The sequence below is a fragment of the Dyella lutea genome (genome assembly GCF_024158035.1).
In the GTDB taxonomy this organism is placed as follows: domain Bacteria; phylum Pseudomonadota; class Gammaproteobacteria; order Xanthomonadales; family Rhodanobacteraceae; genus Dyella_A; species Dyella_A lutea.
Window position 1 is genome coordinate 1,023,675 of sequence record NZ_JAMZEK010000001.1, and the last position, 57,671, is coordinate 1,081,345.

Here is a 57,671-nt window from a genome sequence, read left to right on the forward strand (position 1 = left end):
GCGAGCCTGCCCGATCCTCCGGCACCTGCCGGCCGCGACCTGCTGGTGCGCGTGCATGCGGTGTCGGTCAATCCGGTGGATACCAAGATCCGCCGCAACGTGGATCCGGCCGGTAGCGACAAGGTGCTGGGCTGGGACGCCGCCGGCGTGGTGGTCGCGGCCGGTCCCGAGGCTTCCTTGTTCAGGCCTGGCGACGCGGTCTATTACGCCGGCGCCATCGACCGTGCCGGCAGCAACGCCGAGCTGCAACTTGTCGACGAGCGCATCGTCGGGCGCAAGCCGGTGTCGCTGGGTTTCGCCCAGGCGGCGGCACTGCCGCTGACCACGGTCACTGCTTGGGAGCTGCTGTTCGACCGGCTCGGCGTGGCGCGCGGGGCGGCAAGCGGGACGCTGCTGGTGGTCGGTGCGGCCGGTGGCGTGGGTTCGATGGCGGTGCAGATCGCGCGCAAGCTCACCGGCCTGACCGTGATCGGCACCGCCTCGCGCCCGGAAACCCAGGCCTGGGTCCGCGAGCTGGGTGCCCATCATGTGGTCGACCATCGCCATGGCCTGCTTGAGCCGGTGCGTACGGTGGCGCCGGAAGGCGTCGACTACGCGATGAGCCTGACCCATACCGAGCAGCACTACGAGGCGCTGGTCGAGCTGCTCAAGCCGCAGGGCAAACTTGGCCTGATCGACGATCCGGCCTCGCCGATCGACATCCGTGCGATGAAGCGCAAGAGCATCTCGCTGCACTGGGAGTTCATGTATACACGGTCGCTGTTCCACACGGCGGACGTTGCCGCCCAGCACAGGTTGCTGCAGGAGGTGGCCGACCTGGTCGATGCCGGCGCACTGCGCGGCACGATGCGCGAGCACTACGGCACGATCAACGCGGACAACCTGCGCCGGGCGCACGCCCAGTTGGAGAGCGGCAGCACCATCGGCAAGATCGTGCTGGAGGGTTTTGGCGGCTGAGCCCGCAACCTTTTCCCTGTGGCCTGCATCTGATCGATGCGGGCGCCCGGTTGGCGCCGATCGAAGGAGTGGGACGATGGTCACCCTGGCCGTGCTGGTGATGGTGGTGGGTTTCCTGTGGCTGGCGGCGTCGCTGGTCGGGTTCGTGTTCAAGCTGGCGTTCGCCCTGCTCGGGGGCGTGATCGGCCTGATGGCCGGTCTGCTGGGTCTGCTGGTGGGCGGGCTGGCGTTGCTGCTGGTCGCGCCCGTAGTGCTGCTGGCGCTGTTGCCGGTAATGCTGCCGGCGCTGGCGCTGGTCGCCCTGGTGTGGCTGGTGGCGCGGGCCTCGCGTCGTCCTGCGCCGGTCAACGCCGGCCACTGATGCATGAAGCCCCCGGCGTGGCGCCGGGGGGCTTTGTTCGCGCCGCTACTCGCCGCGCAGGTCGAAATTCACCGGCACCCGCGCCCAGGCGCGTACCGGCTTGCCGTCGACCAGGGCGGGCTGGAACACCCAGCCGCCCAGCACCTGCGATCGTGCACTGCGGTCCAGCAGCGAATAGCCGCTGCTCCGCTCGATCACCACGTCGACCGGCTTTCCCTGTTCGTCCACCAGCACCCGCAGCAGCACGGTGCCGTGCATGCGCTGGCGCACCGCCTGGGCGGGAAAGCTCAGGGGTGCGTGCCGGTAGGCCAGGCTGGCCTCGATCGGTGCCGGTGCCGCCGTGGCTTCACGGGTCGGCGGTGAGAGCGTCGGCAAGGAGACCGGGGGGGCCTGCACATTGCCGTTTTCGATCGGTGCCACCACGGGCGGGGTCACGGGAGCCGGCTCGACCCGGGTGACCGGCGCCGGTGGTACCGGGACCGGCAATGGCTTGATATCCAGCACAGGTGGCGGTGGAGGGATCGGCGGGGGTGGTTCGCTCCAGCGGATTGTGAGTGCGCGCGGTTCGGGTGCCGGCGGGCTGAACTGCGGCGCCAGCGGCCGCAGGGCGTTGACCAGCACGGCAAGATTGAGGGCGATGGCGGCACTCAGCGCGGCGACGCGCAACTGGTCCGGACGCGAACGACGGGCAACAGCCAGGCTTGCGGACGACATGGGCGACCTCCTGACGATCATCGATGCGGGTTGTGTGGCGCCGCCGCGCTGCCGGGGAGGCAGTGGGGATCGCGGGGACGCAGCCCGAGCCTATGCCGGAAGTCATGGTCCGGGCAAGTGGACGTCTGGACGTCCAATTGTTTCATCTGCAACCAGATGAAGCGCGGCCGCCGCCGAGAGCAACGGCCGGTCGTCATCGGAGGGACGACGGGGCGCTTCCGCTCATGCCGATGCGCCACAATGCGCCACTACCGGCCGGGCGCCGGCCACCCAGACGGAGCAGACCCATGACGATGCGAACCCTCCTGGCTGCCGCGGCCCTGCTGGCCGGGCTGGCGCTCCTGCCATCCGCCGCCGCCCGGGCGGGGGATATTTCCTGCAGCATGACCTTCCAGCTGTCTGGCTGGTCGGTGTTCTACAAGACCGCCACCGGCAGCGGCACCGTCACCTGCAGCAACGGCCAGAGCATGCATGTGAAACTGCGGGCCAAGGGCGGCGGCCTCACCTTCGGCAAGACCCGGATCGACCACGGCATCGGCAAGTTCACCGGCGTCGACAGCATCGCCGACATCAAGGGGCACTACGCCAACGCAGAGGCCCACGCCGGTGCCGAGCAGTCGGCCGACGCACAGGTGGTCACCAAGGGCAGCGTATCGCTGGCGCTCAGCGGCAGGGGCAAGGGCTGGAACCTGGGCATCGCCTTCGGCGCCTTCATCATCGAGTGAGCCGGGGCGACCGCGTTGCGTGCGCTGCTGCCGATTTCCGTGCGCAGGCGTATGCAGACGCGGTCATCCGCGTTATGGTGCGGCGCACGAGAGGCCGCGAGGCGGCCGGTGGAGAGATGGTCGTGACCGCACAACCCTTCGTCGCAGTGCCGCGATACAGCTTTGGCGACGAGCTCGCCAGTAGCATCGTGCACGGCATCGGCGTGCTGCTGGCGATCATCGGGCTGGCAGCGCTGGTGGTGGTGTCCTCGCGCTATGGCGAGACCCGCGACGTGATCGCAAGTGCGGTGTACGGCACGACCCTGGTGCTGCTCTACACCGCATCCACGCTCTATCACGCGGTGCCCGTGCCATCGGCCAAGCCGGTGCTGCGCACGCTCGATCACATCGCGATCTACCTGCTGATTGCCGGCACCTACACGCCTTTCACCCTGATCGCCCTGCCGGGGCGCTGGGGCTGGAGCCTGTTCGCCGCGGTGTGGACACTGGCGGCGATCGGCAGCGCGCTGGAGTTCGGCATGTTCCGCCGCTACCGCAAGCTCTCGGTGCTGCTCTACGTGGCGATGGGCTGGATCGGCATGGTCGCCTTCAGGCCGCTGGCTGCGCACCTGCAGGGCGGCGGCATGGCGTTGCTGATCGCCGGGGGCGTCGCCTACACCGCCGGCGTGCCGTTCTACCTCTGGCGGCGACTGCCATACCACCACTCGGTGTGGCACTGCTTCGTGCTGGCCGGCAGCGTGCTGCACTACATGGCGATCCTGCTGTACGTGATTCCCGACGCGGGCTGAGCGATCAGCCCAGCAGCATCCCCAGCGCGAACAGGCCCAGCATCGCGAACGACACCACCAGCTTGACCAGGGTGCCGAACAGCAGGCCGAGCCAGGTGCCGACGCCGACGTGGGTGGATCGCAGCACGCTCTGGCCGGCCAGCAGCTCGCCAGCGAGCGCCCCGGCGAAAGGCCCCAGCAGCAATCCGGGAATACCGAAGAACAGGCCGGCGAACGTACCCAGCGTGGCGCCCCATATGGCCTGACGGCTGGCCCCCACCCGCCTGGCACCGAGCGCGCCGGCGATAAAGTCCACGGCCACGCCGAAGGTGCCAAGCACGCCGAGCCCGATGAGCCACCACGGGCCGAGGTGGCGGTAGCCGTCCACCGCAGCGGCCAGCCAGATGCCGGCGAAGATCATCGGGATGCCGGGCAGCGCCGGCAGTACGGCACCGGCCAGGCCGCCGAGCATCAGCAGGGTGGCGAGAACATACAGGGCGATGTCGAACACGGCGGGCCCGGAAAGGCGCGGCCAGTCGCCGCCCGGCCACGGTAACGCGGCGGGCGGCTGGCGTCAGGTCACTTCTCGACGAAGGCCCGCTCGATCACGTAGTCGCCCGGCTCACGGGTGCGCGGGGAGACCTGGAAGCCGCGCGCATCGAGAATCGCCGCGGTGTCATCGAGCATGTGCTGGCTGCCGCACAGCATGGCGCGGTCCACCGCCGGATCCAGCGGCGGCAGGCCGATCGCCTGGCTCATGCGGCCCTCGACGATGGCGTCGGTGATCCGGCCCTGGTTGATGAACGCTTCGCGCGACACGCTGGGGTAGTAGATCAGTTTCTCGCGCACCATCTCGCCGAGGTATTCGTGCTGCGGCAGTTCGTTTTGCAGGTAGTCGCCATAGGCGAGATCGCTGGTCTCGCGCACGCCGTGGGCGACCACCACCTTGTCGAAGCGCTCGTAGGTCTCCGGATCGCGCACCAGGCTCATGAACGGCGCCAGGCCGGTGCCGGTGCTGAGCAGGTACAGCCGCTTGCCGGGCTTGAGGTCGTTCAGCACCAGCGTGCCGGTGGGCTTGCGGCTGACGATGACCTCGTCGCCGGGCTTGAGGTGCTGCAGGCGCGAGGTCAGCGGGCCGTTCGGCACCTTGATCGAGAAGAACTCCAGGTGCTCCTCCCAGTTGGCGCTGGCGATCGAATAGGCGCGCATCAGCGGACGCCCGTCCACCTCCAGGCCGATCATCACGAACTGGCCGCTGTCGAAGCGGAAGCCTGGGTCGCGGGTCGTGCGGAAGCTGAAGAGCGAATCGTTCCAGTGGTGCACGTCGATGACGCGCTCGGTTGCGAGAGCCACCATGGGGAGTACCGTTGTCCGTCGCAGTAGATGGGGCTGGCGCGCGGCCGAAGCGGCGCAGGCAGCCGCTCATTATCGCATTGCAGCGCAAAACCGTCAGATACCTGCGTCACACTGTCAGATGCCCGGTGACAGCGGTGGGGCAGGGACCGGTATCATTCGGCGAATTCCATGGGTTCAGGGGGCGGCATGCGGCAGATCGACCAGGCAAGGATCGCGATCGTGGGGTTGGGCTATGTCGGCCTGCCGCTTGCGGTCGAGTTCGGCAGGCACTATCCCACCGTCGGTTTCGACATCAATGCTTCGCGCATCGAGGAGCTTCGGGCCGGTCGCGACTCCACGCTCGAGGTGGACGAGGCCGAACTGGCCCAGGCGACCCGGCTCGCTTTCAGTGCCCAGCTGTCCGACCTGGAAGGCTGCAACTTCTACATCGTCACGGTGCCGACCCCGATCGACGCGGCGCGCCGCCCCGATCTCACGCCGCTGGTCAAGGCCAGCGAGATGCTCGGCAAGGTGATCAAGGCAGGCGACATCGTGGTGTACGAGTCGACCGTCTACCCGGGCTGCACCGAAGAGGTCTGCGTGCCGATCCTGGAGCGGGTGTCGGGGCTGAAGTTCAACCAGGACTTCTTCGCCGGCTACAGCCCGGAGCGCATCAATCCGGGCGACAAGCAGCATCGCGTCACCACCATCCTCAAGGTGACCTCCGGTTCCACCCCGGAAGTGGCCGATTTCGTCGACCGCGTCTACGGCTCGATCATCACCGCCGGCACGCACCGCGCCAGCTCGATCAAGGTGGCCGAGGCGGCCAAGGTGATCGAGAACACCCAGCGCGACCTCAACATCGCCCTGGTCAACGACCTGGCGATCCTGTTCAACAAGCTCGGCATAGACACGCTGGAAGTGCTGCAGGCGGCGGGCACCAAGTGGAACTTCCTGCCGTTCCGGCCGGGCCTGGTCGGTGGCCACTGCATCGGCGTGGATCCGTATTACCTCACCCACAAGGCCCAGGAGGTCGGCCATCACCCCGATGTGATCCTCGCCGGCCGCCGCACCAACGACGGCATGGGGCCCTACGTGGCGAACGAGGTGATCCGGCTGATGGTGCGCAAGGGCATCAACCCGGTGCACGCGAAGATCCTGATCCTTGGCCTGACCTTCAAGGAAAACTGCCCGGACCTGCGCAATACCCGTGTGGTCGACATCGTGCAGGCGCTGCACGGCTACAACGCCGATGTCGATGTGTACGACCCCTGGGTCGACGCCGACGAGGCGGAGCACGAATACGGTCTGCGCCCCATCGATGCACCGGCACAGGGCGGCTACGACGCGGTGATCGTGGCAGTCGCCCACCATCAGTTCGTGGCGCTGGGCGCCGAGGGCGTGCGCGCACTGGGGCGCGATGGCGCGGTGATCTACGACGTGAAGTACGTGCTGCCGCGCGAAGCGGTCGACGGGAGGTTGTGATGGAGCGCAACGAGGTGTTCATTCCTGCCGCATTGCAGGCGCGCGTGCGCGCCGCACAGGGCCCTTGGCTGGTGACCGGCGCGGCGGGTTTCATCGGCTCCAACCTGGTCGAGACGCTGCTGCGGCTCGACCAGCAGGTGGTCGGTCTGGACAACTTCGCCACCGGCTACCGGCACAATCTCGACGAAGTGCGTGATGCGGTCGGGCCAGGCGCCTGGTCGCGCTTCCGCTTCATCGAGGGCGACATCCGGTCGCTCGAGGACTGCCAGGTGGCCTGCCGTGGCGTCACCCACGTGCTGCACCAGGCCGCGCTGGGTTCGGTGCCGCGCTCAATCGAAGATCCCCTGGCCACCCATGCCGCCAACGCGACGGGTTTCCTCAACATGCTGACGGCGGCGCGCGATGCCGGGGTGTCCAGCTTCACCTATGCCGCCTCCAGTTCGACCTACGGTGACGAGCCGACCCTGCCGAAGGTCGAGGACCGCATCGGCCGACCGCTGTCGCCGTATGCTGCCACCAAGTTGATCAACGAGATCTACGCCGAGGTCTACGCGCGCTGCTACGGTTTCCGCGCGATCGGCCTGCGCTACTTCAACGTGTTCGGTCGACGGCAGGATCCGGATGGCGCCTACGCCGCGGTGATCCCGCAGTGGATCGCCTCGCTGATCCGCGGCGACGACCTGTTCATCAACGGCGATGGCGAGACCACCCGCGACTTCTGCCATGTTGCCAATGCGGTGCAGGCCAACCTGCTGGCCGCATTGTCTGCCGATGAGGCGCGCGACCGCGTCTACAACGTGGCGGTCGGCCAGCGCACCAGCCTCAACCAGTTGTTCGACCTGCTGGTGGGTGGCCTGCGGGCGCAGGGGGTGAATTACGATCGCCGGCCGGTCTATCGCGATTTCCGGGCCGGGGACGTGCGTCATTCCCTGGCGGATATCGCTCTGGCCACCAGGCATCTCGGCTACGCGCCCACCCACACCATCGCCGATGGCCTGCATGACGCGATGCCCTGGTATCTGGAGTTCATCGCCCGGCAAGCCGGCTGATTCCGGCCGGCCCCGGGTGATGGAGACGAGGGGTGGGCGGTTTGCCGGGCAGGTCGACGTGGCCCTGGAGCGGGCCGGTGTCAGGCAGTTGCACGGGGCACAGGCCTGCGTGGTGGTGTTCGACACTGCCGAGTGGTCCAACGGTCGGCAGCAGGCGGCTTTGATGCTGGACGCGTGGGAGCGGGCGCGCGCCGCGCGCTTCCGGTTCGAGGCCGACCGCACCCGTTACGTTCTCGCCCACGCGTTCTGGCGCCGGGTGCTTCGGATGTGCCTCGGCACCGGTTCGGTGCTGCCGCGAGTATTACCTGACGCACTCGGGCGGCCGCTGCTTCCCGATCATCCCGGTCATGTGACCAGCTTGAGCCGATCCGGACCATTCGCGGCAGTAGCCGTGGCCCGGTGGACGGCCGTGGGCGTGGATATCGAACGCTTTCCGCCGCGACATGCCATCGACGACGTGCTGGCGGTGGTCAGCACGCCGGGCGAGCGGGAGGCGCTGGCCGGACTGGTTGGCGAACCGCGGCAGCGGGCCGCGCTTGGGCTGTGGACGGCCAAGGAGGCGGTACTGAAGGCCTGTGGCACCGGACTCCAGGTCGATCCGGCCCGGGTGGACACGTCATGCCACCCGATTCCCGACCCCTGTGGAAGGTCGTTGGCATGGAGGCTGCTACGGCTGGAGCTGCCGGGTGGCGTCATGGGCGCCGTTGCCACGCCCGGCGAAGCCGGAGCGCTCAGCGTCTGCTGGCTTGGTGCTGGCGGGGGATCTACCGCATGCGCTGACTGGACACTGTAACAAAATCGCGCATACCATAGCGGTCCGGCGTGTGTAAAGCGAACTGAGTCACATTACAGGGGGTGGTGCCATGTTTCGCTCATCCAAGAATAGCGGCCTTCGATGGCTGCTATTGCTTGCCGTCATCGAACTGTTGCTGCTGAGCGTGTCGCTCTACGTGGCCGCGCGTCTGCGTTACCCGGGAGCGCCGGAGGATCTCGCGCGCTTCACCCGCTCGCTGATGCTGCGTTCGCTGGTGTTTGCCGCCGTGCTCATGCTCGGCCTTGCCGCACTGGGGCAGTACCAGCTGAACATGCGGACCAGCTGGTTCGGTCTGCTGGCCAGGCAGGCCGTCGGCTTCTGCTTCGGCGCGGTGATGCTCGTAGTGCTGTATTACGTGTTTCCCCAGGCCTACGTCGGCCGCGGTGTGTTCGGTATCGGGCTGGCGGTGGGGTTCGCCCTGGTCACCGGATTCCGCCTGGTGTTCCAGCACCTGACCGAAGTCGAGGGGCTCAAGCGCCGGATCCTTATCCTGGGCGCGGGCCAGCGTGCTGCCGAGGTGCACAGTCGCATGCGCCGTCGCTCCGATCGCCGTGGGTTCATCGTGGTCGGGTTCCTGCCTCGGGCCAGCGAGGAGGTCTGCGTGCCGGCCGAGCATCTGCTCGATCCGCAGCACACCCTGCTGCAGTGGGTGAACGAGCGCCAGGTCGACGAGGTCGTGGTGGGCGTGGAGGATCGTCGCGGCAACCTGCCGATGACCGACCTGCTGGAGCTGCGCCAGATCGGTGTCGAGGTGACCGATCTGACGACCTTCGTCGAGCGCGAGGCCGGTCGCGTCCAGCTCTCCTTCACCGACCCGTCCTGGCTGGTGTTCTCCGGCGGCTTCGACTCGACCCCGCTGCGCCGTTTCAGCAAGCGCTGCTTCGACCTGTTTGCCGCGGTCGTCGTGCTGTTGCTGACCTGGCCGTTTATGCTGCTGACGGCGTTGGCGATCCGCATGGAATCCGGTCCCGGCCAGCCCATCCTGTATCGGCAGGAGCGGGTCGGTGCCCGTGGCAAGACCTTCTGGCTGACCAAGTTCCGCAGCATGGCGACCGACGCCGAGCGCGATGGCGTGGCGCGCTGGGCGAGCAAGAACGACGACCGCGTGACGCGGGTGGGTCGCTTTATCCGCAAGACGCGCCTGGATGAGCTGCCGCAGCTGTGGAACGTGGTGAAGGGCGACATGAGTTTCATCGGTCCGCGGCCGGAGCGTCCCCAGTTCGTGGCCGACCTGAGCCGCAAGATCCGCTACTACGAGGTCCGGCACTGCCTCAAGCCCGGTCTCGCAGGCTGGGCGCAACTGCGTTACCCGTATGGCGCCTCGGACGAAGATGCCGCGGAAAAGCTCAAGTACGACCTCTACTACGTCAAGAACCACAATCTGTTGTTCGATCTGCTGATCCTCATCCAGACCGTAGAGGTCGTTCTGTTTGGTCGTGGCGCGCGTTGACGGATGCTGAACGACCACGGATGGGACGGAGACAAGGGCATGCGCGATGCCACAAAACGGCGCATGCTGACCGGGCGCTGCCCAAGCCCCTACGTTCTCTGTGATCAGGGAATGCACACGCGTACCCAAGGGACTCGCCCAGATGAACGCCGATGACGTCGAATCCGTCCGTGCCGACGGCAGCTCCCGACCCCGCCGCTGGCCTCGCGGACCGCGCATAGGCGCCACGATCGTGCTGCTTTTGTCGGTGGCATTCGGCATCGCCGGCATGGTCCGGCCCGACCTCGTGGCTCCCCTCGGCTCGGGCAGGGTTGGCCACTCGCAGGCCCTATCCGCACCGGCCGTTGCAGCTTCCGCGGCCAGAACGGGCGAGGACGTCCAGGCGCCGTCGGAGGATTCCGCTGCCGCTGCGGCGGACGCTCCCGTGACAAACCAGGCCCGGGCGGACGCGACCACGCGTTCGGACCATCTGCTCCAGCGTTATGTCGAAGCCGTCACGCCTGGCAGTGCCGGCGCCGCGTGGCCCTGCAGCGCCAACGGACCGGCGCTCGGGTTCACCCCGGTCGGCAACGGAGTGCTGCGGCGCGGTCAGGCGAGTGACTGCTCGTCGGTCGTCACGTGGTCGCGCGCACTGTTTCCCACTGCGGCGAGCAGCCTTGGCATGGCGCTGTCGGCCAAGGTGCTGGTTGCCGGTGCGTCCGGGGCACCGGCATCGACAGGGGCCGGCAGTTCGATGACCTCCGGCAGCGGGGCCCATTCCGGCATCGTGGCCGCGTCGGTCGGTGGCGCCACGCCGGCTGTCGTGGGCCCGACCATCACCGCCGCACACCCTCGCATGATCCTGGACTCGGCGACGCTGGCAACGCTGCGCCAGCATGCGACCGCCAACACCACCGAATGGCAGGCGCTGAAAGCGACCTGCGACAGCTACATCGGCGGCTCGGTGCAGTATCCGAACGGGAACGCCTACCCGAACCTGCCCAACCTCGGTTCCGGCTATCAGGGGGAAGACTATCTCCCGGCCTTGCTGGCCGAGGCGATGTGCTACCAGGTGCTGCGCGCCACGAACGCCGGCCAGGCAGCGACCTACGGGGCCAAGGCGGTGGACATCCTGATGAAGATGTCCTCGCCCTTCGGCACCGGGCAGGGAATCGACCCCTGCACGGACAGTGGCTATGGCATCCGCTTCTTCGGTGTGGGTTTCGGTCTTGGCTACGACTGGCTATATGACCTGCTCTCCAGCAGTCAGCGCACGCAGGTCTACACTACGGCCAATGCCTGGCTCACCGCCTGGGAACAGCCCGGAGGCTGCGCGGCGTTCGAGTACGCGCATCCGCAGAGCAACTACTACGCCGGCTATTTCCACGCCAAGGCGGTGATCGCGATCGGTACCTACGGCGAGAACCCGTCGGCGCCCGCCGAGTGGGACGACTGGTACGGCAATCAGTTCACGGCGCGCGTGCTGCCCTACTACAACCTCCATCTGGCAGGCGGTGGCTGGCCGGAAGGCTTCGCCAACTATGCGCCGCTGGGCGTCTTCAACATGAGCCTCCCGGCACGCGAGGTGAAGACCGCCACCGGTGTCGATCTGGTGCATGCCTCGACCGCGTACACCTTCCCCACCGACAATGCCGCGTACCTTATGCATTTCACCTGGCCGTCGCGCGGTTACATCGACGACCGCGATACCAATCGATCATCGGGCAGCCTTCCGGATCCGGGGACGGCGCAGCTGAGCCTGTTCCAGCAGGTCTACGGCGAGGCCGCCTACTGGCGATCGTCGCTGGCACCGGTGCTCCTCCAGTATCTGGGCCAGGTATCCAGCGCTACGTCCGGCTACAGTCCCGCTGCACCATGGCTGGCTTTTCTGGAGAGTGCGCCGGGCGGAGCGACGGCTTCGGTCAGCACGCTGCCCCTGTCGTACTTCGCCAGCGGCCTGAATGCGGTCTCGGCGCGCTCGGACTGGACGACTTCGGCGGTCTGGATGTCTTTCCGCGCCGGTCCTTACGTCAACAATCCCGGCCAGGGTGAGGAATACTTCGATCAGGGCTCGCTCGCCCTGGTGCGAGGTGCCACACCGCTGCTGCTGAACGCGACCGGCTGGCTGGTGCACAGCCCGAACGGCAGCGCCGAAGAGAGCCGCATCTACGACGACAACTACGGCAGCTTCGACGGCACGCCCTACAAAGGCAACCGGCAAATCTACAATGTGTTCTACGTGCGCAGCATGAGCGGTTCGACCGTTCAGAGCGCCTACGGACAGGGCGCCTACACGACCGAGAGCGATGGCGTGCGGACGGCGGTCAGTGCATTCGAGGACGGCAGCGACTACGTCTATCTTCGGGCGACCCACCTGGAAGACATGTACCGCTCGTCGGGCGGCTCGCTCGGCAAGGGCGTCAGTGCGTGGTCGCGCGAGGTCACCTATCTGCGGCCCGGCCGCTTCGTCGTGCATGACCGCACGACCGCCAGCAGTGCCTCGCTGGACCAGTACATGGCCTGGCACTTTCCGGCCAGCCCGACGAGTCAGGTCACATCGTCCGGCGGCGCCCGCTTCGATGTCACCTACAACGGCACCTACGCCGGCGCGATGACCGTGGTGACGCCGGTCAACCCGGTCACCACCACCCTGGCGATGTATCCGGCCAGCAACCCGACCAAGGCATGGCAGGTGCAGGTGCGGCCGGCGACCGCGGCGGCCAGCAACCAGTGGCTCACCGTATTCGATCTCTCCGGCACGGCTGCGGCGGTGGCTGCCGCATCGCCGGTGACGATCAACCAGGGCAGCATCGTCGGCGTGCGGCTGGCGGGCACCGATGGCGTCAGCGTGGTGATCAACAACGCCGGCACCCCCGGTACGCCGATCAGCGGGACGATCGCCTACTTCGTGCCGGCCGAATCCGCGCACCACGTGGTCACCGGGCTGGCCCCGTACACCGGCTACAGCATCACCACGGCTTCCCAGGGAGGCGGGCGCGTGGTGACCATCGCCCCGGGCGGCACGTTCACGAGCAGCGGCAAGGGGGTGCTGGATTTCTACGTGACCGGTGCCGGGGCCGTGCAGATGAACACGCCCGGCTACGTCAACCTGCCGATCAGCACGATCCCGGTCGGCAATCCGACGCCCTACACGCCGGGAGGCTGAGCATCGTCGTGGCGGGAGTGGCTTTCGCCGCCCCCGCTGCTCGTCGGTGGCGGATGGTATCCGCGGCGGCTTCCGGCGGTGCCTGGGGCCATCGCGGCGACGGGTGATCGCTGGAGCGATTCGCTGCCAGTTTTCTCCAAATAATGAGATGCTTGTCACAGAATCGGGATAAGTTCTGCGGAGTCAGCGCCACAGCCTGTACAGCGGCCGGCGCTCGGGGGGGGAGAGGGGTATGGCGAACCTGAATGTCGTCGTCGCGTCGCAGGCGGACGCGCTCTCATCGGCGGAATCGAGTGATCTTCCGCCGGTGGATCGCGTCGAAGGGTTGGGGGTGGATGATTTCGTGGCGCGCTATCGGCTGCCGCGAAGGCCGGTCGTCCTCACCGATGCGCTGAAGCAGTGGCCGGCCAACGGCCGCTACACGCCGGAATTCTTCGCGCGCGCTCACGCGGATCTGGAGATCCGCTGCGCCGGGAAGACCTACCGGCTCGCCGAGGCGCTGTCGTTGCAGGATCAGGCGACCGAAGGCCACCCCGGTCCGTATCCATGCACGATCAAGGATGCCCGTTCGTTCGTTCGGGACATCATGCCGCGCCTGCCCTGGGCCTTGCCCAATCGCCACACCCACCCGCTGGTGCCGGAGCTGATCTTCAACTCGATCAGCCACATCGACATCTTCTTCGGTGGGGCCGGCAACCAGTTCCCGTTCCCGCACTACGACTACCTGCGCATGCATGGCTGGGTCGCCCAGCTTTACGGAAACAAGGAGATGACCCTGTACGAGCCGGGGCAGGAACACCTGATGTATGTCGACCCCCAGCGCCCCTGGCGTTCGGTCATGGAGTACGCCGACCAGCCGGACTATGAGCGTTACCCCTTGTTCCGGCAGGTGCGTAGCCGCAAGGTGCTGGTGCGGGCGGGTGAGGCGCTGTTCATTCCCTGCGGCACCTGGCACACCGCGCGCTGCCTCGATCCGGGTATCAGCGTGCTGTTCGACCAGCTCGAGGCGAGCAACTGGCGCGAATTCACCGGGGAAGTAGTGGCGATGCGCCGTCGCGCGGGCCAGCCGCTGAAGGCCGCGGCGATCGGCGCCTACCTGCGGGTACTCGGGCCGTTGCTTGGCATTGCCGAGCGCTTCGGTGCCAATCGACGACCCGACTGGGGCGTGCCGACGCACGCCGGCGAGGGAACGATGCTGCATACGGCAGGAGCAGGCTGATGTCGGCGACAGGAGAAGCGACCATGGCAAGCCAGATGACCGCTGAGCCCGGGGCGCTGAGTACGGACGGTGCTTGCGCCTCCTTCGTGGAGGTGGATCGCTGCAGTGGATTGAGCCGCGCCGAATTCGTGGCGCGTTACCAGCGGCCGCGTCGACCGGTGATCCTCACCGACGCGGCGCGCGCATGGCCGCTCTACGGCAAGGCCGATCCGGAATACTTCCGCCAGCACTTCGGTCAGAAGGTCGTGCGCGTGCGCGGCCGGGAATACCCGCTCGGCGAGCTGCTCGAGCTGCTGCAGGCGTCCACGCCGGAGAAGCCGGGACCGTACCCGTGCAAGTTCGCCATGGCGGTGGATTTCCCGGAGCTGCTCGAGCAGGTCGAGCCGCGCTTCGGCTACAGCCTGCCGGACCGCCAGGGCAGCGCGCTGCTGCCGCAGCGTCTGTTCCATGGGGTCAACAACCTGGAGATCTTCTTCGGCGGGCGGGGTGGCGAGTTTCCCTACCTGCACTACGACGTGATGCGGTTGCACGCCTGGATCACCCAGCTCCACGGGGACAAGGAGTTCACGGTCTACGCGCCGGGGCAGGAGCACCTGCTCTACGTGAATCCGGAGATCCCCTGGCAGTCGAGCGTGGAGAACCACCATCACCCCGATTACGAGCGCTATCCGCTGATGCGCCAGGCGGTCTCGCAGAAGATCCTGGTGCGTGCTGGCGAAACGCTGTTCCTGCCCTGCGGCTGGTGGCACACCGCGCGCAGCCTGACCCCGACCATCTCGGTCGCGTTCGACCAGCTCGGTCCGGACAACTGGTCCGACTTCATCGGCGACGTGGTGGCCGACCGGCGTCGCCTCGGCGCGGCGGCCAAGGGCTTGGCGCTGGGCCTGTATCTGCGGGGTGCGGGTGTGCTCATGAGCGTGGCCGAGCGCTTTGGCGCACATCGCCAGGCGCACTGGGGCGGTCGATGATGTCTGGTGGTGCGTCTTGGGTAACGGTGGATCCGGTCAGTTGTGCGCATGTCGGCAGCCACGAAGAGGGGTTCCGACCGAATATGTGGCGTGGCGCCCGTGGGATTGCCCAGCCGGAAGGCCTGGCGCCGGGCATCCGTCGCTGATGGGGGCGGTCATGTTCAGGCGAGCCCCGAAGGGGGCGGGTGAGACGCGGTTCCGTTTGTACGCCGATCGCTGCGACAGGCTGGGCCGGCTCGTGACCGCAGGTGGCGCGGGCGTCACCGGATGCGGTACATCGTTTCGAAGAACGAGCAGGGGAGCCCCGTGAACGGGTCGGGTGCCAATCCATTCGATGTGGCCAGCGCCATTGCGCGGCAGTTGCGCGCGCGCAAAAGCACCCCGGTGCTGCGGGCGCAGGGCGTGGCAACCGATGGCGAAGCCCTCGAGCGGGCCATCCGGTTGCGCGCGGCGCGCTTGCAGCAGCAGGGCGTGGTGGCCGGCGACGTGGTGGCCTGCGAGGCCGGCCATCGGGTCGACACCGTGGCATGGATGCTCGCCTGTCTGCGGCTCGGCGCGGTGTGGATGCCGCTGGACGCCGGCTACCCGCCTGTGCGCTTGGAGGCGATGCTGGCCGATGCCCGGCCCCGTGTACTGATCGATCCATTGCAACGACTGCCGGCCCTGGATCTGCCGCCCGGGTTGCCGCAGATCGTCGATGACGACCATCCTGACGCGGACGCGGCCTTCGACTCGGCGGCCATGTCCGGGCTGGACTACGTGCTGTTCACCTCCGGCTCCAGCGGCCAGCCCAAGGGCGTGGCGATGCGCGGCGCGGTGATCGGGCACCTGATCGGCTGGCATGTTGCGCATCCGGCGCTGGGTCGCGCGGCGCGTACCCTGCAGTTCGCGCCGCTGACCTTCGATGTCTCGGTGCAGGAAATCCTCTCCACCCTCGCCACCGGTGGAGAGCTGGTGCTGCCGAGCGAGGACGAGCGCCGCGATCCCTACGCCCTGCTGTCGCGGCTGGTGGCCGATCGTGTCGAGCGGCTGTTCCTGCCCTACGTCGCGCTGCAGGCGCTGGCCGAGGCGGTGGCGGCCGGTGGCGAGCTGCCGGTGCATCTGCGCGATGTGGTCACCGCCGGCGAACAGCTGCGCGTGACGCCGGCGATCCGCGCGCTGTTCCGCCAGTTGTCGGGTGCGACGCTGCACAACCATTACGGCCCCACCGAGGCGCACGTGGTCACCGCGCTCACGCTGGACGGCGATCCGGCCGGCTGGCCGGAGCTACCGTCGATCGGCACGGCCCTGCCGCACGTGGCGCTGCGCGTGGCGGATGTGCAAGGCAAGCCCGTGCCCGATGGCGACGATGGCGAACTGCTGCTCGGCGGCGACTGCCTGGCGTCCGGCTATATCGGCCGGCCCGAGCTCACCGCCGAGCGCTTCGTCGAACGAACCGACGGACGCTGGTACCGCACCGGCGACCGTGCGCGCATCGAGCGCGACGGCAGCGTCACCTGGCTGGGCCGGCTGGACGACCAGGTGAAGATCGACGGCTACCGCATCGAGCCGGCCGGCATTGAGGCGGTGCTGGCACGCCATCCCGCGGTGGCCGAGGTGGTGGTGGTGCCGACCGGCGAAATGGGGCGGCAGCGGCTGGTGGCGCATGTGGTGCCGCGCGATGCCATGGCGGATGAGTCGGCCCTGATCACCTCGTTGCGTCAGTACGCGGAAACCGAACTCGCCGCCTACCAGTTGCCGCAGGCCTGGGCGCTGCAGGCCGCGCTGCCGTTGACCGGCAGCGGCAAGATCGATCGCCGCGCCCTGGCCGCCGAAGGCACGCGGGCGCCACTGGCGTGGACGGACGATGCGCCGCTGGTCGAGCAACTCGCCGCCTTGTGGCAACAGCTGCTGGGTGTGGCTACGGTGCCGCACGACGCCAACGTGTTCGATCTCGGCGCGCGTTCGCTGACCGTGGTGCGCGCGCTCACTGAACTGCGCCGACGCGGTCATCGCACGCTGCGTGCAGTCGACCTCTACGAACACCCCACGGTGCAGGCGCTGGCCGCGCGGATCACGCAGGGGCACGCGGTGTCGCCTGCGCGAGCATCCACGGGCCGCCGCGCCCGGCCATCGGAAGGCGAGGCGGGCGTCGCCATCGTCGGCATGGCCGGCCGCTTCCCTGCCGCAGACTCCATCGACGCCTTGTGGGAACTGCTGCTCGCCGGTCGCGAGGCGCTGAGCCGCTTCACGCCGGAACAGGTCTCGCCGCTGGTGCCGGCTTCGCTGCGCGAACACCCGCGCTATGTGCCGGTGCGCGGCGTGATGGCCGATGCCGACCGCTTCGATGCGGCCTTCTTCGGTGTGCCGGCGCGCGAGGCGTTGCTGATGGACCCGCAGCAGCGGGTGTTCCTCGAGCTGTGCTGGAACGCGCTGGAAGATGCCGGCATCGATCCGGCACGCGCGGACGGTTCCGTCGGCGTCTACGCCGGTAGTTCGAACAACAGCTACCGCCGGCTGGTCGATGCGCGCGCCGACCTGGTACAGGCCGTCGGCGAATTCGCTGCCATGCTGGCCAACGAGAAGGACTACCTCGCCACCCGCGTGGCGCATCGGCTCGATCTCACCGGGCCCGCACTGAACATCCAGACCGCGTGCTCCACCTCGCTGGTCGCGGTGGTGCAGGCCTGGCACGCCCTGATGAGCGGGCAGTGCGATGTTGCGCTGGCCGGCGGCGTGCACGTGCCGGCGCCGCAGGAGGCAGGCTACCTGCCGGTCGAGGGCGGCATGGAATCGGACGACGGCCATTGCCGCCCGTTCGATGCCGCTGCCAACGGCACGGTGTTCTCCGCCGGGGCCGGCGTGGTGGTGCTCAAGCGCGTGGCCGACGCGCTGGCCGCCGGCGATCGCATCGTCGCGGTGATCCGTGGCGTGGGCATCAACAACGACGGCGCCGACAAGGCCAGCTTCACCGCGCCCAGCGTGCGCGGGCAGGCCGATGCCCTCGCGCAGGCGCTGGCCTGCGCTGGCGTGACGCCCGATACGGTGGGCTACATCGAGGCGCACGGTACGGCCACGCCGCTGGGTGATCCGATCGAAGTCGCAGCGCTCAATCGTGCCTACGCCGTCGACGGCACGATGCCGGACAGCTGCTGGCTGGGTTCGCTGAAAGGCAACCTCGGCCACCTCAACGCCGCCAGCGGCGTCGCTGGCCTGATCAAGGCGGCGCTGGCTTTGCAGCACGGCGAACTGCCACCGACCCTGCATTACCGCACGCCCAATCCCGAGGTGCCGTTCGCCGAGGGACCGTTCCGGGTGGTGGCCGAACGCATGCCATGGCGCGCCGGCGAGACACCGCGGCGCGCCGGCGTCAGCTCCTTCGGCGTGGGCGGGACCAACGCACACGTGATCCTGGAGGAGGCGCCCGCCGTCGCCGCGCGGGACGACGCCCAACCGTTCGTGCTGTTGCCGCTGTCGGCACGCGACGAGGCGGCCCTGGCGCGTCGTGGCGAGGCGCTGGCCGATGCGCTCGTCGGGGCCGATGCGGTGACGCTGGCCGACGCCGGTTGGACGCTGGCGCTGGGACGACAGCCGATGGCGGTACGCGGCTTCGCCGTGGCCGACTGCGGCGAGACTGCCGCCACCCGGCTTCGCCAGCTTTCGCCGCATCGTGTGGCGAAGCGGCCGCGGGTGGTGTTCCTGTTCTCCGGCCAGGGTTCGCAGCATGCCGGCATGGCGCGCGAACTGGTGGCCAGCGAGCCGGTGTTCGCCGAGGCTTTCGCACGCTGTTGCGCGCTGGCGTCGGTACCGCTCGGGCTGGATCTGGCCGCGCTGATCCTGGACGGTGGCGACAACGCCGATGCGCAGCTGGCGCAGACGCGCTGCGCGCAGCCGGCGCTGTTCGCCGTGTCCTACGCACTGGCCGAGCTGTGGGAACACTGGGGTGTGGTCGCCGACGCGATGATCGGCCACAGCATCGGCGAGTACGTCGCAGCCTGTCGCGCCGGCGTGTTCGCACTGGAGGATGCGGTGGCCCTGGTGGTCGCGCGGGGCGCGGCGATGCAGGCGCAGCCGCCGGGCGCGATGCTGGCGGTGCGCTGCGGCCTGGCCGCGTTGCCGGTGCCGCTGCCCGAGGCGGTGTCGCTGGCCGCGGTGAACGGTCCGTCGCTGGTCGTCGTCGCCGGACCACAGGCCGAGGTGACCGCGTATGCCGAGGCGCTGGCCGCGCACGAGGTGGCGAGCACCGCGCTGAAGGTCAGCCACGCGTTCCACAGCGCGATGATGGACGGCGCGTTGCCGCCATTCCGCGCGGCGCTGGAGACGGTGCCGCGGCATGCGCCGACGCGGCCGTTCCACAGCAGCGTCAGCGGCGCGCCGATCACCGCGGACGAGGCCGTCTCGGCCGACTACTGGTGCCGCCAGCTGCGCCAGCCGGTGCGCTTCGCCGACGCGGTGGCGCAGGTGCTGGGCGAGGGCGAGGCGGTGCTGCTCGAAGTCGGCCCGGCGCAGGCACTGACCAGTCTGGTGCGCAGCATGCTCGACGGCCGTGGCCGCGCGGTGCCCTCGCTGGGGCCGGCCTCGCGTCCCGGCGATGCCCGCGAGCAACTGCTGCGTGCACTCGGCGAGTGCTGGTGCGCCGGTATCGAACCGGACTGGCCGGCGGTGTACGCCGGACAGTTCCGCCGCAAGACACGCCTGCCCGGCTACCCGTTCGCCGGCGAGCGCTACTGGATCACGCCGGACGCGGCCACGACGTCAGCGCCATCCGCGGCCGCGTCCGGGCAGGGAGCATCGATCATGCCCACACCGACACCCACGCCCGTTGCCTTGGCACGGCGCCCGCGCCTCGCCGCCGAGCTGCGTTCACTGTTCGAGCAGCTCACTGGCGAGACGCTGGACGCCAGCCAAGACGGCGTGGCATTCCTCGACCTCGGCCTCGATTCCCTGGCGCTGACCCAGGCCACGCTGGAGATCGAGCGCCGCTTCGGCCTGAAGCTGAAATTCCGCCGGCTGATGGAGGACCTCGACACCGTCGACGCGTTGGCCAACCTGCTCGACGTCGAGTTGCCGCCGGAAGCCGCGGCCGCGCCCGCGCTCGCGCCGGCACCGGTGGCCGCAGCGTTGCCGACGACCGCCGCGCTCCCGGCGGGCGACGCTACGCCGCTGGCCCAGCTGATCCAGAGCCAGGTTGCCCTGCTCAACCAGCAGGCCGAGCTGCTGCGCCTGTTGGCGGGGCAGGGCAGTGCGGCGGTCGTCCCTGCTCCAGCTGCCGCGACACCAGTAGCACCCGCGGTTGCGCCCGCAGCCGACGAGGACGCCGCGCCGGCCAACCTGGTGGCACGCCCGTTCGGTGCTTCCGCGCGGATCGTCACAGACCGCCGCGCCGAACTGTCCGAAGCACAGCGCACGTGGCTGGCGCGCTTCGTCGCGGACTACACCGCGCGCACCCGCGGCTCGCGCGACTTCAACCAGCAGCACCGCGCGCTGATGGCCGACCCGCGCGTGGTCACCGGCTTCAATCCGCTGTGGAAGGAGCTGACCTACCCGATCGTGGCCGAGCGCTCCGAGGGCGCGCGGCTGTGGGACGTGGACGGCAACGAATACATCGACCTGCTGAACGGTTTCGGCGTGAACTTCCTCGGCTATCAGCCGAAGTTCGTCGTCGATGCGCTGCACACCCAGCTCGACACCGGCCTGGAGATCGGTCCGCAGCATCCGCTCACCGCCGAGGTCTCGCAGCTGATCAGCGAGATGACCGGCATGCCGCGGGTGGCCTTCTGCAACACCGGCTCCGAAGCGGTGATGGGGGCCATGCGCATGGCCCGCACGGTGACCGGCCGGCAGACCATCGTGGTGTTCCGCGATTCGTACCACGGCATCTTCGACGAGGTGATCGTGCGCGGCACCCGCACGCTGCGTTCGATCGCCGCCGCACCTGGCATCCTGGCCAGCGCGGTGGAGAACGTGCTGGTGCTCGACTACGGCAGCGACGAGGCGCTGCGCGTCATCGGCGAGCGCGCGCACGAGCTGGCCGCGGTGCTGATCGAACCGGTGCAGAGCAAGCATCCGACACTGCAACCGCAGGCCTTCGTGCAGGCGCTGCGCGGCATCTGCGACCGCGCCGGCTGCGCGCTGATCTTCGACGAGGTGATCACCGGCTTCCGCATGGCGCCGGGTGGCGCGCAGGAGGCCTACGGCGTGCGCGCCGACATTGCCACCTACGGCAAGATCATCGGCGGCGGCCTGCCGTTCGCCGCGATCGCCGGCACCGCGCGCTGGATGGATGCGCTGGACGGCGGCTTCTGGCGCTTCGGCGACGACAGCTATCCGGAGGCCGGCGTCACCTACTTCGCCGGCACCTTCGTGCGCCATCCGCTGGCATTGGCCGCGGCGCGTGCTGCGTTGCACTGGATCAAGGCGCAGGGGCCGCAGCTGCAGGCGGGCCTGAACGCGCGCACGCGCGCCATGATCGACCGCCTCAACGCGGTGTTCGCCGCGCGTCGCGCACCGGTGACTGCGGTCGGCTACAGCTCGCTGTGGAAGCTGCTGGTCGACGACGGCCAGCCCTGCGCCAGCCTGTTCTACTACCGCCTGCGCCACGCCGGGCTGCATCTGTTCGAGCAGTTCAACTGCTTCCTCTCGGTGGCGCACGGCGAGGCCGAGGTGGAGCGCATCGTGGCGGCGGTCACCGAATCGGTCGACGACCTGCTGGCCGGCAGCGTGCTGCTGCCGCGTGGCGAGGTGGGCGCGTCGATGCCGGCTCCGGTCGCTGCCCCGGCGACGGTCGCTACTGCTACCGCGGATGCGCTGCCGGCCAAGGTGCCGCTGTCCGATGCGCAGATGGGTCGCTGGCTGGGCATGCACTACAACGATGCCATCGCGCCGGCCTTCAACGAGTCGACCCGGCTTGCCTTCGACGGGACGCTCGACGTCGCGGCGCTCGAACGCGCCTTCGATGCACTGGTGGCACGCCACGATATCTTCGCCATGCGCTTCGCCGAGGACGGCAGCGGGCAGGTTTTTGCGCCGCCGTCGCCGGTGCGGTTGGCATTGCTGGACCTCTCGAAGGCGACCGATCCGCAGGCTGCATTCGACGCGCTGGCGCGCGATGAAGCCGCGCGCCCGTTCGACGCGCTGGAATTCCCGCTGCTGCGCGCCTGGCTGGTCAAGCTCGCCACCGACCGCCATGTGCTGCTGATGGTCGCCCATCACATCGTCATGGACGGCTGGTCGCTGAGCCTGTTCCTGCGCGAGCTGGCGTTGTCCTACAACGCCTTCCGCCAGGGGCGGTCTCCGGCGCTGCCGCCGGCCGATGCCTGGCGTCGCTTCGTGCTCGACGAACACGCCCGCCGCGACGGCGCGGAAGGTCAGGCCTCGCTGGCCTGGTGGATGACGCAGTACCGCACGCTGCCCGATCCGCTGGCGCTGCCGCTGGATCGGCCGCGCCAGCGCGACCCGCGCTTCCGCGGTGCCACCTTCGGCGGCAGCCTGGATGCCGAGACCGTACGCCTGGTTCGCGAATCCGCACGCACGCAGAGGGTAACCCTGTTCGCGTTCCTGCTCAGCGGCTATTACGCGTTGCTGCAACGCCTCTCCGGCCAGGACGACCTGATCTGCGGCATCCCCTTTGCCGGGCAGGCGGCCAGCCGCTTCGGCCAGACCCTGGGCGATGCCGACAACACCCTGCCGCTGCGCATGACGGTGGATCCGGGCGAGTCGTTCGGCGCGCTGGTCAAGCGCGTGCAGGCCGGGCTGCTGGATGCGGGCGAGCATCAGGATGTCTCGATCGCGCGCATCGCGCAGGAGCTGAAGCTGCCGCGCGACACCGGCCGTTTGCCGCTGACCGAGGTGCTGTTCAACTTCAACCCGGCTACGGCGGACACGCCCTGGGACGGCGTGGCGGTGACGCACAGCGATTTGCCCAAGAGCCACATGAACTGGGACATGGAGTTCCATTTCAACGAGCACGCCGGGCGGCTGGACTTCCTGTTCCACTACAACCCCGACCTGTTCGACGCGGCGACCATCGAACGCTGGAGCGGCTATCTCGGCGCGATCCTGCGCCAGGGCGCGGCGCGCCCGGAGCAGGCACCCGGCGACCACGTGCTGATGGACGAGGCCGAACGCCGCCAGGTGCTGGAGGGCTGGAACGACACGGCCGCGCCGCTGGACCGCCAGCAGTCGCTGGTCGACCTCATCGGCACGATCATGCGCGAGCACCCGTTCCGCACCGCGGTCAGCGGCAGCGGCCTGTCGGTGGACTACGCCGGCCTCGACGCGGCCTCGCGGTCGCTGGCGCTGGCGCTGGGGCGCCGCGGTGTCGGCCGCGGCGACTACGTCGGCGTGTGCGTGCCACGTACGGTGGACATGCTGGTGGCGGTGCTGGGCGTGCTGCGCAGCGGTGCCGCCTACGTGCCGCTGGATCCGGAATTTCCGCCCGAGCGCCTGCAGTACATGGCGGACAAGGCGGGCGTCCGCTGCATCCTGTGCGGTCCGGAAGATGCCGTGCCGGCGGTGCTTGCGCAGGCGGCGCAACGGCTCCCGGTGGCGCAGTTGATGCGCGAGCCGGACGATGGCCGCGAACTGCCGGTGGTCCATGGCGACGACCAGGCCTACGTGTTGTTCACTTCCGGCTCGACCGGGCAGCCGAAAGGCGTGCGCATCCTGCATCGCAACCTGGTGAACTTCCTGTGCTCGATGCAGCGCGATCCGGGGTTCTCGGCCAACGACGTGCTGTGCGCGGTGACCACGCTGTCGTTCGACATCGCTGGACTGGAGATGTATCTGCCGCTGATCTGCGGTGGCCAGGTGGTGGTGGCCACCGAAGCGGACCACCGCGATCCGAAGGCACTGTGCGAGCTGATCGAGCGCAGCGGCTGCACGGTGCTGCAGACCACGCCGTCGCTGCTCAAGCTGGTGGAGGAGATCGGTTACGACGCGGTCTTCCGCGACCTGCGCCTGCTGGTCGGCGGCGAAGCGCTGCCGCTCGCGCTGGCCCGCTCGCTGGCCGCGCGCTGCCGCGGCCTGTGGAACCTGTATGGCCCCACGGAGACCACGATCTGGTCGACGGTGGCGCCGATCGGCGCGGGCGTGGAGGTGGTACCGCTGGGCCGGCCGATCGCCAACACGCGGATTTACGTGCTCGACCGCCGCGGCCAGCCGGTGCCGCCGGGGGTGATCGGCGAGATCGTGATCGCCGGCGACGGTGTGGCGGACGGCTATCTCGGCGAGCCGGCGCTGACCGCGCAGCGCTTCGTGCCCGAACCCTTCCGTGCCAGCGGCGGGCGCATGTATCGCACCGGCGACCTCGGTGCCTGGCGCAACGGCATGCTGTATTTCCATGGCCGCGTCGACCACCAGATCAAGATCCGCGGTTTCCGCATCGAGCCCGGCGACATCGAGGCGGTCGCCGGCAGCGACCAGGCGGTGCGCGAATGCGTGGTACTGGCCCACCGCTTCGGCGACAACGACCTGCGACTGGTGCTCTACGCAGCGGTCGACGGCGACCCGGCGGAAGTGGCGCCGCGCCTGCGTGGCAGCCTGCGCGCCAGGTTGCCTGCCTACATGCAACCGCAGCACATCGAGATCCTCGACCAGCTGCCGAAGACCGCCAACGGCAAGATCGACCGCAAAGCCCTGCCGGCTCCGGCAGCGACCCACGAGGCGCCGCCGCGCGAGGTGACACCGGCCGGTTTCGACGATCCACGCCAGGCCTACATCGCCGCGCTGTGGTGCGAGATGATCGGCGTGCCGTCGGTGCGGGTCAGCGACAACTTCTTCGACGTCGGCGGCCATTCACTGCTGGCGGTCACCTTCACCAGCCGGGTGCAGCGGGAGACCGGCGTGCGCATCAACCTGCTCGATGTAGCCACCAGCACCCTGGCGGCGCTGGCCACCGCGTTGCCGGAGCAGGCGGCAGTGGCCCAGGCTCCGGCAACGCCGCCGGATGGCTCGCTGCTTGCCCGGATGTCGCGCCTGTTCGGTCGCGGCAAGGACGGTGGGAAGCGCGCTCCATGATCTATCTGCACGGGCTGTTCTGGCTGAGCGCCATAGCCCTCGGACATACCTTCGTCGGCTACCCGCTCTGGGTGGTGTTGCGGGCCCGGTGGCGTCCCCGTCCGGTTCGCCGCGGCCAGGGGACACCGACGGTCTCGGCGATCGTCGCCGTGCACAATGCCGGGGCCCAGGTGGAGGCGCGGCTGGCCAATCTGGCCGCACTGGATTATCCGCAGGGCCTGATCGACATCGTCGTGGTCTGCGACGGCTGCGAGGACGACTCGGCCGCGCGCTGCCGTCGTTTCGGCGACGAGCGGGTGCGCGTGCTGGAGTTCATCCGCCGGCGCGGCAAGGCGGCCTGTCTCAACGACGCGATCGCCGCGGCCCGGGGCGAGGTGTTGCTGATGCTCGATGTGCGCCAGCGCCTGGAGCCGCAGGCCCTGCGCGAGCTGGTCGCCAACCTGGCCGATCCGGAAGTGGGCGTGGTGGGCGGCGAGCTGTGCTTCGAGGATCCCGAGACGGGCTTCGCCCGCAGCGTGGATGCGTACTGGCGCTACGAGACGCTGATTCGTCGCAGCGAGAGCCAGTCCGGCTCGATGATCGGCGTCAGCGGAGCGTTGTATGCGATGCGCCGCGAAGTGTTCCAGCCGCTGCCGGAGGGGACGGTGCTAGACGACGTGCTGGTGCCGATGCGCGCGGCCCGTGCCGGCTGGCGCGTGGTCTTCGAGCCGGGTGCGCGTGCCTGGGATCGGCCGTCGACCGAACCGGTGCAGGAGCAGCGGCGCAAGATCCGCACCCTGGCGGGCAATTTCCAGCTGGTGCAGCTGTCTCCCTGGCTGCTGCGGCCCGGGCGCAACCCGCTCTGGTTCCGGTTCGTCAGCCACAAGTTGCTGCGCCTGGCCGCGCCATGGCTGGTGCTGGTGCTGGGGCTGACCGCCGCCGCGCTGGCCACGCGCCATGTGTGGTGCGCACTGACCCTGGCCGCACTGCTCGCCGGAGTGGCGATGGTGCTGGCGTCGCGCCTGCTGCCGGCACTGGGGCGTCTGCTGCCGGTGCGCCTGAGCGTGGCGTTTTTCTACATGAACGCGTATGCGGCGATGGCCCTGCTGACGTTCGCCCGCAACCGGCGCCTGCACCTATGGTGAGCTATCGCAAGGTGATTCCCTGGCGCGGCGACCTGCGGGTGCGGCTGGGCACGTGGTGCCATCGGACCGGTCTGCTCGGGCCGCTGCGGCAGATGCGCGCCTGGCATACCCGGGACCTGCGCATCCTGGCCTACCACCGCGTGCTCACGGTGCCGGATCCGGACCGCTTCGAGTTCGACCTCGAGGTGGTCAGCGCGTCGGCCGAGTGCTTCCGCGAGCAGATGCAGCTGCTCCGGCGCAACTTTCATCCGCTGTCGCTGGGCGAGGTGGTCCGGCGCATCGAGGCCGGCCAGCCGATGCCGCGCAATGCGGTCGCGGTGACGTTTGACGACGGCTACGACGACAACTACCGCATCGCTTTCCCGATCCTGCGCGAACTCGGCGTACCGGCTACCTTCTTCGTTTCCACCGGTCACGTCGACGACGGCCTGCCGTTCGCCTACGACTGGCTGGCGCATATGGTGCTGCATGCGCCCGAGTCGCGCTTGCAACTGCCCGAAGTAAAGCTCGATGTGCGGGTGCCGACCCCCCTCGAGCTTCGGCGCAAGCTGGTCGAGAACCTGCTCGACCGACTGAAGAGCCTCGACGATGCCGCTCAGGCGGCGTTGATCGCGGGGCTGGAGAAGGCCTGGAACATGCCGCGCGACCGCGCGGTTGCGGACTGCCGTCCGATGGGCTGGGCCCAACTTCGCGAGATGCACCAGGCCGGCTTCGAGATCGGATCGCACGGAGTCACCCACCGCATGCTGGCCAAGCTGCCGCAGGACGAGCTGGAGTGGGAGTTGTGCGAGTCCAAGCGGGTACTGGAGCGAGAGCTGGGCTCTGCCCCGAATCTGTTGTCGTATCCCGTGGGCGGCGATCGCGCGTTCGACGCACGGGTGATCCAGGCCGCCCGCGCCGCAGGTTACCGGCTCGCCTGCAGCTACATCAGCGGTACCAATCCGGAGCCCGCGACCAACCGCTATGCACTCTACCGGCTTCCGGTGGAGCGGCAGATGGGGCCGGGCTGGTTCGCCGCCATGCTTTCCCTCCCTGGCCTTATGGCCTATCCCACGGCCCGTCGCACCGGCGTTACTGCCGGGGAGTCCTGATGTTTCCGTTGATCATCCTCTACCTCTCGCTCACCATCGTGCGCCCGCAGGACTACATCCCCGCGCTGGCCGGCGTCCCGTTGTTGCCCATCGTGCTGGCGATGGCGCTGCTGGCCTGGATGGCCTCGCGCTACAAGACCTTCAGTGCACCCCATTTCGTGCTGCTGCCGGTGTTCCTGCTGGCGCTGATGATGTCCGAGGTCGCCAACGGCTGGATCGGCGGCGCCATCGAGCAGTTCACCGGCTTTGCACCGGTGGTCGTGTCGTTCGTGATCCTCGCGGCGGGCGTTAGCGCCAATCAGAAGCGGGTGTCGGTCACGTTCGCGGTATTTGCGCTCTGCTCGTGCGTACTGGCGCTACATGGCGTGGAACAGAAGCATCTGGGCATGGGCTGGACCGGCATGGGTCTGTCCGAGGACGGACGCATCCAGTACGTGGGTATCTTCAACGATCCGAACGATCTCGGCCTGCTGTTCGTCACTGCGGTGCCGATGGCCGTGTACATGGTCGGCCGGTCGCGGTTCCTGATGCGGCTGGTCTGGCTGACCGGTACCGGCCTGCTGCTCTATGGCGTGTATCTCACCAACTCGCGCGGCGCGATGCTGGCGTTGCTGGTCGAGGGAGGCATCTACATCTGGATGCAGCGCGGCGTGGTGGTGGCTGGCCTGCTCGGCGGCGCCGGGCTCGCCGCGATGCGCATGCTGTCCTCGCGCATGGACGAACTGGATGCAGGCGAGGACTCCGCGGCGGGCCGTGTGGATGCCTGGTACGAAGGCCTGCACATGTTCACCTCGCACCCGCTGTTCGGCGTGGGGGCGGGCAACTTCACCGACTACAACTACCTCACCGCACACAACTCCTTCATCCTGGTGCTGGCCGAAACCGGATTCTTCGGTTACGTCACCTGGCTGGCCTTCGTCGGCTACAGCTTCCTGATGCTTCGTCAGGTGCTGCGGCACCAGCCCTCGGAGGAGGTGCTGCACGAATACGAGATCGACTGGCCGGCCGAAAAGACCATCGCACGCACGCTGCTGCTGTCGCTGTGCGGCCTGTTCACCGCGGCGTTCTTCCTGAGCCGCAGCTACACCGTGATCCTCTATCTCACCCTGGCCATCGTGGTCGGTGCCTATGTGGGCATCCGCCGCCGCGTCCCGGATCTGCCGCCGATGCGGCTCGGACGATCGTGGTGGACCTGGGTTCCCGCGGCGATCGGCAGCATCGCGTTCTTCTTCGTCCTCGTCGCCGTCCTGTTGCATTCCGAATGAACGACCGCCGTACTACCCTGCGCAACACCGCATTCTCGTCGATCGGCATCTACGCCGAGTATTTCCTCGGCATGGTCGCGTCGATCGTGATCGCCCGGCACCTGGGGCCGGGTCACTACGGCGTTTACAGCATGTTCATCTGGTTCGCCGCGATCGGTATCGTGGTGACCAACTCGGGGATCACCACCGGGGTGATCAAGTTCATCGCCGAGTTTCGCGGCAACGGCAACGAGGCGATGATCCGGCCGCTGCTCACCTACATGCGGAGGGTGCAGGCCTGGCACATGGTGCTGGTGGTCGGCCTGGCCGGAGCGGGCCTCGCGCTGGCGGGGCATCGCTGGGCGAATACGCCGAACCTGGTCGAGTTCCTGCTGCTCGCTGCCGCAGTGGCGATGCGCGCGCCGTACATGTTCAACATCGCCGTGACGAGAGGCTTCGAGGCCTTCGACGCCACGGCGCGGGTGTCCATGGTTGCCGCGCCGCTGAACCTGGCTCTGGTGGTCGGCGCGGTGCTGCTGAAGGCGCCGATGTTCTGGTTCCTGGTGGTGTACACCACCTCCAGTGCGATCTTCCTCGGCATCTCCTGGTGGCAGGCGCGGCGGCTGGTGGCCAGGGTACCGCCGGCCGTGCCGATGGCCAATGAGCTGAGCCAGCGCATCCGCCGCCATCTGCGCATCGTCTCGGTCACCATCGTGGTGAGCTTCCTGATCACCAGCGACGTGGAGATCGTCTTCCTCAATACCTTCGCCAGCTCGGCCGAGGCCGGCTACTTCAAGGTGGCCTACCAACTGGCGACCGGCATGATGCTGCTGGTTCCCGGGGTGTTCGCCGCGGTGCTGCTGCCGATGATGTCCAAGGCGCTCAGCCGCGGGCGCGACCAGGCGGCGCAAAAGTTCGTGGCGGTGACGACATACCTGGTGATGCTGTCCGCTCCGGTGGTGATCTTCGGCGTGTGCTTCGCCTCGCCGATCATCGACCTGCTCTACGGCAGCCGCTACGGCGCCGCCGCACCGGTGTTCGCCGTGGCGATCCTGGCCAGTGCGATCGGCACCGCCAACCAGGGGGCGACGAGCCTGCTGGTGAGTGCGGACCGGCAGCATACGATTCTCGTCATGGTGGTGGCGTTCGGCGCAATCAAACTCACCCTGGACGCCCTTTTGATCCGCCAGTTCGCACTCCAGGGCGCCATGGTGGCGATCCTGACCGAAGCGGTGTCCAGTTCCACCGCCTACGTGCTGATCGGTATACGGGTGAGCGGTGCGCGGCTGGACGGTCGGCGCCTGGCCGCAGTGGCGCTGGCTGCGGCCGGTGCCGCATTGCTCGCGCTGCCGGTGCTGCTGCTGCGGATGCCCGTCTTGCTGACCGTGCTGCTGGGAGGAGTCGTCGTGCTCGGAAGTTATGGGGTGCTCACCCTGTGGTTGCCGTGCTGGAGTCGCGGCGACATCGCGCAGCTGCAGGAATTGCACGCGCGCTTCGCGCGCAACTGGCCGCGGCCCCTGCACCGGTTGTTGCTTCGTGCCGGCGAGCGCGCCAGCGCGCGGGCGGAGCGGACGGCATGAGCGCACCGGTGCTCGCCCGGATCTACGAGGCGGCCTTCCGCCACGTACTGTTTCCGGCCTACGAGAGCGGCCTGCGACGCCGCCATACGCTGCGCTGGCTTGCCGCGTACGAGCGCGACCAGTGGTTGTCGGCCGACGAGGTACAGGCGCTGCAGTGGCAGCGGCTGAAGGCCTTGCTGGATCACTGCTACCGTGAGGTGCCGTTCTACCGCGAGCGCTTCCGGTCGGTCGGCGCGACGCCGGACGACATCCGCAACCGGGCCGACTACGCGCGGCTGCCGCGGCTCACCAAGGCCGACATCCGCGCGCATTTCGCCGAGCTGCAGGCGCCCTCGCTGGCCGGGCAGATGGTCTACAAGGCCACCGGCGGCTCCACCGGCGAGCCGCTGCGCTTCGGCTGCGACCGCGGCAGCAACGACCGGCGGACCGCGGTGATGTGGCGCGGCTACGGCTGGGCCGGCGCGCGCATGGGCCGGCGCACGCTGTACCTGTGGGGCGGCACGGTGGGGCAGCCCAGCCGTGCCAGGTTGTTGAAGGACCGCCTCTACAACGCCGCCTTCGCCCGTCGCATGCTCGACAGCTTCGGCATGAGCGAGGCGACCATGGCCGAATACGCCGCGGCGATCGACCGCTATCGGCCGGAGATCATCGTCTCCTACGTCGGGCCGCTGGTGCGGCTGGCCGAGTGGATGCTCGCCACCGGGCGTCGCGTGCATGCGCCGGTCGCGATCCTCGGCGCGGCCGAGGCGCTGCACGAGTTCCAGCGCGAGCTGCTGGAGCGCGCGTTCGGCTGCCCGGCCTTCAACACCTACGGCTGCCGAGAATTCATGCTGATCGCCGCCGAGTGCGAGCATCGGCAGGGACTGCACGTGAACGCCGACCACCTGCTGGTGGAGCTGGAGCCGATGCCCGGCGGGCAAGGTCCGGCCGAGGTGTTGGTGACCGACCTGTTCAACTACGGCATGCCGTTCCTGCGCTATGCCAATGGCGACGCAGCCACGCCGTCCGACCGCACCTGCGCCTGCGGGCGCGGCCTGCCGCTGGTGGAGCGCGTCGACGGCCGGGTGCTCGATGCGATCCGCACGCCGGCCGGCCACGTGCTGCCGGGCGAGTTTTTTCCGCACATGCTCAAGGACGTGCCTGGGGTGGAGCGCTTCCAGCTGGTGCAGCGCCGGCTGGACCGGCTGGATCTGTCGATCGTGCGCACTGATGGCTTCGACGACGCCTCGCTGGCCTACATCCGCCGCGAGGTCGGCAAGAAGCTCGGCGACAGCGTGGCGCTGGACGTGAACTTTGTCGACGACATCCCGCTCACTCCCAGCGGCAAGCTGCGGGTGACCGTGTCCGAGCTGCCACCGGATGCACGAGCGATGAGGGCGCCATGAACGTCACCCACGTGGTGGAGAACCTCAATCGCGGCGGGCTCGAGCGGATGGTGCTCGACCTGGTCGGGCTGCAGCGGCGTCAGGGCCTGAAGCCCCAGGTCGTGTGCGTATTCGAGGCCGGCTCGCTGGCCGGGGAACTCGATGCCCTCGGTGTGCCGCTGCGGGTCTGCGGCAAACGCAGGGGGCCGGACCTGCGCGCGCTGCACCGGCTGCGCCGTGCCGTGCGCGACCATCGCACCGAGGTGTTGCATACCCACAATGCTGCCGCGCATTACCAGGCGGTGCTGGCGACGTTTGGCCTGCCGGATCGCCGCCGAGTGATCAACACCCGGCACGGCATGGGGGCCGGCCCGAGCGCGTCGCGGCGCGATGCCCTGTATCGCGCCGCGATGGGGCGCACCGATGCGGTGGTGACCGTGTGCGATGCCGCCCGTCGCGACGCCGTGGCGCGCGGGCTGGTACCCGAGTCGCGCACGGTGGTGATTCCCAACGGCATCCGGGTCGAGCGCTTTGCCGCGGCCGGCGAAGCCGCCCGCATGGTCTTGAGGCAGGCCTTGGGCCTGGCGCCGACGACCCGCCTGATCGGTACGGTCGGCCGGCTGAACTGGGCCAAGGACCAGGACAGCCTGATCCGCGCCTTCGCCCGTGTGCACGCGACCCGACCCGATACGGCCCTGGTGCTGGTCGGCCAGGGCGAACTGCGTGGCGACCTGGAAGATCGCGCCCGGCTGGAGGGGGTGGCATCGGCGGTGCACTTCCTCGGCGACCGCAATGACGTGGTGCAACTGCTGCAGGGCTTCGATCTGTTCGCGCTGTCTTCGGTCAGCGAGGGCTACTCGATGGCATTGCTTGAGGCGGCGGCCAGCGCCCTGCCGATCGTTGCGACCGATGTGGGCGGCAATGCCGAGATCGTCCACCACGGGCAGACCGGCATGCTGGTGCCGGCCGGTGTGCCGGAATCGCTGGCCCTGACGCTGGGCACACTGCTGGATACGCCGGACCTGGCGAGCGCACTGGGCGACGCCGCGCGCGCCTGGGTGCTCGAGCATGGCTCGCTGGAGGCGATGGCATCCGGCTATGCCCGCCTGTATGCCGGGGAGGGCGTGACGGCATGAGCCTGCGCATCCTCGTCCTCACCAATCTGTTTCCGACCCGCTGGGATCCCCATCGCGGCGCGTTCAACCGCCAGCAGTTCGAGCGCCTGGGGCAGCGCCACGAGGTGGAGGTGATCACCGCCGTGCCGCTGCCCGAACGGTTGCGCGGGCGCAGCGCCGGGCAAGCTCCGGCAGTAGCCGGGTTGCACCTGCGTACCTTCGTGTTCGTCTACCTGCCGCGCGTCGGCCGCTCGCTGCACGCGTTCTTCTGGGCCGTATCGTTGTTGGCGCAGCAGGGATGGCATCTGCTGCGCGGACACTACGACTGCGTACTGGCCAGTTGGGCCTATCCCGATGCCGCCGCCGCCGGCTGGCTAGCGCGGCGCATGGGCTGGCCCTACGTGGTCAAGGTGCACGGAAGCGACCTCAACGTGCAGGCAGAGGACCCGGCCCGGCGACCGCAGATCCGCAAGGCGCTGGTGGGCGCGCGCGCCGTGGTGGCGGTGAGCCGGGCCCTGGCCGACAAGGCGGTGGCGCTAGGGGTCGAGCCGGCGCGGGTCCACGTGGTCTACAACGGCGTCGATCATGCGCGCTTCTCGCCCGGCTCGCGGCCGGAGGCGCGCCATCGTCTCGATCTGCCCGGCGACGTGCCGGTGCTGCTCTACGTCGGCAACCTCAAGGCAAGCAAGGGCTGCATGGACCTGCTCGAGGCCTTTGCGCCGGTCGCACAGGCGCGACCAGGCGCCCGGCTCGTGTTCGTCGGTGCCGGCGAGTGCCGTGACGCGCTGCGCGCGCGTGCCGATGAACTCGGACTTGGCGGTGCTGTCCGTCTGGTCGGGGCGACACCGCATGCCGATCTGCCGGACTGGTTCCGCGCCGCGACCCTGCTTTGCCTGCCCAGCCACAACGAGGGGGTGCCCAACGTGGTGCTGGAGGCGATGGCTTGCGGCATTCCCGTGGTGGCCACGCGCGTGGGCGGGATTCCCGAAGTGGTTCCGGGCGAGGGCGGATTGCTGGTCCCGGTGCGCGATCGCCATGCCCTTGCCGAAGCGCTGGTCCAAGCCACTGCCCTTCCATGGGACACTGGACGCATCCTGGAACACGCCAGGCAGTTCAGTTGGGAACGGAATCTGCAATCGCTGTCGGACATTCTCGAGGCTGCGGCAGCCGACTCCCCTCTCCCCACTTCGCTCCCGACATGAACATCCGGCCCAAGAAACACCAGATTCTCGGTCTGCTGCCGCGCTCGATCGTGCAGACGCACGGCGACCGCGCCGGCACCGGCCGCTTCCTCAGCTTCGACGATGGTCCGCATCCCGAGCACACCCCGCGCCTGCTCGATCTGCTCGCGGCACATGGCCTGCGGGCGAGCTTTTTCGTGGTGGGCCGCCACGCCGAACAGTATCCGTCGATCGTCGAGCGGATCGTCCGGGACGGGCACCTGTTGGGCAACCACTCCTACAGCCATACCCGTTTCGCACACATGAGCACCGCGGACCAGGTCGCGGACCTGGAACGGGCCGACCGGCTGCTTGCGGCCTTCGACGGACGCGCGCGGCACCGGATCCGCACGCCGCAGGGGCATGTGACGCTGCCCCTGTTACTGCATTTCGCGCGCAGCGGCCGCAGCCTGGCCTACTGGTGCTACGACAGCATGGACTACCACGACGACGATGCCGCGGTCGTCAGGAGGCGCCTGCAGACACAGCCTCCGAACGCCGGCGACATCGTGCTGATGCACGATGACGGGGATTCCGGCGTGCATGCCCTGGCCGAGCTGTTGCCGGCGTGGTGCCGGGACGGATGGACCTTCCACGCCCTCGAACAGGACGCCGCATGCGAGTGATCTATCACCACCGCACCCGCGGTCGCGACGTCGAAGGCGTGCACATCCGCGGCATCGTCGGCGCACTGCGCGGGCTGGGGCACCAGGTCACCATCGTCTCGTTCCCCGGCGCTGATCCGGAACAGGCGCCGTCGGCAGGCGGCGGCGCTCCGCGGCGCAAGGGGTGGTTGGCCACGCTGGTCACGCGGCTGCCCGGCGTGGTGTTCGAGCTGGCCGAGCTGGCCTACAACGCGGTCACCCTGGTGCGGATGGGGCGCGTGCTGAAGCGCGCACGGCCGGACATGGTCTACGAGCGCTACTCGCTGTTCCTGTTCGCCACGGTGTGGCTGGCCCGCCGGCGTGGCGTGCCGATCGTGCTGGAAATCAACGATTCGGCGCTGGTCGAACGCGTGCGTCCCCTCTACATGAAGGGATTGGCGCGACGGATCGAGCGCTGGTGCATGCGCCATTGCACCGGGCTGGTATTCATCTCCAGCTACTTCCGCGATCAGGCACAGGCTGCCTACGGCGACATCGCCCCCAGCGTGATTTCGCCGAATGCGGCCGACCTGGCGCATTTCGATCCGGCGCGTTTCGACCGCGAGGCACTGCGCCGCGAGCGCGGGCTGGAGGGAAGGGTGGTGTGCGGCTTCATCGGTTCGTTCGCCCGCTGGCACGGGGTGGACGGCTTCGTGCGCGCGATCGCCCCGCAACTGGTGCGGGCGCCGGAGCTGACCCTGCTGCTGGTTGGCGATGGCGTCACCCTGCCGGAGGTGCGCGATCTGGTCGACCGTGAGCGGCTCGGCCTGCAGGTGCGTCTGCCGGGCCGTGTGCCGCACCCGGACATTGCCAGCTGGGTGGCCTGCATGGACTACGCCGTGCTGCCCGACTCCAACGAATATGGCTCGCCGATGAAGCTCTTCGAGTTCATGGCGATGGGCGTGGCGGTGGTCGCGCCGGACTACGCGCCGGTGGCCGAGGTGACCGAGGATGGCTGCACCGGTTGGCTGTTCCCGCGGCGCGATACGCTGGCGTGCATTGAGCGCCTACTGGCACTGGCACCACGCGACGAGGAGCGTCGGCGCGTCGGTGCCGCGGCGCGCGACTACATCGCGCGCGAGCGGCAGTGGCGCAACAACGCCGAGCAGCTGCTGGCGCTGGCATTCGGGGGGAAGGGCGGATGACGGTCGTGGCTATCGGCGTACTGGCGGTTCTGGTCGGCGGGTTGCTCGCCTTGGCGAAGTTGCTGCGCGGGCGCAACATGCACATCTGGCTGGGCGACTACCTGCGCCGCCGCGTGCCCAAGGTCGATGGGCCGGTGCACGTGATGTTCTGTTTCGTCGATCACTACGAACCGGCCTGGGGTAAGGTCGATCTCGCCACCCAGCGCGCCCGCGTCGACCGCTGGTGCACCGACTACCGCGCGATGGCCTCCAAACACCGCGATGCCGACGGTCGCCATCCGCAGCACAGTTTCTTCTACCCGGAAGAGGAATACCTGCCCGAGCACCTGGACAAGCTGGCCGCGCTCTGCGCCGACGGCTTCGGCGAGATCGAGATCCACCTGCATCACGACAACGACACGCAGGAGAACTTCCGCCAGACCATCGCCGGCTTCTGCCGCACCCTGCGCGAGCGTCACGGCGCACTCAGTCGCGATCCGGCCACCGGTGAGCTCACCTTCGGCTTCATCCACGGCAACTGGAGCCTGGACAACTCGCGCGCCGACGGCCGCTGGTGCGGCCTCAACAACGAGCTGATCCTGCTGCGCGAACTGGGCTGCTACGCCGACTTCACCCTGCCGTCGGCGCCCAGCGACACGCAGACGCGCCTGAGCAATGCGATCTACTACGCGACCGACGATCCGCAGCGTCCCAAGTCGCACGACACCGGCGTGCCGGTGCGCGTGGGCGGCAAGCCCAGCGGCGACCTGATGATCGTGCAGGGGCCGCTGGGACTGAACTGGGCCGAGCGGCGCAAGGGCATCGTGCCGCGCATCGAGAACGCCGACGTGCGCCGTGCCTGCCCGCCGACCCGTGCCCGCGTCGACCTGTGGGTGCGTACCGGCATCCACGTCGAGGGTCGGCCGGAGTGGGTGTTCATCAAGGTGCACACGCACGGCACCCAGGAGCGCGACATGGACACCCTGCTGGGCCAGGCCATGCATGACATGCACAGCTATCTCGAGAACGCCTACAACGACGGCAAGCGGCACGTATTGCACTACGTGACCGCGCGCGAGGCCTACAACATCATCAAGGCGGCGGAGGCCGGCAAGTCAGGCGACCCGAACGACTGGCGCGACTTCATGCTGCCGCCGCCACCGCATCGCACCGCGTGAACAACCACGGGGTCAGAACGACTGCTGCATCCAGTCGGCGATACACTCGCGCAGCCGTGCACGGTCGCCTGCCAGGATGAAGGTGTGGTCGGCTTCCGGGAATGTCCGCACCTGCACGTTCGGATCGGCGGCAAGCGAGCCGAAACACTCGCCGAACTGCCGCGGGTGGTTGAAGTAGCCCAGGGCGCCGCCGCTGTAGATGAAGCAGAGCTTCCGCCCCTGCCGCACCATGTCGGTCAGTTCCGAGACCACCTGCTGCCTGGACGGCCATTCCACGGCGAAGCCTGCCAGGTCCACATCGTCGTGCCGGCCGATGCGTCGCAGCCGCCGCCAGGCCGCCCGGGCCACCCGGACGGGGTGGAGCAGTCGCGGCAGGTAGTGCCGCAGGTAGAAGCCGCGCGTCGGATACGCATAGCCATCCATGAACACAGCGCCGACCACGCGCTGGTCGATGCTTGCCACGTGGTGGGCGTTCTGCGCCCCGGAGCACAGGCCCATCAACACGAAGCGCGAGCAGCCGGCATGCTGCTGCAGCAACGCCATGGCGTCCTGCACATCGGCCAGCACATGGTCTTCGCGCGAGCCGGCGTCGGCGGTGCCGGCGCTGTCGCCGATGGTGGAAAGGTCGAACCGGATCGACGCGTATCCCTGACCGGCAAGCATGCGCGCCAGCTCCACCGTCATCCGGAAGGGGCCGATACGATGCACCAGTCCCGCGTTGAGCAGGATGACTCCCGGACGGGGCGCGGCATCGTCGTGGGACCCCGGTGTGGAGAGCACCCCGACCAGATGATCGTGTCGGCCGAAGCGGCAGGCCACCTCCGTCATTGCAGCGTCTCCATATGCTGCTGTACGCGCGAGATCAGCTCGTGCGATTGGATGGCCACCTCGAGGCGATCGAGGTCGTCCCAGCCGAGCGGCTCGTCCAGCGCCACGATGTTTCCGGCGCGGGGGAACGCGTTGGCCGAGTCGAGCAGCAACGCAGCAGGTGGAACGGACAGGTGCATGGCTGCCAGCTCCTCGCCGAGCTGTTCGCCGTGCGGAAAGCCCAGCCACTGGCCGGCCCCTTCCGCTGCAGTCCGCGGACGGACGAAGCGGCGGGTGTCGGCAAGCATCCCTGCATGCAGCGCCTCGAGCTGCGCCCGATGCGCGGGGCCATCGAGGATCGGATCGCACACCATCAGCGCGTCGAACGGCTGGCGGTCATGCGCCTGCAGCGCGATGCTGGCGCCGAGACGGGCCCCGAAGGCGATCAGCCGACGGCAGCGGGTGCGCTGGCGCAGTTCCCCGGCAGCGGTCAGGGTGTCCTCGACGCAGCGGGTGAGCGTCGTCTGGTCGGTGTCGCCGCAGGAGTCGCCGCTGCCGTAGTAGTCGAAACGCATGACGACAAGTCCTCGCCGCACGAGCATGTGCGCGAGCTGGCGGTACAGGCGGTGGCTGCGGATCAGCTCCTGCCCCAGTGGCGGACAGAGCAGGACTGCTGTGCTGGGGGGGTAGGCCGGTTCGGCCGTGATGCCGAACAGCGATCCCTGCGGCCCGAAATTACCGGGTATCTCCTTGACGAGTTCGCCACTCATCGCCGGAAGATCACCCCGACATAGATGCGGTTCTCGTGAAAGCTCTGGCCCGCGGCGTCGCTGTGTCGCTGCTGGTGCAGGAAGGACACGCGCCAGGACCAGTGCACCGTGCGCTGGTCGGTAAGGGCGACCTCGTAGCTGACCGTGCGGTCCAGGCGCTGGAGAGTGTCGTAGCGCAGCCGCTCGCCGTTGGCAAAGGCGGACAGCTGCAGAGTGGGCCGGAACCGGTAGTCCAGGCCGATATTGGCGCCCCGGCCGACCTGATTGTAGGTGGTGTCGTTCACATAGCTCAGCTTGTGATAGTAGGGAGCGAGCGAGAACGTCAGGCGGTCCGAGCGCCAGGCATAGGCCAGTTCGGCGCGGCGTTCCAGATAGACCTGCGGTCCCACCACGGTCTTCCCGGTCACGATGCCGGTGCGGCTCTCGACCGGCGAGGTGAGGTCCGGCTGGATCATGCTCTGCGCTGCGTCCGTGTATTGCCGCGCCAGGTTCACGCTCAGCGAATTGGCGTCGCTGGGGTGCCAAGTGCCGGTGGCGCTGAGCAGCGAGCCGGAATACGTACGGGGGGAGCCCTGGTCGAACTGAAGGTGGTTCCAGCCGGCCGACACGTCCAGCTCGGTGTGAGCGGAGCTGCCCTGGTAGCGGCCGTAGACCTGATCGCGACGGTAATCCGAACCCGGCAACGCCGAGGTGTAATGCACCGTCTGGGTCTCGGCGTTCAGCGATCCCAAGGCGCTGTGGCTGAAATCGTGGATCAGCCGGGCGGCGAACTGCCCGCGCTGGGAGTCGAACTGCTTGGTCTTCTGCGCCCGGCTGTCGATGTAGCGGGCATCGACCTGACCATGCCAGGCCGAAACGAGATCGAAGCGCAGGGTTGGCCCCAGGCTGAGCACGTTGGTCTGCTGGAGGTTGGCCGGCGAATTGCTGACCGTCGGGTCGACCGGCTGCACCGCGGCATAGTCCTCCACCACGAAATCCAGGCGCTGCGGCGAGATGGTCCAGTTGGCCTGGCCGGAGAGCTGGGTCTGGGTCTGGTTGCTGAAGCGCGAGCCGAGGTAGTCCCGGTACTCGATGCTGCCGAGCACATGGGCCTGGAGATCCGAGCCCTGCTGGTCGAAGCGGAAGGTCGCCCCCGGGATCAGCGTGTTCTGGCTGATCGGATTGGTCGCGCTCAGCGCGATGTTGTCGCTGTGCTCGATGCCGGTGTAGAGGGTGTAGTCCAGCTGCCCGGCCCGTGCTCCGGCGCAGGCGAACAGGCTGGTGATGGTGGCGGCGAGCGTGCGCCGTGAGCAGCGATGTTTGGCGGACATGTTCGTACCCCTTCCGGGTCAGGATGCGGGGATGCGCGTGCTCCTCCCATCGGGCATGCCGATGGAAAACAGCTTGCCTGCTCCCCTGTTTTGGGCCGCGCGGCCCTTGCGGGCGTCGCGCGGGTATCACGCGAAAGGCCTCGCCAGGCGTCCTCTCAAGGAGCCTGGTTGAAGATCACGCCCGCGAGCTTGGAACGGTCAAACCTGCTGGCCGCCTGCATGATCGCGGCGGGCGTGTCCTTGCCGTAGCCGGCCACGAGCACCACGAAGTCCGCCAGCTCGGCCAGGATGCGGGCATCCGGCGATCCCTTCACGGCAGGGCCGTCGAGGAAGATGTAGCGGTCGTTGTAGCGGCTCCGCAGCGAATCCACCATCGCGCGCATACGGAACGAGGAAAAGTATTCGGCGACGTTCTCGCGCGCAGTACCGGCGGGGATGAGTCGCACGTGGCGAAGCACGGTCGGATAGATCACCGACTGGATCCCGCGCGAGGGATGGTCGAGGAAGTCGATCAGACCGCCGTTGTCGGTATCCACGCCGAGCACGCGGTGCTGCTCGGGATAGCGCAGGTTGCAGTCGATCAGCAGGCTGGTCTTGGATTGGTCGAACGCAAAGGCCGCAGCCAGGTTGCGCGCCACGAAGCTTGCGCCGCAGCCGGGACTCACGGCCACCACCAGGGTGATGAAGTTCTGGTCGTTGGCCAGTTCCAGGAGCCGGGTACGGATCTCGCGGAAGACATCGGCCTGGCTGCGCGAAGACTGCTCGGCATGGATCAGCCGTCGCTGCTCGAGCTGGGACGGCACCAGGGCACGCGTCTCCTCCATGAGCGCGATCGACTGGCTGTCGCTCCTGCGCGGAAGCTGGTCGCCCGGTCCGGCGCTGGAACCGACGGGCAGCTGGCCTTCCCCGGTATGGTTGTCGCGCATGTTCATGCTGCAGCCCTCAGGTTGATCCATACCGAAACGAGGTAGGCCAGCACGATGGCGAAGGCGACCGCTCCCAGCAGGACAAACTGCATCTGCTGGCGACGACGGTCCTGCGGCGCCTGATAGTACGGAATGGTTGCCAGCATGGGCAGCCCGGTGAGCTGCTCAAGCTGTTCGGCCGAGCGCACGCGTGGGTCGAACCGTACCAGCAGGAACAGCAGTCCGAGCGGTACGCCGACGGCCATCACGATGCCGACCAGGGCGAAATGGATGAAGCGCAGCCCGGACGGCGCCAGCGGCAGCACGGCGGGGTCCTGAACGATGAAGTTCAGTCCCTGCTGGGTGGCGTCCAGGTTCATCGAAACGCGCGCGTTCTCGCGCCGCTTGAGCAGATCCTGGTAGACGTCGCGATTGACGTCGTAATCGCGGGTGAGCTCGGCGACCACGTTCTCCGAGCCGGCCACGCGCTTGGCGCGCTCGAGCTCGTCGTTGAGCATGGCCTGGCTGGCGCTCAAGCGCGCGGCGGTGGCGGCGATGTCTCCGCGCAGTGCGGCGAGCTGGCTCTTCAGTTGCTGGTACAGCGGGTTGAATTGCGCGTTGCCGTCGATCGCCACCGGTGTGCCGGCGAGCTTGGCGGCCTGCCGCTTGGCGTCTTCGGCCTGGATCTGCCGTTTGATGTCGTCCATCTGGTGGCGGGTCCGCACCACGTCCGGATATTCGTTGGTGTAATTGAGCAGCAGCTTGTCCAATTTCGCCTGCAGGTCGGCCAGTTGGGCGCGGTAGACGCCGTCGGTGGTCTGCACTGCGGTCACTTCGGATTCGCCCGAGAGCTGGGACATCAGCGAGGCTTCCTGCGAGCGCTTCTGCATCAGGTCGAGCTTGGCCGTCTCCACCTGGCTGCGCAGCTCGCTGATGCGCGAATTGATGTTGGCGTCGCTGCCGGGTCGCGCGTCGACGTTGTTCTCGCGATAGCGCTTGAGGTTTTCCTCGGCAGCCGTCAGTTTCTGCCGGTACGCCTCGACCTGGCTGTCGATGAACTTGTAGGCATCGCGGCTCTCGCGCTGCTTGGACGCGAGACTCTCGCTGATGAACAGCTTGCCGAAGTCGCGGGTCACCTCGAACGCACGCTTCGGATCGGAATCGTGATAGCTGATGGTGATCAGGTTGCCGTGGCTCAGATGGACCACGGTGCGAGCCTTGATGCCGTCGATGATGCGGTCGATCTCGGCCGGGGACGGTTTGTTCTGGAGCAGACCGGCGTCGGCAAGCACCTGGTTCATCACCGGGCGACTGAAGATCACGTCACGTGCGATGTTGGCGCGATTCTTGGTGCCCGTCGGCGAGGCGGCGCCCTCCATCAGCGGCGTGATGATACTGCTCTCCTGCGCGAGGATCGTGGTGCTCGCGTCGTAACGCTTTGGCCACGCCAGACCCAGTGCGAGCGCGCCGAGCGCGATCACCACGAAGATCAGGATCATCGTGCCCAGCCGCCGCCTCGCTTCGGTCAACAGCACCGGTAGCAAGGACTGCAGGCTCGGTTGTTCGTCCTTCATGAGTACCGCTCCCCCTGTCGGGCTTTCCTGGTTCAGAACGACCGCTGCGGCACGGTGATCACGTCGCCCGGCTGGACCGGATAGTTGGTGCCCAGCTTTCCATCCTGCAGGATCTGACCAAGCCGCACCGCGTAGGACGAGGTGGTCGACTTGGTCTTGCGGTAGAGCTCGGTCCGGTCCGGTGCCGCGAACTCGGTGATGCCGCCTGCGGCCAACACCGCATCGAGCACCGTCATGCCCTGGTGATAGGGAATCGAGACCGGATTGCGTACCGCGCCGGTCACGCGTACCCGCAGCAGATACTCGTGACTACGCAGTTCGGTGACGATGACCGCCACCTGCGGGTCGCGGATGAAACTCTTCAGGCGCTCCTTGATGTCGGCCGACACCTGGTCCGGCGTCTTGCCGCCAGCCACCACGTCTCCGATCAGCGGCACGGTAATGCGACCGTCCGGGCGGACCGGCACCTTCACGCTGAGGTCGGGATTGTTCCAGACCGAGACCTCGAGCAGGTCATCGACGCCGATGTGGTACTGCGTCATCGCCTGCGCGTCGGGGTTGAACACGGGCGCGTCGGTCGAGCCCTGGGTGGTCGCACATGCGGCGAGCACGAGGCTGAAGAGCGCAGCAAGTAGAGCCTGATAGATCTTCATAAATGTGAACCAGTTCCATTGACTCGTTGTTAACTGGATATTAGCAGCCAATTGTTTCCGGGAGCCATGCCGGGATGCCGGGAGCGCAGATCGGTTCCGACCCCAAGCGACCGGTTTTCGGCGACCATATGCCGATGCCAATCGCGATTTCGCCCTCTGCCACCCCCTGGCGCGTCTGTGTCGCCCCGATGATGGACTGGACCGACCGGCATTGCCGGTATTTCCACCGTCTGCTGTCCCCCCGCTCCAGGCTTTACACGGAAATGGTCACCAGCGCGGCGCTGGTGCGCGGCGGACAGCTCCGGCTGCTCGAGCACAGCCAGCAGGAACACCCCGTCGCGCTGCAACTGGGCGGCAGCGAACCGGAGGAGCTGGCGCAGGCCGCGGTGTTCGGTGCGCGGGCCGGCTATGACGAGATCAACCTCAACGTCGGCTGCCCGTCCGATCGCGTCCAGTCCGGTCGCTTCGGTGCCTGTCTGATGCTCGATCCGGCGCTGGTCGGCCAGTGCGTCCAGGCCATGCGGGATGCCGTGCAGGCAGCGGGCTCAAGCGTCCCGGTCACCGTCAAATGCCGCATCGGGGTGGACGACCAGGACGCCTACGCCGGCCTGCAGCGCTTCACCGAAGCGATGGTGGAGGCCGGTGTGCAGATCCTGGTCGTGCATGCCCGCAAGGCGTGGTTGCAGGGGCTGAGCCCGAAGGAGAACCGCGAGATCCCGCCGCTGGATTATGACCGGGTCTACCGCCTCAAGCGGGAGTTCGCCGGCCTCACCGTGGTGATCAACGGTGGCATCACCACGGTGCCCCAGGTGCGCGAGCACCTGCAATTCGTCGATGGCGTGATGCTCGGGCGGGCCGCGTACCACGATCCGTTCCTGCTGGCGGAGCTGGAGAGCTCCCTCTACGGCGAACCGCTGCCGACCCGCGAGGCGGTACTGAACCACCTGCGGCCCTACGTGGAGGCGGAGCTGGCCCGCGGCACGGCGCTCAAGCACATCACCCGGCACCTGCTGGGTCTCTACCAGGGCCAGCCGGGGGCGCGGACTTTCCGCCGGGTACTGAGCGAGGGGGCACATCGACCGGGGGCGGGCTGGAGCCTGCTGGAAGAGGCGATGGATCCGGTACGCGCCGCGGCATGACAGGGGGTGTCGTTCGGGCCACTATTCAGGCCGCGGCCCTTAACCTCGGGCGCTCCTCGGATTCCCCGTCGAGGCCGGATCACGAACGCATGACACCCAAGACGCTTATCCTGTCGCGCCTGCTGGTCGTGCCGCTGCTGTTGGCGGTGGCCGATCCCTGCCGGGCCAAGCAGGACACGAATCTCACGTTGGACCAGGCGGTGGAGCAGGTGCAGCACGACACGGGGGGCAAGGTGCTGTCGGCGGATCGCCGCGAGTTCGGGCGCAGGACCGAGTACCGCATCAAGGTACTCACGCCCAGCGGTTACGTCCGCACCTTCACGGTGCCCTCCGAGTCGGACCGGCGTCCGCCGCCGGCCCAGTCAACCAAGAATCCGGTCGGAAACGGCCGGGGCAACAAGGAGAAACACTGATGCGCATCCTTTTGGTGGAGGACGAGGCTCCGCTGCGTGAGACGCTTGCCGCGCGCCTGAAGCGCGACGGGTTCGCCGTGGACACCGCCCAGGATGGCGAAGAGGGCATGTATCTGGGTCGTGAGGTGCCGTTCGACCTGGCCATCATCGATCTCGGTCTGCCCAAGATGTCCGGCATGGACCTGATCAAGTCGCTGCGCGAGGCCGGCCAGCGCTATCCGATCCTCATCCTCACCGCCCGCGGCGGCTGGCAGGACAAGGTGGAAGGCCTCAAGCACGGTGCCGACGACTACCTGGTCAAGCCGTTCCACGTCGAGGAACTGCTCGCACGCATCAACGCCCTGGTGCGCCGCGCCAGCGGCTGGTCCAAGCCGGTGCTCGCCTGTGGCCCGATCAAGCTCGACACCACCGCGCAGACGGTCTCCGTCGAGGGCAAGGTGGTCGATCTCACCAGCTACGAGTACAAGGTGCTCGAATATCTGATGCTGCACGCCGGCGAACTGGTCTCCAAGGCCGACCTGACCGAGCACATCTACCAGCAGGATTTCGACCGCGATTCCAACGTGCTCGAGGTGTTCATCGGCCGCCTGCGCCGCAAGCTCGACCCCGAGAGCACCATCAAGCCTATCGAGACCGTACGTGGACGCGGATACCGTTTTGCCATCCCCCGAAGCGACGGCGACGAGGACTGAGCCCTTGTCAACGCGCCGCCCGCTGTCGCTGGCGGCGCGTGCGGCGATGGCGACCGGCCTGGCGCTGGCCGGGTTCCTCGGCATCATCGGCGTCACCCTGTCCCAGGCCAAATACCAGACCGCCCTGAGCGGGCTGCGCGACCGGCTGGAAAACGACGTGCTGGCCTATCTGGCGCTGATCGACGTGGGCCGCAACGGGCGGCTGCTGATGCCGTACTCATCGCCGGATCCGAGCTTCTCGCGCCCCGGTTCCGGGCTGTATGCGGTAGCGACCGGCGAGAATGGGTTCCACTGGGAATCGTCCTCGGCGATCGGCCGGGATTTCGGCTTCCTGTCACCGTTGAAGCCGGGCGAGACGCGCTTCGTCGGACCGATCGATACCCGCATGGGCCGGCTGTACTACTACAGCTATGGCGTGGTGTTCGAGTCGCAGGATGACCGGAAGGTGCCGCTGACGTTCACCGTCGCCCAGACCGAGGACCAGTTCAAGGGCGAGAACGCGACCTACCGCCGCTCGCTGATCGTCTATCTCTCGACCCTCGGGGTGATGCTGATCGTGCTGCAGATGCTGCTGCTGCGCTGGAGCCTCACGCCGCTGCGCAAGGTGGCGGCGGACATGAGCCGGGTCGAGCGCGGCAAGATCGATTCGCTCGATAGCCAGTACCCGCTCGAGCTGACCGGACTCACTGAGCGCATCAACGGTTTCATCGAGAGCGAGCGCGAACAGCGCGCGCGTTACCGCAACACGCTGGCCGATCTGGCCCACAGCCTGAAGACGCCGCTGGCGGTGATCCGCTCCCGGCTGGAGTCTTCCAGCGAAGCGCCCCAGCTGGCCCATGACGTGCTGGACCAGGTGCGGCGTATGGACGAGCTGGTCGCCTACCAGCTCGCGCGGGCGGCCACGACGGGGCGCCAGCCGTTCGCCACGGCGATCCCGCTCGGCGGGCATGCCGAAGACCTGGTGCAGAGCCTGGAAAAGGTCTACGCGGCGAAGAACGTGCTGTGCGAGTTCGAGATCGAGGAGGGCGTCGCCTTCTACGGTGAACAGGGCGATCTGCTCGAGCTGATGGGCAACTTGCTGGAGAACGCCTTCAAGTGGTCGCGCCACCGGGTGTTGCTGATGGCCAGTGCACGGACCCAGCCGGGGAAGCAGCGTCCCGGGCTGTCGCTCAGTGTCGAGGACGATGGCCCGGGCATCGAGCCGGACCAGATCGAGCGGATCCTGCAGCGTGGCGTGCGCGGCGACGAGCGGGTCCAGGGCCATGGTATCGGCCTGTCCATCGTGCAGGACATCGTCAGGGCCTATCGGGGCGAACTGGTCGTGGACCGCTCGCCGGAACTGGGCGGAGCGCGATTCAGCGTGGAACTGCCGCCGGGCTGACCGGCGAAGCCGCGGTTACTGGATCGAGCCGGGCAGCAGCGACTGCCAGCCCGGGCTGGCGTGGTGCGGTGCGGCCTGGCGCGCGCTGCCGCTGACGGGCAGGTTGCCGGTTGGATCGCTGTCGGCGTCGCTCGAGCTGCTGGCCGGAGCGCTTGCACCGGTGTGCTGCGGGAGGCCGGTGACGTCGCCGCCGCCGGATGCCGATGCGCTGTTGACCAGGGTCCGCGAGGACGTGCTGTCGGAGCTGGACTGCTGTCCGCCGCCGTTGAGACCGCCGAGATCCGAAGACGCCGCAGACGCGAGCGCGGGCAGCGACAAGGCCGCCGCGAGGGCACTTCCGACGATCCAGTGCGGAGCGTTCATGGCGACTCAACCCCTTGATTCGCATGATCCAGACCATTGAGGGTGACAGAAAGCCCGACCCGCCGCCAGTGTCGCGCCCGGGCGTCGGGAGCGCGCCGGATGGGGATGTGTGAAACCTCGGGATAGAATCGGACGCCATGCAAGCCATTCCGCTTCCCCTCGGCACGTTCGCGCCGATCACGCTCCCGTCCCTCGATGCAAGCGCCTGACCTGCTCGCCGCGCTGGCCGGTGGCCACCCCGTGTCCGGTGCACGGCTCGCCAAAGCCGCCGGGGTGACCCGCGCTGCGATCTGGAAGCAGGTCGAGGCCTTGCGTGCGCGGGGTGTGCCGGTCGAATCCCGCGGGAGCGCCGGCTACTGCCTGCCCTGGGCGGTGGAATTGCTCGACGCGGACAGCATCGCAGCCCTGCTGTCGTCATCCGCGCGCAACCGGCTCGGCACGCTGGAGGTGTTCTGGGAGCTGGACTCGACCTCCAGCGAGCTGCAGCGCCGCGGTGCGGCGACGCCCGACCTCAGCATCGTGCTGGCGGAGACCCAGACGGCCGGTCGCGGTCGACGCGGGCGTACCTGGCTGTCGCCGCCAGCGCTCAATCTGTATATGTCGTGCCTGAAGCGTTTCGAGTCCGGGATGGCCGGGCTGGGCGGACTCTCGCTGGCGGTGGGGGTGATCGTGATGCGTGCGCTCGATGCGCTCGGGGTGAGCGGTGCCGGGCTGAAATGGCCAAACGACGTGCTGGCCGATGCCGGCAAGCTGGCCGGCATCCTGGTCGAGGTCAGCGGCGAGTACCAGGGCCCCTGCGCGGCGGTGATCGGCATTGGCCTGAACCTGCGGCTGACTCCCGCATTGCGCGACCAGGCCGGTCAGCCGGTAGCTGACCTGGCCGGGCTGTGCGGCGGCGAGCCGCCCTCGCGCATCCGCACGGCGGCGGCCCTGATCGAGGCCCTGGCCACGGGCCTGGAGGCCTTCGAGCGGGATGGCTTCGCCGCCTTCGTCGACGACTACGCCCGCCACGATCTGCTGCGCGACCAGCCGTTGGCGCTCAGTGGCGCACAGGGCGATCTGCGCGGCACCGGTGCCGGCATCGATGCGCGTGGCGCGCTGTGCCTGCGACTGGACGATGGCCGCATGCAGCGGATCGACAGCGCCGAAGTCACGGTGCGCCGCGCATGAGGCTGCTGCTTGATCTGGGCAATACCCGGCTGAAGTGGTGGGCGCTGGACGCGGGCCGGCGGCTCGGCGAGGGCGCGGTCGCCTGGGCCGAGCCCGTCGCCGAGCGCCTGGCGGCCGCCTGGGCTGCCCTGCCGGAGCCGGAAACAGTGTTCGGAGCGTCGGTGGTCGACAGCGAACGCGAGCAGCTGGTCGACTCCCAGGTTCGTCGGCGTGGCGGGGGGGCGACCGTCTGGGTGCGCAGTCCGGCCGAAGCCTGCGGCGTGCGCAGCGCCTATGCCGATCCCCCGCGCCTGGGCGTGGACCGTTTCCTCGCCATGGTCGCGGCCCATGCCGACGGCCGCTCGCCCTGCGTGCTGGTCGGTGTCGGCACCGCGCTCACCCTGGATGCCCTGCGCGGCGATGGCCGCCACCTCGGCGGGCTGATCGCGCCTGGGCCACAGCTGATGCAGCACTCCCTGCTCGGTGCCACCGTGCAGGTGCGGCCCGAGCGCCCGGGCGAAGTCGCCGTGCTGGCCGACAACACCGCCGATGCGGTCGCTTCCGGTTGCTGGGGCGCCTGTGCGGCGCTGGTCGAGCGTTTCGTGGCGCAGGTCGAGCCGATGCTCGGGACCAGCTCGACGCTGCTTTTCGGCGGCGGCGATGCGCCTCTGCTCCGCGAACTTGTCGCCCGGCCCGGTGAGCTGGTCGTCGACGGCGTGCTGCGTGGCCTGGCAGTGTGGAGCGTTACCACGTTGCCGCCCGCCGCGGACGACTAGAATCCACCGTAGTACCGGAAGAGAACTCTGGATGTTCCTGCGTCTCCTGTTCGTTCTGCTGATCGCACTCAACATCGCCGTGGGCGCCTGGCTGGTGCTCGGGCAGGACGAGGTGACCGTACCGAGCGCCGCCGATCCGGGCGTGCCCGTGCTGCACCTGCTGACCGAGCGACCTGATCTGTCTGCCGCCGGCCCCGCGCTGGGAGCCAGCGCGCCCGCCGATCCTTCCGCTGCGGATGCCGTCGCGATGGCCGCCTCCTCGCCGGCAGCCGGCCGATCGACGCCCCTGGCGGTCGGCGGCTCCACCGCGGCAAGCTACCAGTGCCTGGCGCTGGGGCCGTTCCCGAGCCTGCAGTCCCTGCGCAGTGCGCGCGAACGACTGGCGCCGGAGTTGGCGCGTAGCCAATCGCGTCAGGAGCAGTCGCAGCAGTCCCGTGGCTGGTGGGTCTATCTGCCGGCGCAGGCCAGCCGCGCCCAGGCGCTCGCCGTGGCGCAGCGGCTGGCTGACGCGCACTTCAGCGACTATTTCGTGGTCAGCTCCGGCGACCAGCCCAACACGATCTCGCTCGGCCTGTTCAAGGATCCGGCCAACGCGCGCAAGCGTCGCGAAGACCTGGTGGCGGCCGGCTTCCCCGCCCAGATGACCGAGCGGGTGGAGACCGTGCCCGAGTACTGGCTCGACGTCGTCGTGCCCGATGCCAACTCGGCAACCTGGCGCCAGCGCGTGCGCGAGCTCGCCGTCGGTTCGCACAGTACGGGTTGCTTCTGAGCGGTGCGCAGCGGACGTCGCCTGCTAGAATGAAGGGAGATGCCGGTATAGCTCAGTTGGTAGAGCAACTGATTTGTAATCAGTAGGTCGCGGGTTCGATTCCTGCTGCCGGCACCAGGTTGTGCAGTGAAGGCCGCGCTTGCGCGGCCTTTTCGCTTTCGGGTGCGCGGAGCGGCCTATCCCGCGTCGGATCGCGGCTCGACCGGACGTTGCCCAGATGCCAGCAGGGCAGGGTCCTGACCGGCCTTCCTGGCCGGCCGCTTCATCGAATGCGGTGCGGGCGTCGAGCCATCGCTGCGTTGCCCGAGCAGTTCGCCCAGCGGCACCGGGCGCGCCACGCCGTGCCCCTGGACATAGTCGACGCCGATCTCGCGAAGCAGGCCGCGGGTCGCGTCGTTCTCGACGAACTCGGCGATCGTCCGCAGCCCGAAGATCTTGCCGATCTGGTTGATCGAATCGACCATGGCGCGGTCGGCCCGGTCCGAGCGCATCTGGCGCACGAAGGCGCCGTCGATCTTCAGGTAGTCCAGCGGCAGATGCTTGAGATACCCGAAGGACGCCATGCCGGAGCCGAAGTCGTCCAGCGCGAAGCGGAACCCGCGTGCGCGCAGGAGTCCGATGAATTTCTGTGCCTTGTAGATTTCCGAGATCACGGCGGTCTCGGTGACCTCGAAGCAGATGCGTCCGGGGGGCACCTGCTGTTCCGCGGCCATGGCCAGGATGCTTTCGGCAAAGCGCAGATCGCCGAGGCTGGCGCCGGAGAGGTTGATCGCACAGGTGTGCACATTCTCCATGCCGATCCGCCGCAACGCCCCGAAGGTGGCGCAGACCACCCAGCGATCCACTGCCTGGATGAGGCCATAGCGCTCGGCGGCGGGGAGGAACACCGAAGGCGGGATCAGCCGGCCGCCCGGTTCGCGCATGCGCAGCAGCACCTCGAAGTGCAACGGGGCCCCGATGGCCGGGGCGGCAGGCTCGATCCGCTGCGCGTACAGGCAGAACAGGTCCTGATCCAGTGCTTCGCGAACGCGGGCCGTCCATTGCACCAAGCCGCGCCGTCGGTTCAGGTCGGCATCGGTGGCGCGGTAGATCTGGATGCGGTCGCGTCCCTTTTCCTTGGCCAGATAGCAGGCCGCGTCGGCCGCGTGGATGATGGCGGACAAGTCCTCGAAGTCCGCGCCGATGCCGACCAGTCCGACGCTCACGCCGACCGAGAACGCGCGGCCATCGGCGTAGAAGCGGAAGCGAGATACCTGTTCGCGCAGCGCCTCGGCGACTCGCGCGGCGTGTCGGAGCGTGCAGTCGTGAAGCAGTACGCCGAACTCGTCGCCGCCGAGCCGGGCCAGCGTATCGCCATTGCGCAGGCTGCCCGGCATCAGGCGGGACAGCTGGCGCAGCAACTCGTCGCCGGCCACGTGCCCGCAGGTGTCGTTGACGATCTTGAACTGGTCCAGGTCGAGGAACATCAGGGCATGGGGTACCCCGGTGCGACGGACCTGCTCCAGCGCAGCGCCCACGCGGTGTTCGAACTCGCTGCGGTTGATCAGGCCGGTCAGCGGGTCGTGCGTTGCCTGGTAGGTGATCTGCGCGGCGCTGGCCCGTTCCTGCCGCGCGTCGCGCAGCACCAGCACCGCGCCCCGGGTGCTGCCGTCCTGGCCCAGGATCAGCGAAGACGAGGCGTCGGCGGGAATCTCGCTGCCATCGCGAAGCAGCAGTGCGGCACGGGCGGCCAGCGTCACCGGGTGCGATTCGGCCAGCGCCAGAGCGACCGGGTTGTCCAGCTCCTGCCGCGAGGCCTCGTCGATGAAGCGGCAGAGCGATGTCGCAGGTGCGCCGTGCACCGACTCCCCGGTGGTCTGCAATAGCGCTTCGGCGCTCGGGTTCATGTAATCCACGCGTCCCTGGGCGTCGGTGGTGATCACCGCCTCGCGGATCGACTGCAGGGTCACGAGGGCTCGCGCCTTCTGTTCGAACAGTTGCTGTTCGGCCAGTCGCTGCTCGGTGATGTCCCGCATGGCACCGGCCAGGCGGGTGCGCCGACCGTGTTCGTCGCGCATGGCCCCGCCCTGCAGGCGGATCCAGCGGATCTCGCCGTGTGCCGACAGCAGGCGATAGTCGCATTCGTGCCCGTCTTCGTCGCTCTCGCCGACGCTCACGCGGCGGGCGAACAGGGGACGGTCGACGGGGTGGAACAGCTCCAGCATGCGCGCCAGCGGTACCTGGTCGGGCCAATCCGGGTAGCCCAGTGCTGCCATGAAGCCCGGCGAGACGTGCACGGCGGCACGGTCGACGTCGATGTCCCAGATCCCGTGCTTGCTGGCCGCGATGGCGAGTTTCTGCCGCGCTTCGCTGAATTCCAGCGAAGAGGCCATCCGTCGCTCGCTGGCAACGGTACCCCGCGCCCGGACCAGACCAGCCCCCGTGAGCAGGGCCGCACACATCAGCGTCACCCACTGCAGCAGGTCCTCGGCCTGTCGGGACGCCTCGCCGAGTGCGGCGGAAAACTGCTTCTCCAATGGCGTGGTGGCGCGATCGATGGCGCGGACCCGTTCCAGCGCGAGCATGGCGCGCGCCTGCTCGCCATGTTCGACCTGTTTGCGGATCTCCGTCGCGACCCGCATCAGGTCGAGGATCCGGGTGTCCGCATCGCGCCAGATGGCAATGGCGCGCGCCACCGGGCCGTAGCCGTGGAAATGGCGGTAGAGCCTGATCATCCGCGGGAAATCGCCGGGATGATTGCCACCCTGCCCGAAGCCGTGCTCGACGATGCCGGGGTCCGGTGCCGGCTTGTCCAGCTCCACCCGTGCGGCATGGTCGCCGAGCGGAACCGCAATTGCCTGCAGGTATGCCGCATAGTGCCGCGCATCGCCGGTGCGGACGTACAGCTCCAGCTGTTGCACTGCCTCCTTCTGCCCCTTGGTCCAAAGGCTCTCGCCGCCGACGTACGCGCGCGCAGCCGAGAGGGTGTCCATGCTGAAGAAGGACAGCAGGACGAGGAACGTGATGATCGACAGGAAGGGCCAGGTGATGGCCAGGACCCCTTTCGCGACCGTCCTGGCCGTTGGGTAGGTGGACATGCGGACTCCGGGAGCTTCGCGACCTCCAAGGGGGATTTCAGGTGGTCCGGATACCTGTTCGAGTCGGCGAAGCGGCTTCGCCGGGGACCGGATCCGGGCCATGTCACGCTTTCGGCATCGACATGGCGCCACTTGAGTCGCCGGGCCCGGTCCCGGTGCGATCCGCCTGAAAGGCCGCCCGACGCGGGTTAGAATGGGCGTTCCAGGACGCCGGGCGTGCCTCGCACGTCCGGCGCGGCGGGGCGGCGGTTCCCGCTTTCACCGCGCAACGCCCGCGCTCCCGGCAGACGGGATGCGGACGCATCGAGACGACGAGGCATCATGAGCAAGCAGAGCATTTCCCTGATTGGCGTTCCCACCGATATCGGCGCGGGTCATCGTGGCGCTTCGATGGGACCGGAGGCTTTGCGCGTGGCCCGGCTGGGCGAGAAGCTGACCAAGCGCGGGTTGCAGGTGCACGACCGGGGCAACCTGGCTGGTCCGCTCAATCCGTGGCAGCCGCCGACGGATGGCTACCGCCACCTGGCCGAAGTCGCCGCCTGGAATCAGGCAGTGTTCACCGCGGTGCAGACCGAGCTCACCGCCGGGCACCTGCCGATCATGCTCGGTGGCGACCACTGCCTGGCGATCGGCTCGATTGCCGCGGTCGCCGCGCACTGCCGCGCGCAGGGCCGCTCGCTGCGCGTGCTGTGGCTGGATGCCCACTCGGATTTCAACACCGCGCTGGCCACGCCCTCGGGCAACATCCACGGCATGCCGGTGGCCTGCCTGTGCGGCAACGGACCGAAGGAACTGGTGGAAGTGGGCGGTCACGTGCCGGCGACCACGCCGGACGTGTTCCGGCAGATCGGCATCCGCTCGGTGGACGACATCGAGAAGCAGCTGATCCGCGATGCCAAGGTGCAGGTGTTCGACATGCGCCACATCGACGAGAACGGCATGAAGCGCACGATGGAAGAGGCGCTCGCCGGCATCGACGCCAACACCCACCTGCACGTGAGCTTCGACGTGGACTTCCTCGACCCGACCATCGCGCCGGGCGTCGGCACCACGGTGCGCGGCGGCCCGAACTACCGCGAGGCGCAGCTGTGCATGGAGATGATCGCCGACACCGGCCGCCTCGGCTCGCTCGACATCGTCGAGCTCAATCCCGCCTACGACAAGCGCAACCAGACCGCGAAGCTCGCGGTGGACCTGGTGGAATCGCTGTTCGGCAAGTCCACCCTGATCCACTGAGCACGATCGCCCCCGCATGCAGACCCGAGTCCTTACCGGCATCACCACCACCGGCACGCCGCACCTGGGCAACTACGTCGGCGCGATCCGCCCGGCGATCGCCGCCAGCCGCCGCGACGAGGTGGACGCGTTCTACTTCATGGCCGACTACCACGCGCTGATCAAGAGCGACGATCCGGCGCGCATCGAGCGCTCGCGGCTGGAGATCGCCGCGACGTGGCTGGCCGCGGGGCTGGACCCGGAGCGCGTCACGTTCTACCGGCAGTCGGATATTCCGGAGATCCCGGAGTTGACCTGGTTCCTCACCTGCGTCACCGCCAAGGGCCTGCTCAACCGCGCGCATGCCTACAAGGCCGCGGTGGACAAGAACGTGGCCGAGGGCGAGGACGCCGATGCGGGCATCACCGCCGGCCTGTACATGTACCCGGTGCTGATGGCCGCCGACATCCTCGCCTTCAACGCACACCAGGTGCCGGTGGGGCGCGACCAGATCCAGCACATCGAGATGGCGCGCGACATCGCGCAGCGCTTCAACCACATCTACGGCCGCGACTTCTTCGTGCTGCCGGAGGCGCTGATCGAGGAGCAGGTGGCCACGCTGCCCGGCCTGGACGGGCGCAAGATGTCCAAGAGCTACGACAACACCATTCCGCTGTTCGCCGCGGGCGCCAAGGGCATGCGCGAGGCGATCCTGCGCATCGTCACCGACTCGCGCCTGCCCGGCGAGCCGAAGGATCCGGACAGCTCGTCGCTGTTCACCATCTTCCGCGCCTTTGCCAGCGAAGCGGAGAGCCAGGCCTTCCGTACTGCGCTGATCGACGGCATCGGCTGGGGCGAGGCCAAGCAGGTGCTGTTCGAACGCATCGAAACCGACGTGGCGCCGATGCGTGCGCGCTACGACGAGCTGATGGCCAGGCCCGCGCAGATCGAGGCGATCCTGCAGGAAGGCGCCAGGAAGGCGCGCGCCATCGCCGTGCCGCTGGTCGCCGAACTGCGCGATGCGATCGGTCTGCGTTCCGGTGCGGCGGTGGCCGTGGCCACGCCGGCGGCGGCATCGGCGCCGAAGGCGGAAAAGCCGCCGCGCTTCGCCAGCTTCCGCGATGGCGACGGTCGCTTCCGCTTCCGCCTGTTCTCCGGCGACGGCGAGGAGCTGCTGCTGTCGCAGCCGTTCGACGATCCCAAGGCCGCCGGCATCGTGCAGAAGCGGCTGCGATCGCTCGGTGGGGCCGCGGCCGTGGTGCAGGCCTCGGCCGCCGGCACGATGCTGGAACTGGATGGCGCCGCCGTCGCCCAGCTGCAGCTCGGCAGCGGCGAGGCGGCGGCGGACGAGGCGCTGGCGCGGCTGCGCCAGGCGCTGGACCAGTTGGCTGCGCAGGACTGATTTCGCCGATGCGCTATCTCGCCCTGCTGCTGCTTGCCCCCTGGCTCGTCATACTCGGTTGGGCTTATTCCGCCTACCCGAAGCACCTGCCGCGCACCCTGGGGCGGCGCGTATTCGACCTGACCGCGCTGCTCGCGGCCGCGGCCGCCACGGTGGGCGCGGCCGTGCTCGGGTACGAGGCGGTTGAGCTGCCCCGGGTCGACCAGTTCGGCCGGGCCAGCGGAGCGATCTGGCAGCAGGTGTTGCCGGCGCTGTACGGCTACGGCGCGTGCGTGGCAGTCCTGCTGTTTGCGCTGGGGGCGCGCTGGCTGATTTGGGGGCGGCGTCGCTGACGCACGCAAACGGCGCCGGCTGCGGCATGATCGGCCACATCGGGCTGGCCCGTCCCGGAGAGTCCCCTTGTCCTCCATCGCTTTCGCCGTTGTCGCGCGCGGTATCGCCGGCCTTCATCGGGGCGTGACGCGGTGAACGGGTGGATCGGTCTGGCGGTGGCGCTCGGCATCGGCCTGCTGATGGGCGCCGAGCGCGAGCGGCGCAAGGGCGTGGGCATCCAGCGAGCGGTCGCCGGCATCCGCACCTTCGCAGTGGTGGCAGTGCTGGGCGCGGTCTGCGCCAGCGTGGACCTGCGCCTGCTGGTCGCGGCGCTGCTGGCGCTCACCGGGTTGCTGGCGGTGGCCTATGCGCGCGACCGCAGCGACGATCCCGGGCTGACCACCGAAACCGCGCTGATCGCCTGCCTGGTCCTGGGCGGCATGGCGGTGGAACACTCGGGGTTGGCTGCCGCCACTGGCGTGGCGGTCACCGGGCTGTTGGCGTCGCGCGACTGGCTGCACCGTTTCGTCAGCGGTGTGCTGACCGCCGCCGAACTCAACAATCTGCTGGTGCTGGCGGCCGCCACCCTGATGGTGCTGCCGCTGATTCCGGACCGCGCGATGGGTCCGTTCGGGGCGATCCAGCCGCACACGATCTGGATCATCGTGATCCTGGTGATGGCGATCGGCGCCGCGGCGCACGTGTTGCTGCGCTGGCTGGGCAGCGGGCTCGCGCTGCCGCTGGCAGGGCTGCTGTCGGGCTTCGTCTCCAGCGCCGCCACGATCGGTGTGATGGGTGCTCGCGCGCGCAGCCTGCCGGACCAGCGGTCGCGGTCGGTTGCGGCCGCCGTGCTCTCTACCGTGGCGACCTTCGTGCAGATGTCGGTCGTCCTCGCGGTGGCAGACCTGCACGTGTTGCGGCAACTGGCCGTGCCGCTGGTCGCCGGCGGCACGGCTGCCGCGTTGGTGGCCTTACTCGTGCTCTGGCGGACCCGCGATGCCGCGGACGGGCGGACGGTGGAGGCAGGGGCTGCCGCCTTCAGCCTGAAGGGAGCGCTGGTGCTTGGCGCCACTATCGCTCTGGTGCAACTCGTGGCCGCCGCGTTGCGGGCCTGGCTGGGCGAGGGTGGCCTGTTGCTCACCGCTGCAGTCGCCGGACTGGCCGACACCCACGCGCCTGCGGTCAGTTTCGCCACGCTGTCCGCCCAGGGCAGCATCGCGCCAGCGGGAGCGGTGGTGCCGATCCTCGTGGCGCTGACGGCCAACACCGCATCCAAGGCCGTGATCGCGGCCGCGGCCGGTGGTTGGGCGTTCGCCCGGCCGGTGATCGGCGGGCTCGCCGTGGTGTTGCTGGCGACGTGGGCGGGCGCCCTGCTGGCTTGACGGAGGTCAGGCAGTTGCGGCGCTGCGTCCCATCGAATCGCCTGCAAAGGCCGGCTAGTCTGGGCGGCTGATCGAACGCGGTGTCCCCTATGACCGACAGTTACGACGACCTGCAGGCCAGCTACGGACGCTGTCTGCGCAAGGGTCACTTCATCGAACGCTTCTACACGCTGTTCATGGACAGCCATCCGGACATTCCACCGCTGTTCGCCGGCACCGATTTCAGCAGGCAGTACATGGCGTTGCGAAGGGGGATCAGTTCGGCCATCGTGCACGCCGCCGGCAGTCGCCTGGCGGAGCGCACGATGGCGGCGATGGCCGACGTGCACGGTTCGCGCGGGCGCGCGCTGGTGCCGCCGGCCCTCTATCCGTACTGGGTCGACAGCCTGGTCGCTGCGGTAGCGGAGTTCGACCCGGAGTACACGCCCCAGCTCGGCCGGCGATGGCGCCAGGCGATGGAAGCCACCACGGCATTCTTCGTCAGCCACTACTGAGTCGCCGTTCGACGGGCGACGGGGCTCGGCGCCTGCTGCCGGGCGTGCGAACATCGCGGTCGTGACCACGCTGCGCTATCTCCAGGGCTACCCCGACCACCTGCAAGAGCAGGTGCGCACGGCTTTGGCCGCCGACCGGCTCGGCTGCTGGCTGGCCGAGCGCTATCCCGAACGCCACGACGTGCAGAGCGACAAGGCGCTGTACGCCTACACCATGGCCCTCAAGCAGTCCCATCTGCGCAACGCGCCGGGCATCGACAAGGTGCTCTACGACGCCAAGCTCGACGTGGTGAAGAACGCGCTCGGCCTGCACACCGCGATCTCGCGCGTGCATGGCGGACGGTTGAAGGCGAAGAAGGAGATCCGCATCGCCTCGGTATTCCGCGATGCGCCGGCCGCGTTCCTCGAGACCATCGTGG

At 68.6% G+C, this 57,671-nt stretch carries 46 protein-coding genes and 1 tRNA gene (2 of these 47 cut by a window edge); 36 read left to right on the top strand and 11 right to left on the bottom strand.

Annotated features, from left to right (window positions below; all coding sequences use genetic code 11):
- Positions 1-957, top strand: partial view of a zinc-binding alcohol dehydrogenase family protein gene (locus NC595_RS04565; RefSeq protein ID WP_253565073.1) — the 3' portion only. It extends 60 nt beyond the left edge of the window; only the last 957 of its 1,017 coding nucleotides appear in the window; the start codon falls outside the window, past its left edge; the stop codon is at positions 955-957.
- Between the two features lie 76 nt (positions 958-1,033).
- Positions 1,034-1,318, top strand: a complete 285-nt coding sequence (locus tag NC595_RS04570; RefSeq protein ID WP_253565074.1) for a hypothetical protein — start codon at positions 1,034-1,036, stop codon at positions 1,316-1,318.
- Between the two features lie 45 nt (positions 1,319-1,363).
- Here NC595_RS04570 and NC595_RS04575 read toward each other — a convergent pair whose 3' ends face one another.
- Positions 1,364-2,032 carry an energy transducer TonB gene (locus NC595_RS04575; protein WP_253565075.1) on the bottom strand — a complete coding sequence of 223 codons (669 nt, stop codon included), beginning with the start codon at positions 2,030-2,032 and terminating at the stop codon, positions 1,364-1,366.
- A 287-nt stretch (positions 2,033-2,319) separates the two neighbouring features.
- On the opposite strand from NC595_RS04575, the gene NC595_RS04580 reads away from it, so the two are divergent.
- Together NC595_RS04580 and trhA are read left to right on the top strand one after the other, a co-directional pair.
- Positions 2,320-2,757 (top strand): hypothetical protein, encoded by a 438-nt coding sequence (locus NC595_RS04580; RefSeq protein ID WP_253565077.1) that lies wholly within the window; start codon positions 2,320-2,322, stop codon positions 2,755-2,757.
- Between the two features lie 116 nt (positions 2,758-2,873).
- Entirely contained in the window at positions 2,874-3,545 is a 672-nt protein-coding gene (gene trhA / locus NC595_RS04585) for a PAQR family membrane homeostasis protein TrhA (RefSeq protein WP_253565078.1), read from the top strand.
- Positions 3,546-3,549: 4 nt separating this feature from the next.
- Here the strand turns inward: trhA and NC595_RS04590 are convergent, their stop codons facing one another.
- Positions 3,550-3,996: a DUF456 domain-containing protein gene (locus tag NC595_RS04590; RefSeq protein WP_253565699.1), complete on the bottom strand. Its 447-nt coding sequence runs from the start codon at positions 3,994-3,996 to the stop codon at positions 3,550-3,552.
- Between the two features lie 107 nt (positions 3,997-4,103).
- The gene (locus tag NC595_RS04595; protein WP_253565079.1) at positions 4,104-4,880 is read right to left on the bottom strand and encodes a ferredoxin--NADP reductase; all 777 of its coding nucleotides are present in this window, start codon (positions 4,878-4,880) and stop codon (positions 4,104-4,106) included.
- A gap of 186 nt (positions 4,881-5,066) precedes the next feature.
- Here NC595_RS04595 and tviB point away from each other — a divergent pair, with 186 nt between their 5' ends.
- The 18 genes from tviB to NC595_RS04685 all read left to right on the top strand — a co-directional run bounded on the left by tviB (position 5,067) and on the right by NC595_RS04685 (position 36,669).
- Complete coding sequence (gene tviB / locus NC595_RS04600; RefSeq protein WP_063673949.1) at positions 5,067-6,344, top strand: Vi polysaccharide biosynthesis UDP-N-acetylglucosamine C-6 dehydrogenase TviB; 1,278 nt, start codon at positions 5,067-5,069, stop codon at positions 6,342-6,344.
- The gene (locus tag NC595_RS04605; protein ID WP_253565080.1) at positions 6,344-7,393 is read left to right on the top strand and encodes an SDR family oxidoreductase; all 1,050 of its coding nucleotides are present in this window, start codon (positions 6,344-6,346) and stop codon (positions 7,391-7,393) included. Before tviB ends, NC595_RS04605 begins: the two co-directional genes overlap by 1 nt.
- A 19-nt stretch (positions 7,394-7,412) precedes the next feature.
- A complete protein-coding gene (locus tag NC595_RS04610) occupies positions 7,413-8,186 on the top strand; it encodes a 4'-phosphopantetheinyl transferase family protein (protein ID WP_253565081.1) in 774 nt (257 codons plus the stop codon).
- Between the two features lie 70 nt (positions 8,187-8,256).
- The gene (locus NC595_RS04615) at positions 8,257-9,657 is read left to right on the top strand and encodes a TIGR03013 family XrtA/PEP-CTERM system glycosyltransferase (protein WP_253565083.1); all 1,401 of its coding nucleotides are present in this window, start codon (positions 8,257-8,259) and stop codon (positions 9,655-9,657) included.
- Positions 9,658-10,081: 424 nt separating this feature from the next.
- Positions 10,082-12,802, top strand: a complete 2,721-nt coding sequence (locus NC595_RS04620) for a hypothetical protein (RefSeq protein WP_253565088.1) — start codon at positions 10,082-10,084, stop codon at positions 12,800-12,802.
- 232 nt (positions 12,803-13,034) lie between these two features.
- On the top strand, positions 13,035-14,021 hold the full coding sequence (locus tag NC595_RS04625) for a cupin-like domain-containing protein (protein WP_253565090.1): 987 nt from the start codon (positions 13,035-13,037) through the stop codon (positions 14,019-14,021).
- A 23-nt stretch (positions 14,022-14,044) separates the two neighbouring features.
- Positions 14,045-14,989, top strand: a complete 945-nt coding sequence (locus tag NC595_RS04630; protein WP_253565091.1) for a cupin-like domain-containing protein — start codon at positions 14,045-14,047, stop codon at positions 14,987-14,989.
- 306 nt (positions 14,990-15,295) lie between these two features.
- Entirely contained in the window at positions 15,296-24,985 is a 9,690-nt protein-coding gene (locus tag NC595_RS04635; protein WP_253565092.1) for a non-ribosomal peptide synthetase/type I polyketide synthase, read from the top strand.
- A complete protein-coding gene (locus tag NC595_RS04640; protein ID WP_253565094.1) occupies positions 24,982-26,109 on the top strand; it encodes a glycosyltransferase family 2 protein in 1,128 nt (375 codons plus the stop codon). Before NC595_RS04635 ends, NC595_RS04640 begins: the two co-directional genes overlap by 4 nt.
- Positions 26,103-27,200: a polysaccharide deacetylase family protein gene (locus tag NC595_RS04645; protein ID WP_253565095.1), complete on the top strand. Its 1,098-nt coding sequence runs from the start codon at positions 26,103-26,105 to the stop codon at positions 27,198-27,200. The genes NC595_RS04640 and NC595_RS04645 overlap by 7 nt, the downstream gene beginning before the upstream one ends.
- Positions 27,200-28,465, top strand: coding sequence for an O-antigen ligase family protein (locus NC595_RS04650; protein ID WP_253565096.1), 1,266 nt, complete (start codon positions 27,200-27,202; stop codon positions 28,463-28,465). The genes NC595_RS04645 and NC595_RS04650 overlap by 1 nt, the downstream gene beginning before the upstream one ends.
- Entirely contained in the window at positions 28,462-30,024 is a 1,563-nt protein-coding gene (locus tag NC595_RS04655; RefSeq protein ID WP_253565097.1) for an oligosaccharide flippase family protein, read from the top strand. The genes NC595_RS04650 and NC595_RS04655 overlap by 4 nt, the downstream gene beginning before the upstream one ends.
- The gene (locus NC595_RS04660; RefSeq protein ID WP_253565098.1) at positions 30,021-31,409 is read left to right on the top strand and encodes a phenylacetate--CoA ligase family protein; all 1,389 of its coding nucleotides are present in this window, start codon (positions 30,021-30,023) and stop codon (positions 31,407-31,409) included. The genes NC595_RS04655 and NC595_RS04660 overlap by 4 nt, the downstream gene beginning before the upstream one ends.
- Positions 31,406-32,524 carry a glycosyltransferase gene (locus tag NC595_RS04665; protein ID WP_253565100.1) on the top strand — a complete coding sequence of 373 codons (1,119 nt, stop codon included), beginning with the start codon at positions 31,406-31,408 and terminating at the stop codon, positions 32,522-32,524. The genes NC595_RS04660 and NC595_RS04665 overlap by 4 nt, the downstream gene beginning before the upstream one ends.
- A complete protein-coding gene (locus NC595_RS04670) occupies positions 32,521-33,705 on the top strand; it encodes a glycosyltransferase family 4 protein (RefSeq protein WP_253565102.1) in 1,185 nt (394 codons plus the stop codon). The genes NC595_RS04665 and NC595_RS04670 overlap by 4 nt, the downstream gene beginning before the upstream one ends.
- Positions 33,702-34,349, top strand: coding sequence for a polysaccharide deacetylase family protein (locus NC595_RS04675; protein ID WP_253565103.1), 648 nt, complete (start codon positions 33,702-33,704; stop codon positions 34,347-34,349). The genes NC595_RS04670 and NC595_RS04675 overlap by 4 nt, the downstream gene beginning before the upstream one ends.
- On the top strand, positions 34,340-35,512 hold the full coding sequence (locus NC595_RS04680) for a glycosyltransferase family 4 protein (protein ID WP_253565104.1): 1,173 nt from the start codon (positions 34,340-34,342) through the stop codon (positions 35,510-35,512). The genes NC595_RS04675 and NC595_RS04680 overlap by 10 nt, the downstream gene beginning before the upstream one ends.
- The gene (locus tag NC595_RS04685) at positions 35,509-36,669 is read left to right on the top strand and encodes a hypothetical protein (protein WP_253565106.1); all 1,161 of its coding nucleotides are present in this window, start codon (positions 35,509-35,511) and stop codon (positions 36,667-36,669) included. Before NC595_RS04680 ends, NC595_RS04685 begins: the two co-directional genes overlap by 4 nt.
- Positions 36,670-36,681: 12 nt before the next feature.
- On the opposite strand, the gene NC595_RS04690 is transcribed toward NC595_RS04685, so the two are convergent.
- The 6 genes from NC595_RS04690 to NC595_RS04715 form a co-directional block, all read right to left on the bottom strand.
- The gene (locus tag NC595_RS04690) at positions 36,682-37,497 is read right to left on the bottom strand and encodes an alpha/beta hydrolase family protein (RefSeq protein ID WP_253565107.1); all 816 of its coding nucleotides are present in this window, start codon (positions 37,495-37,497) and stop codon (positions 36,682-36,684) included.
- The gene (locus NC595_RS04695; RefSeq protein ID WP_253565108.1) at positions 37,494-38,246 is read right to left on the bottom strand and encodes a serine aminopeptidase domain-containing protein; all 753 of its coding nucleotides are present in this window, start codon (positions 38,244-38,246) and stop codon (positions 37,494-37,496) included. The genes NC595_RS04690 and NC595_RS04695 overlap by 4 nt, the downstream gene beginning before the upstream one ends.
- Positions 38,243-39,556, bottom strand: a complete 1,314-nt coding sequence (locus tag NC595_RS04700) for a surface lipoprotein assembly modifier (protein ID WP_253565109.1) — start codon at positions 39,554-39,556, stop codon at positions 38,243-38,245. Before NC595_RS04700 ends, NC595_RS04695 begins: the two co-directional genes overlap by 4 nt.
- Before the next feature lie 155 nt (positions 39,557-39,711).
- The gene (locus NC595_RS04705) at positions 39,712-40,482 is read right to left on the bottom strand and encodes a P-loop NTPase family protein (protein ID WP_253565111.1); all 771 of its coding nucleotides are present in this window, start codon (positions 40,480-40,482) and stop codon (positions 39,712-39,714) included.
- 2 nt (positions 40,483-40,484) lie between these two features.
- Complete coding sequence (locus NC595_RS04710; protein ID WP_253565113.1) at positions 40,485-42,035, bottom strand: XrtA system polysaccharide chain length determinant; 1,551 nt, start codon at positions 42,033-42,035, stop codon at positions 40,485-40,487.
- Positions 42,036-42,067: 32 nt separating this feature from the next.
- Positions 42,068-42,688, bottom strand: a complete 621-nt coding sequence (locus NC595_RS04715; protein ID WP_253565114.1) for an XrtA/PEP-CTERM system exopolysaccharide export protein — start codon at positions 42,686-42,688, stop codon at positions 42,068-42,070.
- Positions 42,689-42,822: 134 nt separating this feature from the next.
- Here NC595_RS04715 and dusA point away from each other — a divergent pair, with 134 nt between their 5' ends.
- From dusA to NC595_RS04735, 4 genes are all read left to right on the top strand, one after another.
- Positions 42,823-43,827 (top strand): tRNA dihydrouridine(20/20a) synthase DusA, encoded by a 1,005-nt coding sequence (dusA, locus tag NC595_RS04720; protein WP_256488886.1) that lies wholly within the window; start codon positions 42,823-42,825, stop codon positions 43,825-43,827.
- Between the two features lie 89 nt (positions 43,828-43,916).
- Positions 43,917-44,240, top strand: a complete 324-nt coding sequence (locus NC595_RS04725) for a PepSY domain-containing protein (RefSeq protein ID WP_253565116.1) — start codon at positions 43,917-43,919, stop codon at positions 44,238-44,240.
- Positions 44,240-44,932, top strand: a complete 693-nt coding sequence (locus NC595_RS04730; protein ID WP_017460552.1) for a response regulator transcription factor — start codon at positions 44,240-44,242, stop codon at positions 44,930-44,932. Before NC595_RS04725 ends, NC595_RS04730 begins: the two co-directional genes overlap by 1 nt.
- Positions 44,898-46,313, top strand: a complete 1,416-nt coding sequence (locus NC595_RS04735) for an ATP-binding protein (RefSeq protein ID WP_253565118.1) — start codon at positions 44,898-44,900, stop codon at positions 46,311-46,313. The genes NC595_RS04730 and NC595_RS04735 overlap by 35 nt, the downstream gene beginning before the upstream one ends.
- A 15-nt stretch (positions 46,314-46,328) precedes the next feature.
- Here NC595_RS04735 and NC595_RS04740 read toward each other — a convergent pair whose 3' ends face one another.
- Positions 46,329-46,676, bottom strand: coding sequence for a hypothetical protein (locus tag NC595_RS04740; RefSeq protein ID WP_253565119.1), 348 nt, complete (start codon positions 46,674-46,676; stop codon positions 46,329-46,331).
- 195 nt (positions 46,677-46,871) lie between these two features.
- Here NC595_RS04740 and NC595_RS04745 point away from each other — a divergent pair, with 195 nt between their 5' ends.
- The 4 genes from NC595_RS04745 to NC595_RS04760 all read left to right on the top strand — a co-directional run bounded on the left by NC595_RS04745 (position 46,872) and on the right by NC595_RS04760 (position 49,487).
- A complete protein-coding gene (locus NC595_RS04745) occupies positions 46,872-47,846 on the top strand; it encodes a biotin--[acetyl-CoA-carboxylase] ligase (protein ID WP_253565120.1) in 975 nt (324 codons plus the stop codon).
- Positions 47,843-48,601, top strand: coding sequence for a type III pantothenate kinase (locus tag NC595_RS04750; protein ID WP_253565122.1), 759 nt, complete (start codon positions 47,843-47,845; stop codon positions 48,599-48,601). Before NC595_RS04745 ends, NC595_RS04750 begins: the two co-directional genes overlap by 4 nt.
- Before the next feature lie 31 nt (positions 48,602-48,632).
- A complete protein-coding gene (locus tag NC595_RS04755; protein WP_253565124.1) occupies positions 48,633-49,370 on the top strand; it encodes an SPOR domain-containing protein in 738 nt (245 codons plus the stop codon).
- Positions 49,371-49,411: 41 nt separating this feature from the next.
- Positions 49,412-49,487 (top strand) — tRNA-Thr (locus tag NC595_RS04760).
- 59 nt (positions 49,488-49,546) lie between these two features.
- On the opposite strand, the gene NC595_RS04765 is transcribed toward NC595_RS04760, so the two are convergent.
- Positions 49,547-52,447, bottom strand: coding sequence for an EAL domain-containing protein (locus NC595_RS04765; protein WP_253565125.1), 2,901 nt, complete (start codon positions 52,445-52,447; stop codon positions 49,547-49,549).
- Positions 52,448-52,768: 321 nt separating this feature from the next.
- On the opposite strand from NC595_RS04765, the gene rocF reads away from it, so the two are divergent.
- The 6 genes from rocF to NC595_RS04795 form a co-directional block, all read left to right on the top strand.
- Positions 52,769-53,683 (top strand): arginase, encoded by a 915-nt coding sequence (rocF, locus tag NC595_RS04770; RefSeq protein WP_253565128.1) that lies wholly within the window; start codon positions 52,769-52,771, stop codon positions 53,681-53,683.
- A gap of 16 nt (positions 53,684-53,699) precedes the next feature.
- Positions 53,700-55,064, top strand: a complete 1,365-nt coding sequence (locus tag NC595_RS04775; RefSeq protein WP_253565130.1) for a tryptophan--tRNA ligase — start codon at positions 53,700-53,702, stop codon at positions 55,062-55,064.
- A gap of 8 nt (positions 55,065-55,072) precedes the next feature.
- Positions 55,073-55,396: a hypothetical protein gene (locus NC595_RS04780; protein ID WP_253565131.1), complete on the top strand. Its 324-nt coding sequence runs from the start codon at positions 55,073-55,075 to the stop codon at positions 55,394-55,396.
- Positions 55,397-55,528: 132 nt separating this feature from the next.
- Positions 55,529-56,758: an MgtC/SapB family protein gene (locus tag NC595_RS04785; protein ID WP_253565132.1), complete on the top strand. Its 1,230-nt coding sequence runs from the start codon at positions 55,529-55,531 to the stop codon at positions 56,756-56,758.
- 89 nt (positions 56,759-56,847) lie between these two features.
- On the top strand, positions 56,848-57,252 hold the full coding sequence (locus NC595_RS04790) for a globin (RefSeq protein ID WP_253565133.1): 405 nt from the start codon (positions 56,848-56,850) through the stop codon (positions 57,250-57,252).
- A gap of 61 nt (positions 57,253-57,313) precedes the next feature.
- Positions 57,314-57,671, top strand: the 5' portion of a protein-coding gene (locus NC595_RS04795; RefSeq protein ID WP_253565135.1) for a M48 metallopeptidase family protein. Its footprint extends 176 nt past the window's final position; 358 of the gene's 534 nt are visible here — the first part of the coding sequence; it begins with the start codon at positions 57,314-57,316; its stop codon lies beyond the right edge, outside the window.

Bases quoted from the DNA above. Each gene is read 5' to 3' on its own strand.
- NC595_RS04570 (WP_253565074.1), top strand. From the start codon at position 1,034: ATGGTCACCCTGGCCGTGCTGGTGATGGTGGTGGGTTTCCTGTGGCTG.
- NC595_RS04575 (WP_253565075.1), bottom strand. From the start codon at position 2,032: ATGTCGTCCGCAAGCCTGGCTGTTGCCCGTCGTTCGCGTCCGGACCAG.
- NC595_RS04580 (WP_253565077.1), top strand. From the start codon at position 2,320: ATGACGATGCGAACCCTCCTGGCTGCCGCGGCCCTGCTGGCCGGGCTG.
- trhA (WP_253565078.1), top strand. From the start codon at position 2,874: ATGGTCGTGACCGCACAACCCTTCGTCGCAGTGCCGCGATACAGCTTT.
- NC595_RS04590 (WP_253565699.1), bottom strand. From the start codon at position 3,996: ATGCTCGGCGGCCTGGCCGGTGCCGTACTGCCGGCGCTGCCCGGCATC.
- NC595_RS04595 (WP_253565079.1), bottom strand. From the start codon at position 4,880: ATGGTGGCTCTCGCAACCGAGCGCGTCATCGACGTGCACCACTGGAAC.
- tviB (WP_063673949.1), top strand. From the start codon at position 5,067: ATGCGGCAGATCGACCAGGCAAGGATCGCGATCGTGGGGTTGGGCTAT.
- NC595_RS04605 (WP_253565080.1), top strand. From the start codon at position 6,344: ATGGAGCGCAACGAGGTGTTCATTCCTGCCGCATTGCAGGCGCGCGTG.
- NC595_RS04610 (WP_253565081.1), top strand. From the start codon at position 7,413: ATGGAGACGAGGGGTGGGCGGTTTGCCGGGCAGGTCGACGTGGCCCTG.
- NC595_RS04615 (WP_253565083.1), top strand. From the start codon at position 8,257: ATGTTTCGCTCATCCAAGAATAGCGGCCTTCGATGGCTGCTATTGCTT.
- NC595_RS04625 (WP_253565090.1), top strand. From the start codon at position 13,035: ATGGCGAACCTGAATGTCGTCGTCGCGTCGCAGGCGGACGCGCTCTCA.
- NC595_RS04630 (WP_253565091.1), top strand. From the start codon at position 14,045: ATGGCAAGCCAGATGACCGCTGAGCCCGGGGCGCTGAGTACGGACGGT.
- NC595_RS04640 (WP_253565094.1), top strand. From the start codon at position 24,982: ATGATCTATCTGCACGGGCTGTTCTGGCTGAGCGCCATAGCCCTCGGA.
- NC595_RS04645 (WP_253565095.1), top strand. From the start codon at position 26,103: ATGGTGAGCTATCGCAAGGTGATTCCCTGGCGCGGCGACCTGCGGGTG.
- NC595_RS04650 (WP_253565096.1), top strand. From the start codon at position 27,200: ATGTTTCCGTTGATCATCCTCTACCTCTCGCTCACCATCGTGCGCCCG.
- NC595_RS04655 (WP_253565097.1), top strand. From the start codon at position 28,462: ATGAACGACCGCCGTACTACCCTGCGCAACACCGCATTCTCGTCGATC.
- NC595_RS04660 (WP_253565098.1), top strand. From the start codon at position 30,021: ATGAGCGCACCGGTGCTCGCCCGGATCTACGAGGCGGCCTTCCGCCAC.
- NC595_RS04665 (WP_253565100.1), top strand. From the start codon at position 31,406: ATGAACGTCACCCACGTGGTGGAGAACCTCAATCGCGGCGGGCTCGAG.
- NC595_RS04670 (WP_253565102.1), top strand. From the start codon at position 32,521: ATGAGCCTGCGCATCCTCGTCCTCACCAATCTGTTTCCGACCCGCTGG.
- NC595_RS04675 (WP_253565103.1), top strand. From the start codon at position 33,702: ATGAACATCCGGCCCAAGAAACACCAGATTCTCGGTCTGCTGCCGCGC.
- NC595_RS04680 (WP_253565104.1), top strand. From the start codon at position 34,340: ATGCGAGTGATCTATCACCACCGCACCCGCGGTCGCGACGTCGAAGGC.
- NC595_RS04685 (WP_253565106.1), top strand. From the start codon at position 35,509: ATGACGGTCGTGGCTATCGGCGTACTGGCGGTTCTGGTCGGCGGGTTG.
- NC595_RS04690 (WP_253565107.1), bottom strand. From the start codon at position 37,497: ATGACGGAGGTGGCCTGCCGCTTCGGCCGACACGATCATCTGGTCGGG.
- NC595_RS04695 (WP_253565108.1), bottom strand. From the start codon at position 38,246: ATGAGTGGCGAACTCGTCAAGGAGATACCCGGTAATTTCGGGCCGCAG.
- NC595_RS04700 (WP_253565109.1), bottom strand. From the start codon at position 39,556: ATGTCCGCCAAACATCGCTGCTCACGGCGCACGCTCGCCGCCACCATC.
- NC595_RS04705 (WP_253565111.1), bottom strand. From the start codon at position 40,482: ATGCGCGACAACCATACCGGGGAAGGCCAGCTGCCCGTCGGTTCCAGC.
- NC595_RS04710 (WP_253565113.1), bottom strand. From the start codon at position 42,035: ATGAAGGACGAACAACCGAGCCTGCAGTCCTTGCTACCGGTGCTGTTG.
- NC595_RS04715 (WP_253565114.1), bottom strand. From the start codon at position 42,688: ATGAAGATCTATCAGGCTCTACTTGCTGCGCTCTTCAGCCTCGTGCTC.
- dusA (WP_256488886.1), top strand. From the start codon at position 42,823: ATGCCAATCGCGATTTCGCCCTCTGCCACCCCCTGGCGCGTCTGTGTC.
- NC595_RS04725 (WP_253565116.1), top strand. From the start codon at position 43,917: ATGACACCCAAGACGCTTATCCTGTCGCGCCTGCTGGTCGTGCCGCTG.
- NC595_RS04730 (WP_017460552.1), top strand. From the start codon at position 44,240: ATGCGCATCCTTTTGGTGGAGGACGAGGCTCCGCTGCGTGAGACGCTT.
- NC595_RS04740 (WP_253565119.1), bottom strand. From the start codon at position 46,676: ATGAACGCTCCGCACTGGATCGTCGGAAGTGCCCTCGCGGCGGCCTTG.
- NC595_RS04745 (WP_253565120.1), top strand. From the start codon at position 46,872: ATGCAAGCGCCTGACCTGCTCGCCGCGCTGGCCGGTGGCCACCCCGTG.
- NC595_RS04750 (WP_253565122.1), top strand. From the start codon at position 47,843: ATGAGGCTGCTGCTTGATCTGGGCAATACCCGGCTGAAGTGGTGGGCG.
- NC595_RS04755 (WP_253565124.1), top strand. From the start codon at position 48,633: ATGTTCCTGCGTCTCCTGTTCGTTCTGCTGATCGCACTCAACATCGCC.
- NC595_RS04765 (WP_253565125.1), bottom strand. From the start codon at position 52,447: ATGTCCACCTACCCAACGGCCAGGACGGTCGCGAAAGGGGTCCTGGCC.
- rocF (WP_253565128.1), top strand. From the start codon at position 52,769: ATGAGCAAGCAGAGCATTTCCCTGATTGGCGTTCCCACCGATATCGGC.
- NC595_RS04775 (WP_253565130.1), top strand. From the start codon at position 53,700: ATGCAGACCCGAGTCCTTACCGGCATCACCACCACCGGCACGCCGCAC.
- NC595_RS04780 (WP_253565131.1), top strand. From the start codon at position 55,073: ATGCGCTATCTCGCCCTGCTGCTGCTTGCCCCCTGGCTCGTCATACTC.
- NC595_RS04790 (WP_253565133.1), top strand. From the start codon at position 56,848: ATGACCGACAGTTACGACGACCTGCAGGCCAGCTACGGACGCTGTCTG.